Genomic DNA, 57,123 nt, shown 5'->3' on the forward strand with positions numbered 1-57,123 from the left:
ACGAAGGCAAACAACGACACCTTTGATCTCTCCATCACGCCGGCGAGCACGGGTCCGGCGGCGCGTAGCCGACAGATCCTCGTTCCTGAGCCGACGGCGCTGAAGGCGATCGACAGCAACCAAGTTGTGGTGCGGGTGTCGCCGTCGGAGATACAGTATCTGGCGAATTCGCAGTGGAGCGACACCGTGCCGCGCATGGTGCAGTCGAAGCTGGTCGCGGCCTTCGAAAACAGCGGTCGCCTCGGCGGCGTCGGAAAGCCGGGGCAGGGGCTGGCGATCGACTACCAGGTGGTCGCCGAGATCCGCACATTTGAAGTCAACACCGTCGGTGCCGATGCTGCCAATGTCGAGATCTTCGTGAAGATCCTCAACGACCGCGATGGCACTGTCCGGGCGCAGCGGGCATTCCAGACGAGCGTGCCTGTCTCGGGCTCGGAGAACCGCGACTTCATTCAGGCGCTCAACGCGGCTTTCGCGGCGGCGGGCGCAGAGATTGTGGAGTGGTCGCTGCAGGTGATGTAGCGCTCCCCGCTTCATCCTTCATCCAAAGAGATGGCCGCCTCTTGGGCGGCCATCAGACTGCTGACAAAGTCCTCTTTGCCTTTGCTGGCGCTACTTCGACTCCGATCCGTTCTCTTTTCGATTCAGAGACGTTCCGTGAATCTTGGTCCTTGAGAAGGTGGGGTGGGGGTTTGTCATCAAGCTGATGGCCGCCTCTTGGGCGGCCATTTCTTTTTATGGCTATGAACGCTCAGCGCCGGGAGGCTAGCCGTTGAAGCGACCGGCGGCATGGGCGAGCATGGTATAGACCTTGCCCGTGTCCGAGGTGAGGTAGCTCTGGGTGACGGTCTTGTCGCGATCGGTGCGGGCGACATCGTTCAGCAGCTTTTCGAAATCGGCAATATAGCGGTCGACGGCGGTCCGGAATTCCGGCTCGCGCTCGTACTTGCGCTTGATTTCGTCGAAGGTTTGCTGCCCCTTCAGCGTATAGAGCCTGCGGGTGAAGACGTCACGTTCGCCGCGCTGGTAACGCCGCCAGAGATCGACCGATGCATCATGATCGATGGCGCGGGCGATATCCACCGAGAGTGAGTTCAGCGATTCGACCATGTGACGCGGGTTGCGGTTGTCGCCGTTGCCGCGCGCGGCCGGCTGCTCAGGTTGACGCGGTGCCTGGCGATTATCTGCTGCCGGCTCGCGGGAGGCGCCGCGCAGAAGGTCGCTGATCCAGCCCCCCTCACCGGGCCGCGGTGCGGGTTCTGCCGGCCGCTGCTGCTGAGCGGGCTGTGCCGCAGGCTGGACGTTCAGCGAGCCGCGCAGGCCGGAGGACAGGATGTCCGAACGAGGTGCGGCGGCAGGCGGTTGCGGCAGGGCGGTTGCCTGCTGCGGCCGCGGTGCCGTGGCGGGTGCCGGGGCGCGCGGCTGAGCGGGCTGCGAGACCTCCAGTTGCTGGGAGGAACGGCTGACCAGCTGCGAGAGATCCTGCAGCGCCTTGATCTGCTCGGCGACCGCACGACGCATCGCAGCGGCGCTCTCTTTCGCCTCTTCGGGAAGGTCGAAGGCGCCACGCTTCAATTCCGAGCGGGTACTGTCGAGTTCTTCGCGGATTTCGTTTGCGGAGCGGCGGATCTCGTCGGTGGCGCCCGCAAAGCGGCTGACTGCTTCCTCCACCGACTGGCGCAGCGCTTCACGCAGATGCGCCGCGGCGTTGTCGGAACGCTGGCCGGCCTCGTTCAACATCCGTTCGACGTCGCCGAGCGATCCGTCGACGCTGCCACGAATGCGCTCGGCCAGTCCCTTGGCGCGGTTTTCCGCATCCGACATCGTCTCGTCAATCGTGCGATTTGCCTCCTGGCCTGCGCCAAGAAGGGCTTCGCGCACGGAGCGTGCCGCGAGATCAGCGCGCTGCTGGGTCTCGCCCAGCGTGCGCCCGACATCGGCGAAGGCGCCATGGAGGCTCTCGCGCAGGTGGGTTGCGACCTCCGAGGAGCGCTCGCCGGCACGGCTGAAGGCGCTTTCCACCAGCGTCGTCAGATTGCGCATGGTCGCTTCGATCTGCTCAGATTGCTTGACGAGGCCGAGGGACAGATCCCGCAACGCCGTCTGACGCTCGCCCAGTGTGTTGGCGAGGTTCGACTGGGCGGCACCGAGAAGTTCGGACGCCTGAGCAAGCACCTTGGAGTGCTCATCGAACCGGCCAACGATGCCGCCGACCTGGCCGAGCGTCTGGCCAGAAATGTTGGCGAGACGGTCGATGTTGCTTTCCAGCAGACGGCTGGAACCGGAGACCATGTCCACCGCCTGGTTGGCCGATTCCTGGAAGCGGTTGGCGGTGGCATCGAGACGCTCGTCGACGCCAGCCAGACGGGTGGCCGCCTCGTCGGTCGCCGTAATGATGTTGTGGGCGGCCCGCTGAACCATGTCTGCGATGCCGGTGTTGCTTTCCGCTAGACGATCGATCAGTGCGTTGACGTTGCCTGTCAGACCACGTTCGACGGCAAGGATTGCGCCGGTCGTGCTTTCTGCGCGCTGTGTGAGCGCAGTCAGTGCTTCGTCCGTTCGGGAAGCGATTGCGTCCACCAGAGCGGTATTCTCATTTCGGATGCGACTGGTGCTTTCGCTCGCGATCGCCGCAATTCGATCCGTGGTCTCCTGTGCGGCGCTGGCGATCTGATCGGCGGCAGTGCGGCTGGCTACCGCATATTGATCGACCACAGGCTTTGCCTGTTCCTCGATGAGGCGCGACAGCTCGGTGGTCCGGCTGGCTAGCATCGAGTTCAGGTCACGGGCGCGGCTGTCGAGAGCAGCGCGGATCGCGTCACCGCGGGCAGCAAGCGCCTTGTCGACGGCATCCATGGCTGCCTGCAGTTCACCGGCCGTCTCAGAGAGTGTGCCCCGGAGAGAACCGCCGCGCGCTTCGAGCGCCTGTTCCGCTTCGCCCAGGGCCTCGGAAATGGCCGTGACCTGGCGCTTCACCAGGGAGTCGGCTTCTGCAACCTTGTTCACGATTGCATTGCCGGCTTCCGAGAAGGCCTGTGCCACGGTGGCTGCTTGACCCGCGAGGCGGCTCTGGGTTTCAGAAATGCGCGCGATGATCTCGTTCGACCGCTCCTCGATGGAGCGGGTGAACTCGGCATTGCGGTTGGTCAGCTCGTCCGTGAACTCTGCGCCGGCGCGGGTGAGCACTTCGGCGGAGCGGATTGCTTCGCTGTCCATGCCTTCGGCAGCGTTGCTGACGGCTTCGCGCAGCGTCGCCGCCAGACCTGCCGCCTTGCCCTCGATCGTCTTGGTGACATTGTCGAGGCCGATGGTGAGCGCACGGTCCATCGTTGACAGCCGCTCGTCCAGACGGGACGCGCCGGTTTCCAACGTGCCGGCGATTCGCTGGTGCGCCTCGCCAATGTTGCGTCCTGCGCCGTCGACTAGCTCGGCCACGTTGCCGACGGTGCTCTCAATGCGACCGGAGAAATCGTCCGCTGACCGGGTGATTTCCTGTGCAGCGGTATTGAGTCTCGTTGCGATTTCGCCCGCGGTGAAGTTGAGGCGTCGCTCCATGTCGGAGCCGGCGCCGTCGATGGCTGCTCGGAACTCGTCCTGCTGCAGTTCGAGCGACATCTCGAGGAGGCCGGCACTGGTTGCGATCGTCGTTCCGATCGAGGTGGCCTGATCGGACATGAGTTCGGTGATCTGCTCATGCGCCTGGGTGAGGGCGCCAGAGATCATCTCGCTGCGCTCTTCAAGAACCGCGCGCAGGCGATCATAGTTGCTGCCGAGCGTTTCTTCGAGTTGCCGATTGGCGGATGTCACTGTACCGGCAAACTGCACGTGCATCGACTGGAGGGTGTCGGAAACCCGCTCCTGTCCTGCACCGATCGTTGTTTCAAGCCGCTCGGTCCCGCTGGTGAAGCTGCTTTCGAAGCGCTCGGCGCCCTGTCCAAGAACCGATTCCAGACGTTCGGAAACTTGTCCCACGGACTGCTCGAGAAGGCTTCTTGCGTCAGTGGCAGTGTTGATCAGCTTCTCGGTCCGCTCGTCCAGCACGCCGGTGAGGCGGTCTTCACCAAGAGCGAAAGCGGTAGTCAGCTCCATCGCCTTGTCGTCGAGCATCTCGCCAATCTTGTCGCCGTTGGCGGTGATGGCTTGCGAGAATCCCGCAACGCGCTGATCGAGGCTCTCGCCAAGACGCTGTTCGCCCTCTTCGAGATGGCGAGCAATGGCTGCGGCGCGCTCGTCGAGAACGCTGGAAAGACGTTCCGGTGCATCGGCGACGGTGTTCAACACGCTCGCAATACGGTCTTCGCCGAGTGCGAAGGCGGTGCTCAATTCCATCGCCTTGTCGTCGAGCATCTCGCCGATCTTTTCGCCGTTGGAGGCGATCGTCTGCGCGAGACCCAAGACATGGTGGTCGAGAGTGTTTCCGAGCCGCTGCTCGCCTTCCTCGATATGGCGGGCGATTGCGGCGGTCCGCTCGTCAAGGATGCCGGAGAGCCTCTCGGGTGTGTCTGCGAGATTGGTGAGAATGCCGGATATCCGGTCCTCGCCAAGGGCGAACGCCGTGTTAATCTCCATCGTCTTGTCGTCGAGCAGTTCGCCCAGACGGTCGCCGTTGGCGGAAAGCGCTTGGGTCAGCTCGGCGACGCGACGGTCGAAGCCCTCGCCGATCCTCTGTTCGCCTTCTGCGATGTAGCGAGCGACGGCAGCGGCGCGTTCCTCGAGCGTGCTCGACAGGCGTTCCGGCGCCTCAGCAAGGCTGGCCAGAATGCTGCCGATGCGATCCTCGCCAAGCGCCAAGGCGGTGCTGATGTCCATCGTCTTGTCGTCGAGGAGTTCGCCCAGGCGGTCGCCGTTGGCGGAAAGCGCTTGGGTCAGCTCGGCGACGCGACGGTCGAAGCCCTCGCCGATCCGCTGTTCGCCTTCTGCGATGTAGCGAGCGACGGCGGCGGCGCGTTCCTCGAGCGTGCTCGACAGGCGCTCCGGCGCCTCAGCAAGGCTGGTCAGAATGCTGCCGATGCGATCCTCTCCAAGCGCCAAGGCGGTGCTGATGTCCATCGTCTTGGCGTCGAGGAGTTCGCCCAGGCGGTCACCGTTCGCGGACAGTGCCTGCGTGAGATCCGCGACGCGACGATCAAAGCCTTCGCCAATCCGCTGCTCACCTGCCGCGATATGGCGGGCAATGGCGGCGGCGCGTTCGTCGAGAACGCCGGACAGGCGCTCCGGCGCGTCGGCCAGGTTGGTCAGGATCCCGGCAATGCGATCCTCACCGAGGGCAAACGCGGTGCTGATCTCCATCGTCTTGTCGTCGAGGAGTTCGCCGAGCCTGTCACCATTGGTGGAGAGCGCTTCTGCAATTGCGGCCGTGCGCTGATCCAGAAGGCTGGCGAGACGCTCCGGTGCGTCCCAGACGGTGGCCTGGATCGCTGCAGTGCGCTCGTCGAGGGCGGTCGCGAAGCGCTGTTGGCCACCCTCAAGAGCGTCGATCACGGACTTCGAACGTTCTCCCAGAGTTTCATCGAAACGCGCCTGGCTATCGGTGAGGGCACCGATCAAAACGCTGCTGCGCTCGGCGAGCACGGCATCGATAGTCTCGTGGGTATTCCCAAACGCGCCGGTGATCTCGCTGGTGCGGGCCGCCAGAGCATCGCTGAATTCGCGGGTGCGGCTCTCCAGCATCGAGTCGAGCACCTCTTGTCCCGTGCCAAGCGCAGCAGCAAGGCTGAGAGACTGATCGGTGAGGGCGCTTCCGATCCGCTCGATGCTGCTGCTAAGGATGCCCTCGATCGACTCCGTGCCGCCCGCGACGGTCTCGTTGATGCGGGCGAGGCTGTCCATCAGCTTGCTGTCGAGGCTGCCGGCGCGCTGGTCGAAGGCGGTGGCAAATTGCGTGAGCCCCTCGTCGAAGGTCGTGCTGATCTGGCCAACGGTTGCCTGCAGGCGCTCTTCGAAGAGGCCGGTGCGCAGGTCGAGGTCCATAACCGCATCGTCGGCAGCCGTCTGGAGGTTGCGCTGGAACAGCGTGCCCTTTTCGTCGAGCGACTGGTTGAGCGAGGTCAGTACTGCTTCAAGTGAGGTGGTGATGCTCCGTTCACCCTCGGCCAGTCCCTCGGTGATCTCGCGGGTGCGGGCGATCAGCGTTTCATTGAGCTGGCGGGTGCGGTCGGCGAGAGCGGCATTCAGCCGTTCTGTGCTGGCATCGAGCGTCGAGGCACGCGTCTCGAACTCGCCGAGCATTTCCTGACCCCGCTCGGAGAGTGTCGAGGTGAGGGTCTGCAGTCGTTCGTCGAATTCGTTCGCGAGCGCAAACCCAGATGAGCTCAGCGTCTCGACCAGATCCTGCGCCTTGGCCGCAAGCAGCGAGCCCAGTGCTTCACCCGCGGCATTGGTCTTTTCGGTCAACGCGGCGGCGCGCGTATCGATCATCGATGCAAACGCTTCGCCGGAGGTGGCGAGGCGGATGGAGATTTCTTCCGTTGCCAGCGACAGCTCTTCCTTCAGCTGCTCATGCGCGCCAACGATAGAGGAGCGGATACGCTCAGCATGATTGACGATCGCGTCGCGTTCGCTGCCGAGTTCATGGACGAGACCGCGAACCCGCAGCTCGTTATCCGTATAGCTGCGCTCCAGCGCGTTTACTTCGGAATGAACAAGAGTCTCGAGCTCCGTTGCGCGTGCGATCGTCCGCTCGATCCCTTCGTTCATGGCCGACACCTCGCGGCGAACGGCCTGGCCCACGGTCATGATCCGCTCGGCAGCGATGGTCTCCGGCTCCGAAAGCCGCAGGGCCACTTCCGCCATGGAACGGGCGGCGTTGCGCAGATCCTGGGCGCGCGCCATCATGATTGCGAAGGCGAAGAACAGCAGGATCGGAACCACAATCCCGACGAGGATCGCGACGATGCCTGGAGCAGAGAGCAGGCCGGCGACCGAGCCGATGCTCCACAGCTCGGAGCCGTAGATCAGCTGCGCCATGCCGATGCCGCCCACTGCCCAAAGCATCGACACGATGGCTGCATTGCGCAGCGACGACCGCATCGTGCCGCCTTCCAGAGACTTAAGCATATTGAGCGTGCTGCGGCGGCCGCCGTCGTTGGCGGGCTCGAAAGCAGGACCGCGTGCGGTTGTATCGGCACTCTGGCTGCGGGGCGGTTGCGCCGGATTTTCCTGACGTCGAGCAGAAGAACGCTGTTTGGGGGTATCTGACACTCTGGCCTCCGAGGCGTGGGGCGCCGGCTTACGACGGGCATCTTGCTCGTCGTTGAAGTCGATCTTGAGCGCGTCCTCCAGTGCCTGGAAGGCGGTCTCGTCGATCGACTCGCTCGTGGTGTTCTTTGCCATGCGGTTACGCCTCGCTACATACTCGCCCGGCCATTTCCTTCCTGATCACGCCGCCCATCGATCAGCCGGAAATCATGCCTGCCGGTTCCCTTGTGTCGTCATGACCTTGAGAACCCTATCACTTTCACTTCCGATGGCGTTCTTGCAAACGGATGATAAGGAAAGCTTACCAGCGCGCCATCGGCGGCGGCGAGAGGAGACTCCCGCCATTCCACCTGTACTGTAGTGGCACATCTGCCCCGCGTTCACAATTCGAGGCCCGGGGCGGCAGTGACAGTGCCACGTCTTGTTAACAGGATTTAAACCATAGAATCTGGCTAAAGTCCTGTAAATCAGCGCGCTTAGCGGAAATTAACCATACGCGAAGATTCCGGCCCTGTTCGCGCCCGAATTTAGCGGGATGGAGCCATCGCACCCGACAAGCTGGGGTAACCTAAGTTCGGAGGAATAGCACGTCCAATATCGCGTTCGACGCGCCCGTTACCACCCGAGCAACCTCGCCCTCACAGTCGCGCCCGATCGTTCTCGTTCACCTTGCGGCGAGAACGAAAGGCGACAAAAGCCTGGAGATGGAGGCGCTGCAGATGTTCGTCCGACAGGCCCGCCACACCGTGCGCGAGATCGGTAAGGGAGATGCAGCGGGTTCGGCAGCCGCGGCCGGGCGTTTGAAGAGTGCGGCGGCAGCTGTTGGTGCCTTCAAGGCGGCGGAAGCTGCGGCACGCGCAGAAGAGAATGCTGCAGATGCAGGTTCGATCGCCTCGCTCGGGGCGGCGGTGCTGGAGTCGGAAAACTTCATCCTGAAGCTTTGCCGCTGAACTTCCGCGGCATTGCCGACGCGGCTTCGGCTGCCTATGTTGACGGCAAACGCGATCCGTCGGACGACGGGTCTTCTTCTCCCGCACAAAACCGACCGGATTCCCATATCATGACGAAACTGACCATCGTCGCCTTCGACGGAACGCGCTACGACCTGGATGCTGCCAACGGATCAACCGTGATGGAGAATGCGGTGCGCAACTCCGTCCCCGGCATCGAGGCCGAGTGCGGTGGCGCATGCGCCTGCGCAACCTGCCACGTCTATGTCGATGAAGCCTGGGCCGATCGCGTCGGACCGCCGTCTCCGATGGAGGAGGATATGCTCGACTTTGCCTATGAGGTGAAGCCAACTTCGCGGCTCTCCTGTCAGATCAAGGTGGCCGATGACCTAGACGGTCTCGTGGTCAATGTGCCGGAGCGACAGGCTTAGCTAAAAAAAAGCCTCGCGGCGCGATGCGCCGGCGAGGCCAGTGAGGCGTCAACGGAAGCGGGTCGGGAGGATGACCTGCTCCCGTGCGTGCGCCGGGAGATTTAGGACCAGCCGTGGCTTCATGCCACCGAGATGCTGACGGCAAGGACATCCGTCCCTGCTGATCGCCGCCGCATCTCAAGTCCCCGCCATCTCTACAACGGTGGGCACCATTAGCATAGCATAATATATCATCGGTGATTAGGCGGGTCGCCGGCAAGCGTCGCGCAAGCTCCGGGGGCCGATCAACCGTCATTCTGGTGCATGCGGTACTTCAACAGGCGCATCATGCGGTTGTCGAAGTTGGTCGACTCAACCCGATCGAAGCGGAGCTGGTCGCGATCGTGCGCCTCAAGCACCCGGCGCGTGGTGGCGCCCACCTGCTTTTGCAGAACGTCGCAATCCTTTTCCGGCCGGAGACCGAGGAGTTCCTTTTCCAGCGCGCGTGCATAGCCTCGTGCGATCTCGGCGTGACGCTCCTCATGCCTTTTGATATCCGACGACAGCGTATCCCAAATGAAGCGAAGATCCTTTTCCGCACGACGGCGGTTGCTCCAACGCGGCAGGATGAGGTGGGTCGACAGCGTGACCTTGGCAGCCCCTACTGAGCACTTGCCGCCGCGCTCCACATAGGTGACCTCGCCGCCGAACTTGATCTCGGTTGCGCCGGGATGCCGGTGCCCCGTCGTCTGCGTGAAGGGCCCGCGATTTTCCAGCTCCTTGTCCAGGTCTTCGGCGGTCTTGCCGCCTATGCTGAAATAGCCGTAGGTCTTGGAAATCTGAGGATCGCTCGCCGCTGATGTGGCCGTCATGCAGAAGATGACGACTCCGCCGAGAGCGTGACGGAATCGGGAATTCAAGGACATTTGGCGGCCTGCGGACATTGAACTTTCGAGAAGCTTGCGGCATAGCCATGCGCGGCGCAACAAAAAGGCGGAAAAATTTGCGTTACTCCGGGACGATGACTGCAGACATGACACCGGACCGCAACATCTCATGGTCTGTGGGGCGCGGGAGGTGCCTTGAACTCGGCAACCGCGGCCAGATCATGGCCATCGTCAATGTTACCCCCGATTCTTTTTCCGACGGCGGTCGCTTCGTTGATGCTTCGCATGCCGTTTCTCAAGCTCTAGCCTGTGTTGAAGAGGGGGCATCCATTCTGGACATCGGCGGGGAGTCTACGCGACCGGGTGCCGCCGAAGTTAGTGCGGCGCAGGAACAGGACCGGGTTCTGCCTGTCATCGAACGGCTTGTCCGGGAGACGGATGCGCTAATCTCGATCGATACCTACCGGGCCGAGACGGCGCGGTTGGCGATCGCGGCAGGCGCTCATATCGTCAATGACGTCCATGGGCTTCGGCGGGAGCCCGAGATCGCCCGTGTGGTTGCGGCCGCCTCCGCTGGGCTCTGCATCATGCATACCGGACGGGACCGGGCAGGGGAGCTTCTGCCGGATGTCATTGCGGACCAGAGGGCGTTCTTCGATGTCTCTCTCGGGTTCGCCAGAGCCGCGGGCGTTCGCGATGATGCGATCGTCTTGGATCCCGGCTTCGGCTTCGCCAAGGATTCTGACGCCAACCTGGAGCTGATGGCGCGCTTCCCTGAGTTGCAGGACGTGGGATTACCTTGGCTGGTGGGCACGTCGCGCAAGCGCTTCATTGGTGCGGTGACCGGTAGAGAGAAGGCTGCGGATCGCGATATCGGAACCGCCGCCACCACAGTGATGTTGCGCTTGGCAGGTGCCGCGATCTTTCGGGTTCACGATGTCGCGTCGACCCGTGACGCGCTGGCAATGGCCGACGCGGTTATAGCCGTCCAGCAGCAGACACATGGAGACCGCAAATAATGCTCTACGCGATCAAGCTGAAGAACTGCGCCTTCTTCGCCCGCCACGGCGTGCTGGAGGAGGAAGCGGCGATGGGACAGCGGTTCTTCGTCGATGCCATTCTGGAGGTGGACGGAGGGGAGGCGCTCAGTTCCGACCGTGTCGAGGACACCGTCCATTACGGAGAAGCTTTTCAGCTGATCGAAGAGGTGATGACAGGCAGAAGGCGGAAGTTGATCGAGACGCTCGCGATGGATATCGCCAAGCTGCTCTGCAGCCGCTACCCGCAAATCCACCGCGCGCAAATCGCAATCCGGAAGCCGAGCGCGCCCATTGCGGGTGTGCTCGATTATGCGGAGGTGACTGTCGATTATCGACCGTCCTGACATGGGATCCACGGCAGCGTTGGGCCTCGGCGGCAATATCGGTGATCCGCCTGCGGCAATGGCGCGCGCCCTGCAGCAACTCAACCGGCATCCACACTGTCAGGTCAATGCCGTGTCGCGCCTGTACAAGACGCCGCCTTGGGGGAAGACCGATCAGGCAGACTTCTTCAACTGCTGTGCGCTGATCCAGACCGACCTGCAGCCCGAGGCGCTTCTGGATCTCTGTCTTGAGATCGAGCGGGACATGAAACGGGTGCGGATCGAACGGTGGGGCCCACGCACGATCGATATCGACATCCTCAGCTATGATGGTCTAAAGACGAGTATGGAGCGGCTGCAGCTGCCGCATCCGCGGATGACGGAGCGTGCGTTCGTGCTCATGCCGCTCAACGATATCGCCCCTTTGCTCGAAGTCGCGGGGCGAACTGTAGGGGATTGGCTTTCGCAGACGGAGCAGGAGGGTATCCGGGTTGCAAGCGAGAACCCAGATTGGTGGCGGGAGGAAAGCTCCCGCCCCTGATCAATCGATTGATCCGACGGCGATCGAATCGAGGTCGCGGTCAAGTGTCAGCCCAATGACTGGGATCATCTGATCCTCCACCTTGACGGAGATCGTGATGTTCATGGTGTTGGTGCCGCGCAGGCTGGCCACCATGGCGCCGTTCAGCTGGGCGCGGTTGATGCCGACCACCACCTTGTCGCCGTTGACGGCGCCGGAGATGATGTCGAGGCCCTTGCCATCTGCGCCGTCAAGAAACTGGCCTTTGTAGCCCTTGCCAGCTTCGGTAATCACGGCAGACATCGGTTGCTTGAAGACGCCGACGCGGCAGGTGCCGTCCAGCTTGATGCCGGTTTCGCCGTTTGGCGTCGGCTCGCCGGTCAGATTGCAGCTGAACTTCGTGCCCTTGTACTTCCCGGCGACGATTTCGCCCGGCCCCTTCCAGCTGCCGGCGACGGACTGGAAGAATGCCTTGTCCCGGGGCGCCGCGGAGACCTCTGGAGCCATGGCGGACGTGGCGCCGAGTGCGACGGCAATCATGGGGAGAATGCGCAGATACATGGGAGATTCCTTGGCCGAGCCTGAGCCTTTTCAAGCGTCAAACCTACGGGAGGAATGGTTAACGACTGGTATCTTTGTCGCCCTTGGAATGCCCCATGACCGGATAATCAGCTCTCTCGCGTTGACCGCTGACCGCGGCAATATCTGAGAGAAAGTCGCCGATGCCTGGACGCTTCAGGGCACGAAACGGGAGCGGGCGGCAGAGGTCCATGGCTGCAATCCCGATGCGTGCCGTCAGTAGCCCATTGATCACGCCTTCGCCGAGGCGCTTTGACAGTCTCGCCGCAAGTCCATGACCCAGCACCTGCTGCGCCAGACCGTCTCCGACGGCAATCGAGCCCGTCACCGCCAGGTGACCGACCACATCTCGCATTAGCCGCAGAAGCCCGAGCCTGCCCGGCCGGCCACCGTAGAGCTCGGCCATCGCCCGAATCAGGCGGGACACCTCGAAGACGACATAGGCGAGATCGACCATGGCGCGGGGACTAACGGCAGTGACGATGGAGACGCGCTTCGACGCGTTAAGGATCAGAGCGCGCGCCTGTCGGTCCAGCGGCGTGAGCAACTCGCGTTCTGCAAGATCGATCAGTTGAGGCCCATCGATGATCTCGTCCTTCGTGGCGTCGAGCACCGCGCGACCCTTGGCGGTTTCCGGCCGGTGAGACAGGAGCTTTTTGAGGCTTGCGACGACGACACGCGCGCTTGCCGGAAGTGGTGCTTCGGCCGCGGATTCGGCCTCTGCCTTCAGGGTCTGCACCGCAGAAAGCCGCAGGATGCCGGCAACTTCACGGGCGACGACAATAGCCACTGCAAATACCCCAATCGCAAGCGCCATCATGGCTGCATAGCCAAGCCAGTCGGCGCTGGTGAAGAGGTCGCGGACGACCCTGTCCGCCCACAGCCCGAAGGCAAGCGACAGGAAGGTGCCGAAGGCTGCGAAGGCGAGGTTGGCGAACGAGAAGCGGCGGCGCCGACGAGGCTCTGCAACGGGGCTCGCATCGGAAGAAAGCTCTGGTGGAGACAGGAATGGATCCTGCTCTTCCGGCGTCAGCCTGACGCCATCGTCAAAGCTGCGCGGCAGGCGGGGAGCGGCGACCGTAGCAGTTTCTCCCTCACGCTTACCTTCTACCTGATAAGCGTCGGGGCGTCGGATCGGGCGGGTGCTGTTGTCGTCGGATGCGGTCATGCGAGGCGATCTCCAAAAAGGAACTGCATGGCACGGTCGAGACGGATATGCGGGACCGAGAGCTTGATGCCGCTTCCTGTTTCCTCCAACGCCGGCGGGCGAAAGCGGACGAAGTTGATCTCAAGCAGTTCGGCTCCCGGCTCGCCAAGCTGGCGGAAGAAGAGCTCCGGATCCTGCGGCAGGTCGCCGGGAAAGACTGCGGTCTTACGGTTGCCGTCGAAGGTCTCTGCGCCGATTCGTTCGCCCGCCATCGGCGTGCCGACGATGACGGGGAGTGCCTCACCACCCTCGTTGACGGTTGCCTCGCGGGTGGAGCGCACGGAAGCGATCGCCATGACCTCGATACCGGCACCAGCCATGCCGATGCGGTGGATGACTCGGTCGACGAGGCGGGCGGTCAGTTTTTCCAGCCTGTCGTGGCTCTCGTGATGGAGATGATCGGCCTTGGTCGCAGCGACCAGCACCTTGTCTATACGGCGACCGAGCAAGGAGGAGAGGAGGCTGTTGGTGCCGGGCCGGAAGCAGGCAAGCACATCGGCAAGCGCCCGCTCGAGGTCCTGCACGGCTTCCTGGCCACGGTTGATCGCCTGCAAAGCGTCAATCAATACGATCTGGCGATCGAGGCGGGCGAAATGGTCGCGGAAGAAGGGTTTCACGACGATCGCCTTGTAGGCCTCGTAGCGCCGCTCCATCATCGCCCGCAGCGAACCTTTCGGCGCACGGTGCTCCGGGATGTTCGGCAGCGGCGCGAAGGTCAGGGCGGGTGATCCTTCGAGATCCCCCGGCATCAGGAAGCGCCCCGGCGCCAGCGTCGAGAGCGAGCGCTCGTCCGACTTGCAAGCCTTGAGGTATGCAGCGAATGCCTCGGCAAGGCGGCGCGCCGTCATTTCGTCCGCCGGTGCATCCGGGTCGATGCTGGAATATAGCCCCAGCCATTCCCTCGACAGTTCTGCTCTGATCCCTGTTCCAGCAAGGGCAACGGTCGCTTCGCTGAATGCGCGATAGTTCTGGCCGAGCAGCGGAAGGTCGAGGAGCCATTCGCCGGGGTAGTCTACGATATCGATCGACAGCCTGCCGGGTGAGAACATCCGGTTCCAGCCGCTGGCGCTCTGGTAGTCGATCGTGATGCGGAGCTCGGAGATCGCGCGGGTGGAATCCGGCCAGACGCGATCCCGTACCAATGCCTGGATATGGTCCTCGTACTGGAAGCGCGGGATCGCGTCGTCAGGCTGCGGCTCGAGCTTGATCGAAGAAACGCGGCCGGAGCGGATCGGCTCCAGAAGCGGAAGCCGGCCGCCGTTCAGCAGGTTGTGCACGAGCGACGAGATGAAGACCGTCTTGCCCGCGCGCGAAAGCCCCGTGACGCCCAAGCGCACTGTCGGATTGACCAGTCCTACGGCTCGGTCGGCAAGGTTGTCGATGGCAATGCGGGCGTCGTCTGTGAAGCTGGTGAGGGAGGGCGGCAAGGCAGGATCCTTCTTTTGCCACCAATATAGGAAAGCCCTTCGGCGGTGGAAAGAATGACGCTGGAAGAGGTGGTTTGCAGCCTGCGCGTCAGACCGTCAGAAAGTCCGTCAGGCGCCAAAACTGAGCGTCTGAAACGCTCGGCTGATCCAGAACGGCGAGGCCGGCCGTCGGATATCCTATGGGAATGACGCCTGCGCTTTCGTCCGTACCGATCAGCCGCTCGAGAACTTCTTCGATCGTCGGGTTGTGGCCGACAATCATGAGGGAGCTGATGGCGGTATTTGCGCGAAGAAGCTCGAGATATGTATCGACCGGGGCATTGTAGAGCTCGTCGACGAAGACCAGTTCGAGTTCCTCATCCATCGCACGCCGAACCGCCTCGGCTGTCTGGCGGCAGCGGACGGCCGTCGAGCTGATCACGCGGTCCGGGCGATACCCGTGATCTGCGGCCTTTTCTGCAATGATCTCTGCTTCCGCGAACCCCTCGCCATCCAGCGGCCGCTCGAAATCGCGCTCGCCGGCTTGCGCCCAGGCTGATCTGGCGTGACGCAGCAGATAGATGCGGGAGGGGGGGCTCGGGGTCATCGCTCTGCTGCCAAGGTTGATCGAGCGGATGGGTAGCGCTTCCTCCGCAGACCCGTCAACAGCAACGATGGTCTTGGGAGGATGAGGGATTGAAGATTACCCACATCGCCCGGTACCGACTGCGACTGGACTAGAATAGAGCCAAATTTATAACCATTTAGCCTAATAATATGACAGTTTTAAAATTGTTTTCTCCCGTTCCTTGAGGCTTGAACGCGCATAGGCGATTGCGATATAGAGCCGGCCTTGAGATGTTCTTCGGGAGAATCGCGTTGAGTGAGAAGATCGATCTTAGCAGTTATGTGCTCTCGGAAGACGATGAGTTCATGAATGCGAACCAGAAGGCGTATTTCCGGGCGAAGCTGGTTGCCTGGAAGAACGACATCCTGAGAGAAGCACGCGAGACCCTTGATCATCTCGCGGAAGAAAGCGCCAACCACCCCGACCTGGCCGATAGGGCCTCTTCAGAGACCGATCGAGCGATCGAGCTTCGCGCCCGCGACCGCCAGCGCAAGCTGATCTCCAAGATCGATGCTGCGCTGCAGCGGATCGAGGACGGGACCTACGGCTATTGCGAGGAAACGGGAGAGCCTATCGGGCTGAAGCGTCTGGATGCCCGGCCGATTGCCACGCTGTCGATCGAAGCGCAGGAGCGTCACGAGCGGCGCGAAAAGGTGTACCGCGACGAATAGGCGTCGAGATCTTAGGGCTTCATTTTGAGGCGCGGGGTTGTCCGCGCCTTTTTTATTGCTGGAATGTAGGATCCTCGACGGTTCGATTACCTGTCGCGCGTAACCGACATCTCGCCAAAGATCCGCGCCATTTCGTCCTGGAGCGATGGCTCGGGCGTGGCGCCGGTGACGCGCGGCTTCTGGGCGTCCTCGTCGAGCTGCCTGGGTGCTTCCCGGGAGACGGGCGTGTCGGCCGTCTGCCGTGTCGCCAGGTTGTTCGCCATTTCCTCCTCCAGGATGCGTTCGAAGTCGCTGCCGAGGGGTTTTGGCGCGGTCTCTGCCGAGGCCGGAGGCTGGGCCGAAGCCGGATTTGGGCGTACCGGCTCCGACGGCCCTTGGAAGACTCTGTTGCGAGCCGCATCCAGGATATCAGCCGCTTCGTTCAACACGGGCTCACGGCGGACTAGTGCCGGCTCCACAGCTGCTGCAGGCGTCGTGGGCGAGGCCGCAGGCGATGCCAGAGCCGGGGCGATGAAAGGCGCGACGGTTGGGGGCGGCGTTACCGGCCGAGGCGCAGCGTCGGCAGCCTTCTGCGGGCGGCTCCGGATTTCCGGCGCAATGGTCTGAGCCGGAGACGTTTCACCCACTTCGGCTGGTGCCTGAGGAGGCCTGCGCCGCGTCTCACTTGATGCCACAGGCGGTCGGGCGGCGCGTGCGGGAGCTCCGGGATCGCGAACTGCATCCTGTGCCTTTGCGTTTTGCACAGTTGCTTCGCGAGGCGCGGCCGCTTCATGCGTGGCTGCGCCCGATATACCACTTTCAATGACGATATCGGTCGGGCCACCGATCATGATCAGGTGTTCCACCTCATCGCGGCGAACGAGGACGAGGCGGCGGCGTGCATCGACTGCGGCGGCATCCAGCACCTGCAGGCGTGGCTGGCGATTGCGGCCGCCGCGGATGAAGGGGGACGGCCCCCGCCGCCCGCGCAACAGCCACAGGACTCCGACGAGGCAAAGGAAGCCGATGCCGACGCCGACGATGGCGACGATCAGCCGGCCGCCATAGGCGCTCATGAAGTCTTCCATCATCGTCGTTACTCCCGGCTCGAAGGTGGATATAGAAGTGCTTCTTTTTTCTGCCGAGGCAAGATGCGCACAAGGCGACCGGCAGGAACCGGGCCACTATCCCGGCTTTTCTGCGGCCCGCCGCTTTTTGCATCATCGGCAACTTGCTAAGAAAGAATCGCGGCAGCATGCCGACGGCTACATGAGTTGCGCGGTCTTCGGGCGGCCGAACAGTGAGGACTTGATGACGAAGTTGCAGCAAGGCGGCAACTATGAGGCGCCGCTGGTGGACCGAGGCGCGCGCGGCGGGACCGTCATCCGCATCCTTTTGCTGGCGCTGGTTCTGATCGGCGTGGCCGTCGCCTTCGTGTTCTTCCAGCAGGCGCTGGACAATGAGCTGGTGCTGGGACTGCTCGGCGTGCTGGCCATGGTCGGCATCTTCTTTCTGGTGTCTTCGGCGATCGGTTTTGTCGAGGTGATGCCGCAGTCGCGCTCCGATGAACTGGCCCGGAGCTTCCTGGCGAGCCACCCGGACGGCATTCTGGTCACCGACAGCCGCGGTCGAATCGTCTACGCCAATGCGGCCTACGGGCGCCTGACCGGTGCCAGCAATGCAAGCAATGTACAGCCGCTCGAACCGCTTCTGTCGCGCAATCGCGAGTCGAGCGAGGCGCTCTACCGCCTGACCAACGGTTTGCGGGAGGGACGCGAGAGCCACGAGGAATTCCGCCTGCCGCAGCCGCTGGGTCGCAGCAGCAACGGCTCCGGCGCTCATTGGTATCGGTTGAAGGCACGCCATATGCGCCCGGGCGGGCAGGGTGGCAGCCAGCTCGATATCTGGCAGTTGACCGACATCACCTCCGAGCGCGATGACCAGGAACGCTTTTTCCGCGAGCTGCAGAACGCCATCGACTATCTCGACCATGCACCAGCGGGTTTCTTCTCGGCCGGCCGCAAAGGCGAGATCTTCTACATCAATGCGACGCTCGCCGAATGGCTGGGCATCGACCTGACGAAGTTCGTGCCGCGATCGATGTCGATCAGCGACCTCGTGGCCGGCGAGGGCATGGCCCTGATCCAGTCGGTTCAGGCAGCACCCGGGCTGCAGCGGACGGAGACGCTGGATCTCGATTTGCGCCGCACCAACGGGCAGAGCGTTCCGGCGCGTCTGGTCCATTCCGTGACGTCGATGCGCGACGGGGCGCCTGGTGAGAGCCGCACCATCGTCTTGAACCGTCCGAAGGGTGCGGACGGCGATCAGTCCGCTTCGGCCATGCGCTTCACCCGCTTCTTCAACAATACGCCGATGGCGATCGCTTCCGTCGACGGTGACGGCAAGATCCTGCGCATCAACGCGCCGTTCCTGCGGTTGTTTGCCGGGGTGGTGTCCCGCGATCAGGTGGACGCTGGCGCCCATCTTGAGGCCATCGTCAACGAAAGCGCCCGTCCGCAGCTGATGCAGGCGCTTGCCGCCGCCAAGGACAGGCAGGGCGACATCGCTCCGATCGACTGCCGCCATCCGGGCGATGAGAGCCGCTACGTGCGCTTCTACGTCAACGCCGTGATCGACGAGAGCGACGAGGCTCCAGAAGAGGTGGCGATAGTCTACGCGGTTGAGACGACCGAGCAGAAGGCGCTCGAGACGCAGATGGCGCAGACGCAGAAGATGAATGCCGTCGGGACGCTGGCGGGCGGTATTGCCCACGACTTCAACAACGTGTTGACCGCTATCCTTCTGTCCTCAGACCATCTGCTGCTGCAGGCGCGTCCGTCGGATGCGAGCTTCGCCGATCTGATGGAGATCAAGCGGAACGCCAACCGCGCCGCCGTGCTGGTCCGCCAGCTGCTGGCGTTTTCGCGCAAGCAGACGATGCGGCCGGTCGTCCTCAACCTGACCGATGTCGTGGGCGATCTGCGCATGCTGGTCGACCGGCTGATTTCCGGCACCAATGTGAAGCTGGAGGTCGATTACGGTCGCGATCTGTGGACTGTACGCACCGACCTTTCTCAGTTCGAGCAGGTGCTGATCAACCTCTGCGTCAACGCTCGCGACGCGATGTCCGAAGGCGGAACGCTACTGATCAAGACGCGCAACGTCGCGGCCGACGAGACCTCCAGCTTCCCGCAGGCCGATCTTCCGGCGGAGGATTTCGTCATGGTCGAGGTCTCCGACAGCGGCACGGGCATTCCGCCGGAAATCATGGACAAGATCTTCGAGCCTTTCTTCACCACCAAGGAAGTGGGCAAGGGGACCGGCCTTGGCCTCTCGATGGTCTATGGCATCGTCAAGCAATCGGGCGGCTATATTCATCCCGAATCAGAAGTCGGCCGCGGCACCACGTTCCGCATCTTCCTTCCGCGCCACGTTCCCGAAGCACCAGTGCTGCAGGAAATGCAACCGACGCCGGATGCCGTTCCACCGGCCGAAGTGGCCCAGACGGCGAAGTCGGAAGAACCAGTGGATCTGACCGGCAATTCCGCCGTCGTCCTGCTGGTGGAGGACGAGGAAGCTGTCCGCCGGGGTGGCAAGCGTATGCTCGAAACCCGCGGCTATACCGTCCACGAGGCGGGCTCCGGCGTCGAGGCGCTCGACATCATGGAAGAGCTCGAGGGCAAGGTCGACATCGTCGTCTCCGACGTCGTGATGCCGGAGATGGACGGACCGACGCTTCTCGGTGAATTGCGCAAGAACTACCCGGACCTGAAGTTCATCTTCGTCTCCGGCTACGCGGAAGACGCGTTCGCGCGCAATCTGCCGGCCGATGCCAAGTTCGGCTTCCTGCCGAAGCCCTTCTCGCTGAAGCAGTTGGCAGTCGCCGTGCGGGAGATGTTGGACAACTAGGACGACGCTGTTCCCGGCGCCGTTTGTCAACCTTCAGCCGCGGCGGGCGACGAGGATGCCGGCCAGCACGATTGCGCCGCCGAGCGCCTGCAGCGGACCGACCGCCTCCGCCAGGATGATCCATGCGAGGATCGCCGCCACCACCGGCTGCAAAAGGAGCGTGAGCGACGAAAAGGCGGCGGGGAGGAAGGCGAGCGCGTAGGTGATCGCCGCCTGCCCGCCCGCATGGCTGATGAAGGCGAGGCCGAAGAGTACCGCCCAACCATAGAGCGTCGGCGGCAGGATGTTGCCTTCGAAGTAGAGCGCAAACGGAAGGATGGCGAGCGCCGCCGAGGCGGAGCTCCAGATCATGATCCGCACGGTATCGAACCGGCTGCGCAGCCGCCCGATGGCGAGGATGTAGCAGGCGTAGAAGACGGCTGCGAGCACCGCCACCGAATCGCCTGCCAGATGGCCGTCCGCCAGTGCGGCAGGCCCGCCCTTCAGCGTCACGACACCAATGACTGCGAGCGCGAGGCCGAGGAGAAAGATGCGCGTCACGACCGTCCGGAACAGCAGAAACCCGATCAGAGTGACAAAGACAGGTGCCAGATTGGCGAGCAGCGTCGCATTGGCAACCGAGGTCATGTGCAGCGAGAGATGCCAGGCGACCAGATCGATGGCGAGGGCGAGCCCGGGAAGAATGAGAAGCAGGCAATCCTGGAGAGTGAGGCGTTGCCTTTCCACCGGCGCAGGCTTGAGAAGCGCCCACAAGGAAAGAGGAATGAGCGCAAGCGCCAGCCGCCAGAAGCCGGTGGAGACGGGGCCGATCTCGGACAGACGAACGAAGATCGGGGAGGCGCCGATAGCAGTGCCCCCGGCAATGAGCGCCACAAGCGCCGACCTTTGCTCCGGCACCCGGACAGTGTTGGACAGTGCAGTCAAGGTGAGGTCTCCGGAGACAGGGAAGGGTGGTGACCGTGGCTAAGCGCGTTCGTCCGCCAGGGCGACGGCAATCTCCGCCGCAAGCCGTGCATTGTTTTCGACGAGCGCGATGTTCGTCTTCAGGCTTCGACCGCCGGTCTGCTGGAAGATGTGGTCGAGCAGGAAGGGCGTAACCGCCTTTGCCGCGATCTTCTGTTCCTCGGCGGCCTTAAGCGCCACCTGGATGAAACCTTCAATCTCGTCGCGCGCGATTTCGTCCTGTTCCGGAACCGGATTGGCCACCAGGATGCCGCCGCGGATGCCTGCCGCCTGGCGCGCCGCCTCGAACGTCGCAATTTCCGACGCGGTCTCCACCGTCAGCGGGCTGGGAAAGCCGGAGACGCGCGACCAGAAGGCCGGGAAGTCGGTTGAGCGGTGGGTGACGACCGGCACGCCGCGCGTTTCCAGCACCTCTAGCGTCTTCGGAATATCGAGGATCGCCTTGGCGCCGGCGCAGACGACGATGACATCCGTCTTCGCCAGTTCCTCGAGGTCTGCGGAGATGTCGAAGCTCTGCTCGGCACCCCGGTGCACGCCGCCGATGCCGCCGGTTGCAAAGACGCGGATGCCTGCCAGTGCTGCCGCGATCATCGTTGCTGCGACGGTTGTCGCTCCTGTCCGGCCGGTGGCGAGCGCAAAGGCAAAATCTGCGCGCGACAGCTTCATGACGTCCTTCGCCTGGGTGAGCTTTTCGAGCTGCTCCGCTTCCAGTCCCACATGCAGTGTGCCATCGATCACCGCGATGGTGGCGGGCACTGCGCAGCCGTTGCGGATGATCGTCTCCACGCTGCGCGCCATCTCGATGTTGCCCGGATAGGGCATGCCATGTGTGATGATGGTGGATTCGAGCGCGACGATCGGCGCGCCCTTCGTCCGGGCTGCCTCGACTTCGCGCGAGTAGAGGATGGGGAGGGAAGGGCTGTTCGTCATGTCTGTCTCCGTTCGCGTCTCTCACAACACTTTTTCGGGCGTCCCCACAAGGGCTGCTTCCTGCTCCAGGGCCTCCAGCGAGAGATCCGGAGCGACCGCATGCGGCGAGCGCAAGGTGATGCGGGAGGCGGCGATGCCCCGAGTGACGGCGTTTTCCAGGGGGAGGCCGCGCAAAAGGGCGTCGATGGTCCCGGCGGCCAGAGCATCCCCGGCACCGGTCACATCGGCAACCTCGGCAAGCGGTGGAGGGGTAAGGGTGCAGGTTTCGCCTTGAGAGTATGCGGCCAGTGGGCGCCCGCCATTGGTGATGACGGCGGCCTCCAGCTTGCGTTCCCGGAAGATGCCAGGCCACTCCTGGACAGCGGCAACGCGCTCGCCGGACAGAGCAGCCGCTTCGGCGGCATTCATGAACAGCCAGGCGAGGTCGAGCATGGCCCCACGAAAGCGCACGACCTTCGCCGGCGAGATGGCGATGCCGGCGACAGGTACGCCCGCCTGTTTCGCCTGGACCGCCAACGCCGTCAGCGTCTCGGCCGGCAAATTGGCGTCGCAGACGATCATGTCCGCCGCGGCAATCGCTTCCCGCAAGGTGCGCACGCGCAGCCGGCGCGGGCTGAAGAAGCGGTAGAGATCCATGTCCGCCAGAGCGATCACCAGATTGCCGTCGCGCTCCAGGACTGCCGTATAACTGGGGGTGGCACGGTCGAGAAAGACGAAGGGGCGGTCGACAACGCCGGCAGCCTCGGCGGCCTGCGCAACTGCCCCTGCCGTTGGATCTCCGCCCCGCGGGGAGACCATAGTGACATCATGACCGAGCCGGGCGAGATTGCGCGCCACATTGAAGGCGCCGCCGCCAATCTCCTCGATCCAGCTTCCCGGGTTGCTTGCGCCCATGGCGGTTCCCCCAGAGATGCGGCCGCGCCGGTCAAGATGGGCGCCGCCGAGGACGAGGATCTGCTTTCTCATCGCCCAGCACCAGCGACAGACGAAGGGGCTGTGATTCGAGCCAAAGCTGTGCTCCTCCACTGCCCCTGTAGAGGCCGAAGACCGCGAGTTTTACAAATGGAAACAGAAAGAGAACGAAGGGGGGATTGATGAAGATAATCAATCTTGGCGGGACATCTTGAATAGCGAGAACAAACCATGTACAGGATCTTTATCGGTCGCTTCGTTGCCTGCGCGGCGTCAATAACCTAAAGGTGGGTCAGATGGCACAGAATTCTTTGCGGCTTGTAGAGGAAAATACAGTGGATAAGAGCAAAGCGCTGGATGCGGCACTGTCGCAGATTGAACGGTCCTTCGGCAAGGGATCGATCATGAAGCTCGGCTCGAAGGACAACGTGGTCGAGATCGAAACCGTTTCAACCGGTTCTCTCAGCCTCGACATCGCGCTTGGCATCGGCGGCCTTCCGAAGGGCCGTATCATCGAGATCTATGGTCCCGAAAGTTCGGGTAAGACAACGCTGGCGCTGCAGACGGTCGCAGAGGCTCAGAAAAAAGGCGGCATCTGCGCCTTTGTGGACGCCGAGCATGCGCTGGATCCGGTCTATGCGCGCAAACTCGGCGTGGATTTGGAAAACCTGCTGATCTCGCAGCCTGACACGGGCGAGCAGGCGCTGGAAATTACCGACACCTTGGTCCGTTCCGGCGCAATCGACGTGCTCGTGGTCGACTCGGTCGCCGCGCTCACGCCGCGGGCCGAGATCGAAGGCGAGATGGGCGACAGCCTGCCGGGCCTCCAGGCACGCCTGATGAGCCAGGCGCTGCGCAAGCTGACCGCGTCGATCTCCAAGTCAAAGACGATGGTGATCTTCATCAACCAGATCCGCATGAAGATCGGCGTGATGTTCGGTTCACCCGAAACCACGACCGGCGGCAATGCGCTCAAGTTCTACGCTTCGGTCCGCCTCGACATCCGCCGCATCGGCTCGGTCAAGGAGCGCGAGGAGGTTGTCGGCAACCAGACCCGCGTGAAGGTCGTCAAGAACAAGATGGCACCGCCCTTCAAGCAGGTCGAATTCGACATCATGTACGGCGAAGGCGTGTCGAAGACGGGCGAACTGGTGGACCTGGGCGTCAAGGCAGGGATTGTCGAGAAGTCTGGAGCTTGGTTCTCCTACAACAGTCAGCGCCTCGGCCAGGGTCGTGAGAACGCCAAGACTTTTCTTCGCGAAAACCCAGAACTTGCACGCGAAATCGAAATGGCGCTGCGACAGAACGCCGGGCTCATCGCCGACCGCCTGTTGGAAAACGGCGGACCCGATGCGCAGGAAGGCGACGGTGAGGACCTGTAGTCCTCAACTCGCTATCGTCAGTCTGACCGGCCGCCACCTGCAAAGATGCGCGGCCGGTTCTGCGTTTAGCTAGACAGTCTCCGGTGCGGGCGATAAAAGCCACTGGTTTCAAATGACGGAACCGCATCAGCGGAACAAAGGGCGTAGCATGAGCGGCGTGAATGACATCCGGTCGACCTTCCTCGACTATTTCAAGAAGAACGGCCATGAGGTGGTCTCGTCCAGCCCGCTGGTGCCGCGCAACGATCCGACGCTGATGTTCACCAATGCCGGCATGGTGCAGTTCAAGAACGTCTTCACCGGTCTGGAAAGCCGCCCGTATTCGACCGCCACGACCTCGCAGAAGTGCGTGCGCGCCGGTGGCAAGCACAACGACCTGGACAATGTTGGCTATACCGCGCGGCACCTGACCTTCTTCGAAATGCTCGGCAACTTCTCCTTCGGTGACTACTTCAAGGAGCAGGCGATCGAGCTTGCCTGGAAGCTGGTCACGGAAGGCTTCGACCTGCCGAAGCACCGCCTGCTGGTCACGGTTTATTCTGAAGACGAAGAAGCGGCGACGCTGTGGAAGAAGATCGCCGGCTTCTCCGACGAAAGGATTATCCGCATCCCGACCTCCGACAACTTCTGGCAGATGGGCGATACCGGCCCCTGCGGCCCTTGCTCGGAAATCTTCATCGACCAGGGCGAGCACGTCTGGGGAGGCCCTCCCGGTTCGCCCGAAGAGGATGGCGATCGCTTCCTCGAGTTCTGGAACCTTGTCTTTATGCAGTTCGAGCAGACGGCGCCGGGCGAGCGTACGCCGCTGCCGAGCCCGTCGATCGACACCGGCATGGGGCTGGAGCGCATGGCCTGCATCCTGCAGGGCGTCCAGAGCGTGTTCGACACGGACCTCTTCCGCAACCTGATCGAGGCAACGGAAGATGTGGTGGGCGCCAAGGCCGAGGGCGATCAGGCGGCAAGCTTCCGCGTTATTGCCGACCACTTGCGTTCTTCCGCATTTCTCATCGCCGATGGCGTGCTGCCGTCGAACGAGGGCCGCGGCTATGTCCTTCGCCGCATCATGCGCCGCGCCATGCGCCATATGCAGCTGCTCGGCGCGCGCGAACCGCTGATGTACAGGCTGCTGCCGACGTTGGTTCAGGAAATGGGCCGTGCCTATCCCGAGCTTGTCCGCGCCGAGGCGCTGACGTCGGAAACGCTGAAGCTCGAGGAGACGCGCTTCCGCAAGACGCTAGACCGCGGCCTGGCGCTGCTTTCGGACGCGACGCAGGAACTCGCCAAGGGTGACAGCCTGGACGGCGAAACCGCGTTCAAGCTCTACGACACCTATGGCTTTCCGCTCGACCTGACGCAGGACGCGCTGCGCGCTCGCGGCATCGGGGTCGACATCACCGGCTTCAACGGCGCCATGCAGCGCCAAAAGGCCGAAGCCCGTGCAAACTGGGCAGGATCGGGCGACAAGGCGACCGAAACGATCTGGTTTGAGCTCAAGGAAAAGCACGGCGCAACCGAGTTCCTCGGCTACGACACCGAGACCGCCGAAGGCGTGGTACAGGCTCTGGTGCGCGACGGCGAAAGCGTCGACACGGTGACCGCAGGCGAAATCGTGCAGGTGGTGGTCAGCCAGACGCCGTTCTACGGCGAATCGGGCGGCCAGATGGGCGACACCGGCGTGATCAGCACCGATCACGCTCGTCTGGAGGTGACCGACACCCAGAAAAAGGGAGAGGGGCTTCTCGTTCACAGCGCCAAGGTCCTGTCCGGCACCCTCAAGGCTGGTGAGGCTGTGGCCCTTGCGGTCGACCACGCGCGTCGTTCGCGGCTGCGTTCCAACCATTCCGCCACGCACCTTCTGCACGAGGCACTGCGCGAAGTGCTTGGAACCCATGTGGCGCAGAAGGGTTCGCTGGTCGCGCCGGAGCGGCTGCGCTTCGACGTTTCGCATCCGAAGCCAATGTCGGCAGACGAACTGCAGAAAGTCGAGGAGATGGCGAACGCCGTGGTGCTGCAGAACGCTCCAGTGACGACTCGTCTGATGAGCGTCGACGATGCGATTGCCGAGGGGGCCATGGCGCTCTTCGGCGAGAAGTACGGCGATGAGGTTCGCGTCGTCTCCATGGGCGCGGCAATCACGGACGAGAAGGCCGGCAAGGCGTACTCGATCGAGCTCTGCGGCGGCACGCATGTGAACGCCACAGGTGACATCGGTCCTATCCGGATCCTCGGCGAAAGCGCGGTTGGTGCTGGCGTTCGCCGTGTCGAGGCCGTCACGGGTGCAGCGGCGCTTGCTTACCTCGCCGAGCAGGATGAGCGGGTGAAGACGCTTGCATCGGCCTTGAAGGTACAGCCGGGCGATGTCGTCTCGCGCGTCGAAGCCCTGGTGGAGGAGCGCCGGAAGCTGGAGCGCGAACTGGCTGAAACCAAGCGGCGGCTTGCCATGGGCGGAAGCCAAGGGGGCGGCGCAAGCGAGGTTCGTGAAGTGGCCGGCATCAAATACCTCGGCAAGGTGCTGGAAGGCATCGACGCCAAGGACCTGAAGGGGCTGGCGGACGAAGGCAAGTTCAGCCTCGGCTCCGGCGTCGTAAGCCTGGTCGGCGTTTCCGCTGACGGCAAGGCGAGCGCCGTGGTTGCTGTGACGCCGGATCTGACCGAGCGGTTCAGCGCCGTCGAGCTTGTTCGGGTCGCCTCGGCCGCTCTTGGCGGCAAGGGCGGCGGCGGGCGTCCAGACATGGCGCAAGCCGGCGGCCCGGATGGGTCGAAGGCGAAGGAAGCCGTCGAGGCCGTGGCCGAAGCGCTCGGAGCCTGACGGGAGACTCGTCCAGGAGCTTGGAGACGGTATGGGACTGAACGGTCCAGCGATAGTCGACAACGCGATCGACCTGGAAGGCGAGGGGCAGCTTTCCTCGCTCTTTTCTCATGCGCCACAGTCTGTCGGGTTCAACAAGCTGAGGAAGCGCCTCCTGCGGCAGGTGCGCCAGGCGCTCGACGATTTCCAGATGCTGAAGGGCCAGAAACGCTGGCTGATCGGCGTCTCCGGCGGCAAGGACTCCTACTCGCTGCTGGCAATCCTGATGGATCTCAAGTGGCGCGGCTTGCTGCCGGTCGAACTGATCGCCTGCAATCTCGACCAGGGGCAGCCGAATTTCCCCAAGCACGTGCTGCCGGATTACCTGCGCTCGATCGGCGTCGAGCATCGCATCGAATATCGCGACACCTATTCGATCGTGAAGGAGAAGGTGCCGGAAGGGGCGACTTACTGCTCGCTTTGCTCCAGGCTTCGCCGGGGCAACCTCTACCGCATCGCGCGGGAGGAAGGTTGTAACGCGCTGGTGCTCGGTCACCATCGCGAGGACATCCTCGAAACCTTCTTCATGAACTTCTTCCACGGCGGGCGTCTGGCGGGCATGCCGGCGAAGCTGCTGAACGACGAGGGCAACCTCTTCGTGCTGCGTCCTCTGGCCTATTGCGCCGAGGACGATCTGTCACGCTTCGCAGCCGCGATGGAGTTTCCCATCATCCCCTGCGACCTTTGCGGATCCCAGGACGGGCTGCAGCGCAATGCCATGAAGGCGATGCTGGCCGACATCGAGACGCGCATGCCGGGCCGCAAGGACGCGATGCTGCGTGCGCTCGCCCACGTGAATGCGTCACATCTTCTCGATACAAGGCTTTTCGACTTCGCCGCGCTCGCGGCCGGACCCAATCCCTAATTGACCAATTCAGGTATATCCGATGTCTCTCCAGCTCGACGTATCCAAGATCGCCGATTGCCTGCGCAGCGCGGCCAAAGCCGAAATCCTTCCGCGTTTCCGTAGGCTCGGCAACGGCGACGTTCGATCGAAGAGCGAGCCGACCGATCTTGTAACGGAAGCCGACGTCGCGGCGGAGCGGTACATCCGCAACGAACTCAGTACCTTGCTGCCGCAGGCGCTATTCGTCGGCGAGGAGTCGGTTGCCGCCGATCATGCCCTGTTGGGGCGGCTGGCGGACGCCGAACTCGCCGTGGTCGTGGATCCTGTCGACGGCACCTTCAACTTCGCCTCCGGCATCCCGGCCTTCGGCGTGATGGCCTCGGTGGTTTGGAGAGGCGAGACGGTAGCGGGTCTCATCTATGACCCGATGGGCGATGACTGGGCGATCGCTGAAAAGGGCGCGGGTGCTTTCCTGCGGCGGCCAGACGGGGAGGCGGTGCGGCTTGGCGTGGCAGCCCCGGCACCGCTGGAGGCGATGGTCGGGATGGCCTCGGCCGGCTACTTCTTCGGCGAGATGCGGGAGCGCGTCATGTGCAACCTCGCGAAGGTGAGAATGGTCGCCAATTACCGGTGCGCCGCTCACGAATACCGTACCTTCGCCAGCGGGCACGTGCACTTCATCATGTACAACAAGCTGATGCCTTGGGATCATCTTGCGGGTGCGCTTCTGGCACAGGAGGCGGGCGGCTATGTCGCGCGCTTCGATGATGCTCCGTATCTTCCACGCCATGTGGAGGGCGGGTTGCTGGTTTCCACAGATAAGGAGAGCTGGCAGATGCTGAGGCGGGAAATCCTGAAGATTTGAAAAAAGGACCCTGTGGGCCCTTTTACGCCAGTGTTGTATTATCAGACGGCCGGGTTTTGCGACCGGAAGAGCTTGCCGCGCTCGCCGATCAGGACGAAGATCAGCCCTATGATGGAGACGGTGAAGAAGCCGGCCACCATCGGCAGCGCCGTTCCGTCGAAGGACTGCCCAATCATCGCGCCGATCGAGGCACCGCCGAACGTGCCCATGAAGCCCAGCACCGAAGACGCCGTGCCGGCGACGTGGCCGAGCGGCTCCATGGCCAGCGAGTTGAAGTTCGAGCCGATCCAGCCGAACTGGAACATCGCAAGCGCGAAGAAGGCGAGGAACAAGGGGAAGGGCATCGGCTGCGGTCCGAAGACCTGCACCATCAGCCACAGGAAGGTGATGACGATGAAGCCGAGCAGCGAAGCGTGAGACAGGCGGCGCATGCCGAATCGGCCGACAAAGGTGGCGTTGACGAAGGAAGACAGCGCCATCAGCGCACCGATCGCGGCGAAGGCCAGCGCGAACCAGGCGCCGAGATCGTAGATGCCGACATAGACCTGCTGAGCCGAGTTGATGAAGCCGAACAGTGCGCCAAAGATGAACATGCTGGCGATGGCATAACAGAGCGCCAATCGGTTCGTCAGGACGATCCGGAAGCCGTCAAGGATCGACCGGGCGGTTAGCGGGCGGACATCCTCAGGGTGCAGCGTCTCCGGGATACGCAGATACATCCAGATCCCGACGGCGGTCGCAACGACTGCCATGAATAGGAAGATCAGGTGCCAGTTGCCAACGAACAGGATCACCTGGCCGGTGCCGGGGGCGATGACCGGCACGACCATGAACACCATCATGATCAGCGACATGACCTCTGCCATGGCCCGGCCGCCATAGACGTCGCGGACAATCGAAATGGTGATCACCCGCATGGCAGCAGAGCCGATGCCTTGAAGGAAGCGCAGGGCGAGCAGCCCGGCGAACGACGGTACGGCCACCGCCGAAAGCGAGGCCAGCACGTAGACGACGAGACCGAACAGCATCGGGCGCCGCCGCCCGAAGCGATCGGAGATCGGGCCATAGGCAAGCTGGGCAATGCCGAAGCCGAAGAGGTAGGCGGAGACGACGTACTGCCGGTGGTTTTCGTTATCGACGCCGAGTGCGGCGCCGATCTGCTGCAGGCCGGGCAGCATGATGTCGATGGCAAGTGCATTGAGCGCCATAAGCGCGGCCATCAGGGCAATGAATTCAACCTTGCCCATCCCACCGAGACGATCGGCGGTGGCTTGTGTATTTACGGTCACGACAACAAATCCTGAAAAAGAAAGAGAAGGCGCCGGAGGGCGGCGCCTTCGAAATAACAACGTCGGATGACAGGCCTACGTCAGGCAGCGCCGCGGACGGTGATGCCCTTTTCGGTCAGGTGGCTTTGCAACTCACCGGACTGGAACATCTCGCGGACGATGTCGCAGCCACCGATGAACTCGCCCTTCACGTAGAGCTGCGGGATCGTCGGCCAATTGGAGTAATCTTTAATGCCCTGCCGAATTTCTTGGTCGGCCAGGACGTTGACGCCCTTGTAGTCGAGTCCGAGGTAATCGAGGATCTGCACCACCTGTCCGGAGAATCCGCATTGCGGGAATTGGGGCGTGCCCTTCATGAAGACGACAACATCGTTCGTCTTCACCTCGTTGTCGATGAATTCGTTGATTCCGCTCATGTCACTATCCTTATCGATCTGGGTTCAAGGTCCAGACTGCTGACTGCTTAGATAGCATGTGCTTCGCGGATATCCAGCACAGCTAAGCCATGCAGCTGATCAATTTCAGTGATGTGTCGTCGCTTGTGGGACGAGACCACCGTCAGTCGGGCGCGGATGTTTGCAGCGCCAATGCATGGAGGACGCCGCCCATGTTGCCCTTCAGCGCCTCGTAGACCATCTGATGCTGCTGAACACGGGTCTTGCCGCGAAAAGCCTCCGCGACCACCTCAGCGGCATAATGATCACCATCGCCGGCGAGGTCGCGGATCGTCACCCTGGCGCCGGGAATGCCTGATTTGATCATGTCTTCGATGTCGCCGGGGTTCATGGGCATGTGGTGTTCCTCTGTCTCGTTTCGCCGTGGCGTGGCGCCGCCACGAATCGAGAGTGCCTCAAAGGAGAAGCCGGGTCAAAGGGTCTCGTGGCGGGTTTCCTACGGCTGTTCCAGCGCCGAAGGACGAGCACAGATCCAGCCCGGGCCGAACAGCAGAATGACATACCATAGAGTGCGAGCGTTTCTTCGATCGCAACGAGATGAAGAGCTTCGAAGACCTGGCTGGCCACCAGCGCCATTCCCGCTACCCCGAGCGGCCAGGACAGGCGGGGATGGAGAGACCGCAAGATGGTGCCGCGCCGTCGCAATTCCGCCATCAAGGTGGTGGCGATGAGCAGAATGACACCTAGCACCGTTCTCCGCGAAGAAGCCGGACTCGCTTTACCTGCGATAGTGGCTGCGCCCCAGAGAATGACTGTTGCTAGCAAGGCTGCAAGAAGTGCGTCCCCTCAGATGCGCCTAGAAGTTCAACTTGGGCCGCTCGGAAAGAAGCGGCCCAGGGAGTTCATCCTGCGCAAGTTTTGTTCCTTAGCTCGTTCGAGCGTTCAGCGACTTTAGCGCGATGGAAGATCATGCCATGAAGGCTGGGAACCAGCTCTCATTGACATTGACCAGATCGACGACCGCGATGTCGATGATCTCGTCCACCAACAGCCTGTCCCCGCCGACAGTTCCAAGGCGGCGGAACGGGATCCCAGCGCCCTCGGCACTGGCGCCAACAAAATTTGCGAGATCGGCCGGCACGGAGATTACGTAGCGCGCCTGATCCTCACCAAAGAGCAGGGCATGCACCGGTCCGCGCTGTTCCGCCAGGGTCAGCGATGCCCCCTTCGTTGCAGCCATCGCCATTTCAGCGACGGCTAGCATCAGGCCGCCCGATGAGATGTCATGGCAAGCGGTCACTTGATCGTTGCGGATGAGACCGCGCACGAAATCACCATGGCGGCGCTCCGCTTCCAGGTCGACTGCGGGCGGCGGACCATCCGTCTGGCCGAGTACGTCACGGAGGAAGATAGAGGAGCCGAGGTGGCTTCCATCGAAACCGATAAGGATCAGTTCGTCGCCCTCGTTCATGCCGCCGATCCGGGCCATCTTTGACCAGTCTGGCAGGAGGCCTACGCCGGCAATCGTCGGTGTCGGCAGGATCGCGACGCCGTTCGTTTCATTGTAGAGCGAGACGTTGCCCGACACGATCGGGAAATCGAGCGCCTTGCAAGCCTCGCCGATGCCCTGGATCGCGCCGACCAACTGCCCCATGATCTCGGGCTTCTCGGGGTTGCCGAAATTCAAGTTGTCGGTCGCTGCCAGCGGCTCCGCACCGGTTGCAGTGATATTGCGCCAGCATTCCGCCACCGCCTGCTTGCCGCCTTCGAAGGGATCGGCCTCGACATAGCGCGGCGTCACGTCGGAGGAGAAGGCCAAGGCCTTGCTGGGATGGCCGTCGACGCGGACCACGCCAGCATCGCCGCCCGGCCGCTGCAGCGAGTTGCCCTGAATGATGGTGTCATACTGTTCCCAAACCCAGCGACGGCTAGCCTGATTTGGAGAGCCGACGAGTTTCAGTAGGGCTTCGTTATAGTTGTCCGGCTCCGCGATGTCGCTGGCAGGCAGGGCAGGGCGGCCATTGCTCGCCAGCCAGGGCCGGTCGTACTCGGGCGCCTCGTCGCCGAGTTCCTTGATCGGCAGGTTGGCGACCTCGTCGCCCTGGTGCAAAACACGGAAACGCAGGTCGTCAGTTGTCTTACCGACAATAGCGAAGTCGAGGCCCCACTTGACGAAGATCGCCTTCGCCTCGTCCTCCTTCTCGGGACGGAGCACCATAAGCATGCGCTCCTGGCTCTCTGACAGCATCATCTCGTAGGCGGTCATGCGCTCTTCGCGGACCGGCACGTGATCGAGATTGAGTTCGATGCCTAGATCACCCTTGGCGCCCATCTCGACAGCAGAGCAGGTAAGACCGGCAGCGCCCATGTCCTGGATCGCAATGACTGCCCCGGTCTGCATCAGCTCGAGGCACGCTTCCAGCAAGCATTTCTCGGTGAAGGGGTCGCCGACTTGGACGGTAGGGCGCTTCTCCTCGATCGAGTCGTCGAACTCGGCAGAGGCCATCGTCGCGCCGCCAACGCCATCGCGCCCGGTCTTCGCGCCGAGATAGACGACCGGCAGACCAACACCCTTGGCTTCCGACAAGAAGATCGCATCGCTCTTCGCCAGTCCGGCGGCAAACGCGTTGACCAGGATGTTGCCGTTGTAGCGCTCGTCGAATTCGACTTCACCCCCGACCGTCGGGACGCCGAAGGAGTTGCCATAGCCTCCGACCCCCGCAACGACACCGGAGACAAGATGCTTCGTCTTGGGGTGGTCCGGCGAACCGAAGCGCAGCGCGTTCATCGCCGCGATCGGGCGCGCGCCCATGGTGAAGACGTCGCGCAGGATGCCGCCGACGCCGGTGGCTGCACCCTGGTAGGGCTCGATGTACGACGGATGGTTGTGACTCTCCATCTTGAAGACGACGCAATCGCCGTCGTCAATGTCGACCACGCCGGCATTCTCACCGGGGCCCTGGATGACGCGCGGCCCCTTCGTCGGCAGCGTCCGCAGCCAGCGCTTCGAGGACTTGTACGAGCAGTGCTCGTTCCACATGGCCGAAAAGATGCCGAGCTCGGTGAAACTCGGCTCGCGTCCAATCAGGTCCAGGATCCGCTGGTACTCGTCAGGGCTTAGGCCATGGGCGGCAACGAGTTCCGGCGTGATCGCGATGCTGTTTGGAATGTTCATGATCTTCTCTGGCTGAGGTCGGCGTTTGGCGGTCTCTTTAGCCTAACAAGGCGAAAGGCGCGACAGGAAAATTCCTGCCGCGCCCTCGCGGTCCGCCGTTTGAAAACATTGAACTCAGAACTTGTAGCCCACCATTAGCCCGCCGCGGGAAAGCCCGTTGTTGGGGCCGTCGCACAGATTGGCGTGCGACGAATGTTCGAGATGAGCGATTACGCTCCACTTCTCGGTGACGTTCAAACCTGCTGCGACATATTCGTGGAACAGGGCGCGGCAGCCGAGCTCGGGACCGTCGCCGCCATCACTAACGTCGAGGTCGCCATCGTGTAAGGTACCACCGAAGCCGAGTTCGAGGAAGAAGCGATCGGTGACGTTCGCGGTCCACGAGAAGCCGGCATAGATCTGGTTGGCCTCGTCCTCCGTGGCCACCGTGCCACCAACGTGGATGCGGGGGCGGAGCAGTCGGTCGAAACCTTGCGCTTCCGTGTAGCCCCAAGGATCGAAGAGAAGCATGCCGGTGATGAAGTAGCCGTCCTCTTTGTTCGCGCCGGAATGATCGATGGAGGTTAGGACGCCAAAACGGGCCTCGTCGAAAATGCGTCCAGCCTCGTGAGCGACGGGATGAGCTTCCAGGGGGGCGGCGGGGGCGAAATCTGCTGCGAAGGAGGCGGTGGAGTAAATCGCCGAAGCAATGAATGTCGAGAGAATTACTTTGTGCATAACCGGTTGTGGCTCCTGCTCATGCAAGCGAGCACAATCCCGCCGCACTGTCATCACAAATCCGCCCGAACCTAGGCTTGTCCTGCTGATTCACGCAACCGGAAAGAAGCAGGCACCATGGTGCCCGCTCATCTACAACTAACGGAGTGACATTTAAGCGACGTGGCGCTTCAGCAGCCGGAACGACCGGCGGCCCATCTCTGCACATCACGCCTAATGCGTTCGCCTGTCGCGCCGTCTATCAGCGGACCGAACGCATCCAGGCGGGCAGGCGACCCTTCGGCCTGGACCACCAGAGCGGGGAGGGCTTCGGGCTTGTGGCGCGGCACGGCGAGGATCCGCGGACGTCCGGAGAAAGAGTTGAGTTCCGGTGCAAGCCGGTAATCCGCAAATGCCTTGTCACCGGATTTGAACCAGCAGGTATTCGCGTTCAAAGCCACCCGCTCCATGGTCGGAAGTGCTGCGCGGTCCACCGTTGATGCCGCTTGCTTTCCAGCTTGGCAGCCGGAGAGAAGCGCCAGCGCAGTCAGAGCCGCGGCAGCGCCGCATCGCGATGAAGACAGCATTATAGTGTTCCAGGGTTAGCGAGCGTTGAGCGACCGGAATGGGGCCAGACGTCAGGCAGCAACGAGATCCAGCGCCGATGCAAAAATGCCGCGGCCATCCGTCCCGCCGTGAGCGGCCTCGATGAGATTTTCCGGATGCGGCATCATGCCAAGAACATTGCCCTTGGCGTTGATGACGCCGGCTATGTCGCTCAGCGAGCCGTTAGGATTGGTGCCAGCGGCGTAGCGGAACACGATCTGCCGGTTGTCTTCCATCGACTTAAGCGTCTCGTCGTCGACGAAATAATTGCCGTCGTGATGGGCGACCGGGCTACGGATGACTTCGCCCGCGATATAGGAGCGGGTGAAGGCCGTATCGGCATTCACGACCTCCAGCAGAACTTCCTTGCAGACGAAGCGCAGCGATGTGTTGCGCATCAGCGCTCCGGGAAGAAGTCCAGCCTCCACAAGTATCTGAAAGCCGTTGCAGACGCCGAGCACCTTGACGCCCTGTTCAGCCTTGTGCCGGATGGCATCCATTACCGGCATCCGGGCGGCAATGGCGCCGCAGCGGAGATAATCGCCGTAGGAGAAACCGCCAGGGATGACGATCAAGTCAACATCCGGGATCTCGGTTTCCGTCTGCCAGACGGTCACCGGCGCGTGGCCGGAAATCTTAGTGAGGGCATCGACCATATCGCGGTCACGATTGAGGCCGGGAAGCTGAACGACTGCGGAATTCATGGGTGTGGCTCAAACCTTGCTTGCGCTTCCTGAAGCTCGCGGAGCTCAAGACGGGTTTCGATTCGGTCAAGACGCTGATCCACGCGATCAAGTCGCGTGTAGATCTGGTGGGTGTCCATCTGCATTGCGGCGACGCTGCCGCGAAGGCTGCTTAGCTCAGGCTTGGTGTTCGTCACGTCGAACTTCAGTGAGGCGATGTCGCTCTGCATCTTTCTCACAAGCTCGTTCATCAGTTCGTTCGTGACTTCGGTCACTGCAACTCTCCAAGACCCTCATTCGAAGGCGATAGTATAATTCTCGATCACCGTGTTCGCCAGAAGCTTCTCGCACATGGCCTTGATATCGGCTTCCGCCTTGGAGCGGTCGCGTTCCTCGATCTCGAGGTCGAAGACCTTGCCCTGGCGGACGTGGCCAACACCTTCGAAGCCGAGGCTGGAGAGTGCCCCCTTGATGGCCTTCCCCTGAGGATCGAGAACGCCGTTCTTCAGCGTCACCGTTACCCGTGCCTTAATCACTCTTCGCGTCCCCTGTTCTCTTACTTCACCAGAACCGGGCCGGTGCCGCGGATCGGTTCGTTTTCGTTGATGATCCCGAGCCGGCGCGCAACTTCGGAATAGGCTTCGACCAGTCCACCCATGTCGCGGCGGAAGCGGTCCTTGTCCATTTTTTCCTTCGTCTCGATGTCCCAGAGACGGCAGCTGTCCGGCGAGATCTCGTCCGCCAGGATGATGCGCATCATGTCTCCTTCATAGAGGCGACCGCATTCGATCTTGAAGTCGACGAGCTGGATGCCGACGCCGAGGAAGAGCCCAGAGAGGAAGTCGTTGACGCGGATGGCGAGCGCCATGATGTCGTCGAGCTCAGCCGGATTTGCCCAGCCGAAGGCCGTGATGTGTTCTTCGGACACCATCGGATCGTTGAGCTGGTCTGACTTGTAGTAGAACTCGATTATGGAGCGAGGAAGCACGGTGCCTTCCTCTATTCCGAGACGGGTCGACAGCGAGCCGGCGGCGACGTTGCGCACGACCACTTCCAGCGGAATCATCTCGACTTCGCGGATCAGTTGCTCGCGCATGTTGAGGCGGCGGATGAAGTGGGTCGGGATGCCAATCTTGTTCAGGTGCGTGAAGACGTATTCGGAGATACGGTTGTTCAGCACGCCCTTGCCGTCGATGATGTCATGCTTCTTCTTGTTGAAGGCCGTGGCATCGTCCTTGAAGAACTGGATGAGAGTGCCAGGCTCGGGGCCTTCATACAGGATCTTTGCCTTGCCTTCGAAAATACGGCGGCGACGGTTCATGTTAAGATGTCTCGTTGTTGGCGCCGGATTGGCGCAGTGGAATATTCGCTTGTGCGGTCCCTTAAAGGAAAAGAACAAATTTCACAATGACGGCGCGTCTGCTCGTTGCGAGTGCCCGGCGCGGAATCACTCGGGGCGATCATACAAGAATGCAGACCAAGCAGTGGCCCGGAATCGGCGGCTGCCGCCGCCGCTAAAGCTTTCTGATAGGCTGCGATTGCGTCACCATTTCGGCGGTCGCCGATAGTCTACTCACGAGTTGATGTAGCGCATTGCATCTTCCCCGCTGTTTTGATTTATGATCGCTCCATAACCGATAGCGGGAGTTCAGATAATGACCAGCATGAGCGATCGCGAGCGAGCTTTCGAAAATAAGTATGCGCTCGACGAGGAACAGAAGTTCAAGGCGCTCGTCCGTCGCAACAAGGCCCTGGGCCGGTGGGCCGCGGAGTTGCTTGGACGCGATCCGGAAGCCTATGCCGCGGAGGTGGTCGAGGCAGACTTTCAGGAGGCCGGGGACGAGGATGTGTTCCGGAAGCTGCGCGGCGATCTCGATGCAGGTGGCGTTTCTGTTTCCGACGAAGAAATCCGCCAGAAGATGTTCGCCTATCTGCAGGATGCGGTTGCCGAACTCGCCCGATAGAAGTTCTAAGTTGGAGTAGAGAAGCCCGCGTCATTGAACTGCCCCCCGAAAGTTGGACATCAACCTTCGGAGGTTTTGCATCGGCGCGGACTTTTTCCGTCATTCCGCCCATTGAGCGTCAAGGCTGGAGCCGGGCGAGGAACTGGGCAAAGACCATCGTTCCTTCCGGCCAGGGGCTGAACCCGGCCTCGGCGTTGATGTGTCCCGCCTCGCCGGCATCGATCAGGAGCGAGCCCCAGGCATTGGCAATGTCGTCGGCGTGCTCGAACGAGCCGAAGGGGTCGTTGCGGCTGGCAATTGTCAGCGTCGGGAAGGGCAGCGGATCGCGCGGATAGGGGCCGAAGCTCATCAGGTGGCGGGGCCTGATTGCAGGATTGTCCACTTCCGGAGGCGCAACGAAAAAGGCGCCGGCGATCTTCTTCTCGAAGAGCGGGATAGCGTGGATTGCGGAGGGAATGCCGAGCGAATGGGCGACCAGCACGACTGGGCGCGCGGCGGCATTCACCTCTTCCGCAACACGCGCCACCCAGTCTTCCCGCACCGGCTTCGACCATTCGGCCTGCTCGACGCGCCGTGCAGAGGAGAGCCTCGCTTCCCACCGGCTCTGCCAGTGGTCGGGTCCAGAATTGGTGTAACCTGGGATGATGAGAATGTCGGCTTCGGACGCTTTCATAGCCGCGATTTCGGAAATCGGGCTCGCGAAGTCAAGGAGAACGCGACAGGGACGGCATAATTTGATAAACTTCAAGGAAGGTTGGTGAGGCCCTAGGACGCTGCCTTATCCCGGCCGTCGAGCCCCACCGCCTCAGCCAGATGACACCATGTGCCATGCGGCTTCGCCGCCGCTGCAATGCCGGCTCTGTTTCTTTTGCGTCGACTCGTTGCAGCCTGCCGATGAGGAGAGAGTGCAATGGCAGGATTCCACGTCATGGCGGGAGGAGAAGGCGTTCTCGTCCGCCCCAATATTCGCAGGATCGAAATCTCGGATGTGTTCGAGGCCTTGCAGCTCGGTCTTTCCGACTTCAACCGGAAGCCGTCGCATTACGCCTTCCTGGGGCTGATCTATCCACTGGTCGGCGTGATCCTGGCGATCTGGAGCACCGGCGCGAACCTGTTGCCGCTTCTCTATCCCTTAGCGTCCGGCTTCGCGCTTCTCGGCCCCCTAGCAGCGCTCGGGCTTTACGAGGTCAGTCGCAGGCAGGAGCGGGGAGAGGATACGTCCTGGCGCCATGCGCTCAACGTTTTCCGGTCCCCGGCGCTGCCCTCGATCGTGGCGGCAGGCGCCCTTCTGTTTGCGCTCTTCATCGCCTGGCTGCTCACGGCCCAGGCCATCTATGCCTATCACTTGGGTGAGACGGAGCCAGGCTCGATCTCGTCATTCCTGTCGGGCCTCCTCACCACGGAAGCGGGCGGGCAGGTCATCCTCTGGGGCAACCTCGCCGGCTTCTTCTTCGCCGTCGTCGTGCTTGCCACCACGGTGGTTACCTTCCCGCTACTGCTCGATCGCGATGTCGGTGCAGCGGCCGCGGTGGATGCCAGCATCCGCGCGACAATCGCCAATCCCATCCCAGTCGGGCTGTGGGGTGTGATCGTCGCCGCGCTGCTCTTCGTCGGCAGTATTCCGCTGTTCGCGGGTCTGGTTGTGGTCATGCCGATCCTCGGCCACGCCACCTGGCATCTCTACCGCAAGCTCATCCCGCCGCGGGTCGTATAGCGAGAATCGAAAGCGCCGTCGGATGTCCGGCGGCCCTTTGATTGTCCTGCAGTCTCGCTTCAGCCGAAGACGCGCTTGAAGATCGTGTCGACGTGCTTGGTATGATAGGCAAGGTCAAACTTCTCGCGGATGTCTTCCTCGGAGAGCGCTGTACGGACTTCTTCATCAGCCAGCAGTTCCTCAAGGAAATCCTTGCCCTGTTCCCAGACCTTCATCGCGTTGCGCTGGACAAGGCGATACGCATCTTCGCGTGAAACGCCGGCCTGGGTCAGCGCCAGAAGAACGCGCTGGCTGTGAACAAGGCCGCGGAACTTGTTCATGTTGTTCATCATGTTTTCCGGGTAGACCAGCAGCTTGTCGACGACGCTGGTGAGGCGCGCGAGCGCGAAGTCGAGCGTCACGGTCGCATCCGGGCCGATCATGCGTTCCACGGAGGAATGCGAGATGTCCCGCTCGTGCCACAGCGCCACATTCTCCATGGCCGGCATGGCGAAAGAGCGGACCATGCGCGCAAGCCCCGTCAGATTTTCGGTCAGCACCGGATTGCGCTTGTGCGGCATCGCCGAGGAGCCCTTCTGGCCGGGCGAGAAGTATTCCTCCGCTTCCAGCACTTCCGTCCGCTGTAGGTGACGGATTTCCGTCGCCAGGCGCTCGATCGATGAGGCGATGACGGCAAGCGTTGCGAAATACATGGCATGCCGGTCGCGCGGGATGACCTGCGTCGACACCGGCTCCGGCTTCAGGCCCATCGCTGCGGCGACATGCTCTTCGACGCGCGGATCGATATTCGCAAACGTGCCGACCGCTCCGGAAATGGCGCAGGTGGCAATTTCTTCGCGAGCGGCCATCAGGCGCGTCTTGTTGCGGTCGAACTCCGCATGGGCCTGGGCGAGCTTCACGCCGAAGGTCGTCGGCTCGGCATGGATGCCATGGCTGCGGCCGATGGTAACCGTATCCTTGTGCTCAAAGGCGCGGCGCTTCAGGGCCTCAAGGAGTTTGTCCATATCGGCAAGCAGGAGGTCGGTTGCCCGTACGAGCTGCACGTTGAAGCAGGTATCGAGCACGTCCGACGAGGTCATGCCCTGGTGGATAAAGCGGCTGTCGGGACCGACGTATTCCGCCAGATGAGTGAGAAAGGCGATAACGTCATGCTTGGTGACGGCTTCGATCTCATCGATACGCTCGACGTTGAATTCTGCTGAGCCACCCTTTTCCCAGATCGTCTCTGCAGCCGATTTCGGGATTACGCCGATGGCGGCAAGCGCATCGCAGGCATGCGCCTCTATCTCGAACCAGATTCGGTACTTGGTTTCCGGCGACCAGATTGAAACCATCTCTGGCCGCGAATAACGGGGGATCATGGGCGGAGCCTTCCATCGATACAAGGAGTTGGGGCCGCTTTAACAAGAAGCGGCAAAAAGCTCAATCACGGCTGCCTGCGGATCGGGTCGCAGCATCGCGAAGCCCGTCGATGCGCCCGCGATAGCTCTCGACGCTGTTGCCCTGGAAGATGGCGGAGCCCGCGACGAACACGTTGGCACCCGCCGCGGTGGCCGCGCCGATCGTCTCGGGCGTGATGCCGCCGTCGACCTCAAGCTCGATCGGCCGCGGGCCGATCATGGCCTTGGCGGTCCCGATCTTCTCGACCATGGCCGGGATGAACTTCTGACCGCCAAAGCCGGGGTTGACGCTCATGATCAGGATCAGGTCGATGTCGTCGAGGACATTCTCGATCACGGATAGCGGTGTTGCGGGATTGAGGGTGACACCCACCTTTTTGCCGAGGGTGCGGATCGTCTGCAGCGAGCGATGCAGATGCGGTCCCGATTCCGCATGCACGGTGATCCCGTCGCAGCCGGCCTTAGCGAAGGCTTCGAGATAGGGATCGGCCGGCGTGATCATCAGATGACAATCGAAGAAGGCGGAGGTGTGCGGACGCAACGCCTTGATGACGTCCGGACCATAGGAGATGTTGGGAACGAAATGGCCATCCATGACGTCGAGGTGGATCCAGTCCGCACCGGCCTCCGTCACGTCTTTCGCCTCCTGCCCGAGCTTGGCAAAATCGGCGGCAAGGATGGAGGGGGCAATACGGATGGGCAGCGTCATGATGGTTCTTCTCCGGCGTTATCGGCGCCTGTAGCACCCTGAGGCCACCGGAACAATCAGTCCGTCGGAACTTCCACCGGGACAAAGCGCCCGTCCCGCCACTCCTGCAGCCTCAGCGGGTTCTGCGCCAGCTCGTGGTCGTCACCGAAGGAGAGAGGACCGATGACCGTTTCGAAAGTCATCGATTGCAGCTCCTCCGACAACGGCTGCGACGCACTGGCGGCGGCCGCCTGACTTACCACCTGAACCGCGGCATAGGCCGGAATGGTGTAGCCCTCCGGCTCCACGTTGTTCGAACGGAACTGGGCCGCGGCTGCCGAGGCCGACGGAAGGTCGGCATAATCAGGGATGGCGACGGCCATCACGCCCTCCTGAAGCGGGACCGGCCGATCGGCGGCGCGCAAGGTATCGCCACCCATGATCAGGAGCGGGACGTTTTCACTGGCAGCGTCACGGGCGATGACCGACACGTCGTTGCGGTCTCCGCCGACGAAGACGCGCGTCGCCGCGCCGGCCTTGGCCAGGCGACGAACAAGCGCCAGCTGCTGTTCCTGGCCCGGCCTGTAAGTGTCGACGAACACCGGTGTCAGCCCGTTCTCCTCGATTTGGCGGCGAACGGCGCTGAGCAATTCGCGCCCGTAGATGGTCCCGTCCTCGATGAGGGCAACCGGCTCTGCCTTCCATCGCTGCAGGATGACTTCGCTGATCCGCTCTGCCTCGTCGCCCTCGTTCGGCGCCAGGCGGAAAAGGGGCCAATCTTCCCGCAGCGCGTCTTCCATCAGAATTTCGGAGCGAACCGAGAGGGTGATGGCGGGAATGGCGGCCGTCGAAAGTTGTGGGAGGGCTATGGACAACGTCTCGCTGCAGAGGAAGCCAATGGCGGCAACCGCCTGCGCTTCGATCAGCTGATCGGCGGCCGAGGGGCTTGCTTGGTCATCGCAGACTTCGTTGATCTCGACCAGCGTATCGCCGGTCTCTTCAGCCGCAGCGCGGGCGCCGGCGAGAACCTGCGCGCCGAGAAGTGCATAGGATCCGGAAGTCGGGGCGACGACGCCGATGGTTGCCGACGTCGCGGGACCGGCGGCCAGACCGGAGAGGGCAAGCATCGTTGCAAGGAGCCAGGGTCGCATCATCTTTTCCGCCTTTGTGCCGTGTGTCCACATTTAGCCTGCTCACCGCGGGCGTCAAAGAGAATCGGCCCCGTTCTCACCGATCCGAAAACGGCTGCGGGGCGTAGACAAGCCAAGCCGGCCTCTCCATATGCCGAGGTGAGGCAAGAAACCGGCGTCCCACGGAGATGCATTTGACGCAAGAGCAGCAGGTCGACCCCGTCGCATATCGCAACGGGATGGCGCGTTACGCAGGTCACGTGCAGGTGGTGACAACGGAGCATGAGGGGTTCAGACGAGGGTTGACCGTGACGGCTGCCTGCTCGGTCTCCGACGACCCGCCGAGCCTGCTCGTCTGCCTGAACCGCAGTAACCCGAACAACGAGATCTTCCTGAAGAGCGGCTGCTTTGCCTTGAATTCGCTGGCCGCCGGACACCAGTCACTGGCAGGTGACTTTGCCGGTTTCGGAGAGGTTACGGGCGCGGAGCGCTTTTCCCGTGCCTCCTGGACAACCTTGTCCACCGGCGCACCGGTCCTCTCGGATGCTCTGATCTCGTTCGACTGCCGGATTACGGACATCAAGCCCGTCTCGACCCACTTCGTGGTGTTCGGTGAGGTGGTTGGGCTCCACTTCGGACCACAGAGCGAAGCGCTCATCTATCTGGACCGAAAGTTCCGCGCGCTCTAGAGTGGCCACAGGAGGCGCCATGACGGATGACAGCGCAACAGCGGTCCCCTCGTCGATCGACGAAACCGCCGCTCTTCTGGAGCGCGAGGACTATCTTGCCGATCGGCGGCTGGCGACGGTGGTGTTCCTCGCCTTGAAGATGAAACGGCCGCTGTTTCTCGAGGGGGAAGCCGGCGTCGGCAAAACGGAAGTGGCCAAGACGCTGGCGAAGGCCTTGAACCGGCCTCTGATCCGGCTGCAGTGTTACGAGGGCCTCGATGTCTCCTCCGCCGTCTACGAGTGGAACTATCCCGCGCAGATGCTGGAGATCCGGCTGCTGGAAGCGAGCGGCGTGCGTGACCGGGAGCGGCTGGAGACGGATATTTTCGCGGAAAGACACCTGATCCGTCGCCCGGTACTGCAGGCGCTCGGCCAGGCGGGGATGGCTGCTCCGGTCTTCCTCATCGACGAACTCGACCGCACCGATGAAGCCTTCGAAGCCTTCCTGCTTGAGGTTCTCTCAGACTTCCAGGTGACGATCCCCGAACTGGGGACCATAAAGGCTGCCGAACCGCCGATCGTCATCATCACCACGAACCGGACGCGCGAGATCCATGATGCGCTGAAACGGCGCTGTCTCTACCACTGGGTGGATTATCCAGACGCCGAGCAGGAACTGGACATCGTCCGCCGCAAGGTGCCAGGATGCAGCGAACGGCTTGCGGCGCAGGTGGTTTCCTATGTCCAGAAGCTGCGTGGCCTCGACCTCTTCAAGAACCCGGGTGTGGCCGAAACGATCGACTGGGCGACCGCTTTGACGGAGCTGGATCGGATCGCGCTGGACCCCGAGACGATCGCGGATACGCTATGCACCCTGCTCAAGTACCAGGACGACATCGCGCGCGTTCAGGGCGGCGAGGGAGAGCGACTGCTTTCCGAGGTGAAGGCGGAACTGCTGGCCGCGGGATAGGCGATGCAGCAAGCTGATCAAAAGGAAGAAAGCGAAATCCCGTCGTCACTGAACGTGGATGGGCGGCTAGCTGATAACCTCGTGCACTTCTCCCGGGTGCTTCGCCGCGCCGGCATCCGGACCGGTCCCGGCGCCAGTGCCGATGCCATCAATGCAATCGAGGCGATCGGCATCGGATCGCGTGCCGAGTTCCATGCCGCCCTCTCGGCGGTTTTCCTGCAGCGGCACGAGGACCAGCCAGTCTTCGACGAAGCTTTCGACCTTTTTTGGCGCTCTTGCGACCTGGTCGGCAAGATGATCGCGCTGACGTCGCCCAAGGCTGCCGACCACCGCAAGCCCGAGAAGCCGCGGGCGGGCCACAACAGGGTTTCAGAGGCTTTGACGGCGGACCGGCAGCCTCCGGAACGGAAGCAGGAGCCGCCGACTGTGGATGTGGACGCGACGCTCACGGCATCGCAGCGGGAGCTGGTCAAGCGCCTGGACTTCGCCCAGATGAGTGCGGCGGAGCTTGCGCTTGCTCGGCGGGAGATCGCGCGCCTCGCGCTGCCGCTCGATCGAACGCTCACGCGGCGCTGGCAGCCTGCCGCTGCTTGCGGCCGCATCGATCCGCGGGCAACGATGCGCGAAGCGATGCGCAGTGGCGGCGATCTGATGCTGCCGCATTTTCGCAAGCGGCGCCACGCACCGCCGCCCTTAGTGGTGCTCGCCGATATCTCGGGTTCGATGAGCCAGTATTCGCGCGTCTTCCTTCACTTCCTCCATGCACTGACCGAGAAACGGACACGGGTGCAGACCTTCCTGTTCGGGACACGACTGACGAACGTGACGCGGCAGATGCGGCGGCGCGATCCAGACGAGGCCATCGCTGCCTGTTCCGATGCCGTCGCCGATTGGTCGGGGGGCACACGGATCGGTGCCGCGCTGGCGGACTTCAACCGCCTCTGGGGGCGGCGCGTCCTTGGGCAGGGAGCGATCGTCCTGCTGATCACGGACGGTCTGGAGCGGGAAGGGGTGGAGGAACTGGAAAAGCAGATGGATCGCCTGCACCGGTCGTGCCGTCGCCTGGTCTGGCTCAATCCTCTTCTGCGATTCGAGGGATTTGAGCCGCGTGCCCGAGGTGTGCGGGCTATGCTGCCGCATGTCGACGAACTTCGTTCGGTCCACAATCTGCAATCGGTGGCGGACCTTGCTTCGGCGCTCTCCGATCATACATCTTCGCAAGGCGATCCTCGCCGCTTTCTTTCAAGGAGTTCGGCCGCATGAGCGATCTCGATCCGCTGGACCCTCTGCTGATCGCCGAAGACTGGCGCTCCCATGGACGCTTTGTCGCGATCGCAACGGTCATAGACACCTGGGGCTCGGCGCCGCGTGCTGCGGGCTCCCATCTCGTGATCGACCACGACGGAAACTTCGAAGGATCAGTTTCCGGAGGATGCGTCGAAGGCGCGGTGATCGCCGAGGCACAGGACGTGATTGCCACCGGTCACCCCAAGATGCTGGAGTTCGGCGTCGCCGACGAGACCGCCTGGCGCGTGGGGCTCTCCTGTGGCGGGACGATTCGTGTCTATGTCGAGAGACTCGGCTGATGGACCTCACGTCGCTGCGCGCTCTGAACATCGCGCGGAAGGGTCGGCACGCCGCCGTCGTCGTCACGGATCTCGATGCCGGGGGCGAACGCGTCATCCTGGAAGGGGAGACGGTGGCCGGAAATCTCGGCGATCACGTTGCTGAAGCTTTCCGCTCCGGCAAGGCGGCTGCCGTCGATGTCGCGGGACGCCATCTTTTCCTCAACGTCTACCTTCCGCCACCGCGGATCGTCGTCATCGGCGCGGTTCACATTAGCCAGGCGCTTGCGCGCATGGCACCGCTGGTGGGCTACGACCTCACCATCGTCGATCCTCGAACAGCCTTCGCCACGCCCGAACGATTCGCCGATGTGGATCTCGTTGCCGATTGGCCGGAGGATGTGCTCGGGCGGCGACCGCTCGACGCCTACACCGCGCTGGTAGCCGTCACGCACGACCCGAAGATCGACGACTTCCCGCTGATGGATGCGCTGCGCAGGAACTGCTTCTATGTGGGCGCGCTCGGCAGCCGCAAGACTCACGCCAAACGCGTTGAACGGCTGTGCGGGCAGGGCCTGGACGAATCAGCGACCGCACGCATCGCAGCACCTATCGGTCTCGACATCGGAGCGGCGACGCCGCAGGAGATCGCGGTTGCGATCCTCGCCCAGATCGTGCAGGCTTTCCGCCGGCGCGACACTGTCACCACGGCGTGACAATGCAGTTCGGGGAGGTCGACACTCATGATGCAAAAGGCTGCCTCCTGGTTCACAGCTTGCGTCTGCCGGGTGGACGCCTTTCCAAAGGCACCTTGCTGACGGAGGAGCATATCATCGCGCTGGCAGCAGAGGGTATCGACCGCGTCACGGTCGTGCGGCTGGCAGAGGACGACCTGCTGGAAGATGAGGCCGCAGCCGCAATCGCGGCTGCGGTGCCTCAGATAAACTTTTGCACGACAGAAGCGGCCACAGGCCGCGTGAACCTTCATGCAACCGCGGAGGGCCTGTTTGTCGCCGACCGCACGCTGGTTGATGCCTTGAACCGCCTGGATCCGGCAATCACCATTGCAACGCTTGCCGATCACGCCTCGGTGCGCAGCGGCGACATGGTCGCCACGGTAAAGATCATTCCGCTCGCTGTCCCGCAAGCCGCGGTCGTGCGGGCGGTCAGCCTTCTGAAGGAAGATATACCATTCCAGGTGAAGCCCTATCGGCGGCACAGAGTGCTGCTGATCGCCACCGAGCTCCCATCGCTCAAAGGCTCCGTCATGGACCGGACGGCAATGCTCCTGCAGCGCCGCCTTGATCCATCGGGAAGCAAGGTGACTGAGGAGGTGAGGATCCCGCACGACGAGCGTATGCTGACCGAGGCGTTGTGCCGCGGCATGGCGGCGGGAGAGCGGCCGGACCTGATCATAGTCTTCGGAGCGTCCGCGGTATCCGATCCACAGGATGTCATTCCTGCTGCAATACGGGCAGCCGGTGGTGACGTGGAGCATGTGGGCATGCCGGTGGATCCGGGCAATCTCCTGGTGCTGGGACGCCTGCAAGACATACCTGTCATCGGTGCGCCGGGTTGCGCTCGCTCACCCAAGGAAAACGGCTTTGACTGGGTTCTGAGCCGCATTCTTGCCGGAGAGAAGCCAACGGCGCAGGACATCACTGGGATGGGTGTGGGAGGATTGCTAATGGAAATTGCCAGTCGGCCGCAGCCCCGGGAAGCTTCCGCCGTCACGGAGGAAGCGCCTGCACGGGTGGGTGCTGTGCTGCTAGCAGCAGGCCAGGCGCGGCGCATGGGCCAGGGGGCGCCACACAAGCTGCTTGCGGAGTTCGAAGGCGTTCCGCTCGTCAGGCGAAGCGCGGAGATGCTGTGCCGTTCGCAGGCGCAGCCGGTCGTGGTGGTGACGGGTCACCGGCGCCACGAGATCGATACTGCGCTCTCCGGTCTCGACGTAACGTTGGTCTTCAACCCGGATTACGCCACCGGCCTCGGCGGCTCCCTTGCCACCGGATTTTCGTTGCCGCAAGTGGGCGAATGCCAGGGGGTGCTGGTCATGCTGGCCGACATGCCGCAAGTCACGGCGGACCATGTCGACCGCCTGATCGAGGCATTCCGCCAGACGGACGCCGCCTCCGTTGTCCGCGCCTCTCACAACGGCAAACGAGGCAACCCCATCATCCTGCCGCGGGCAACATATGAAGCGGTACGTCGATTGCAGGGTGATGTGGGCGCACGCGCGATAATCGAGAACTCCGGCCTGCCGATCATTGACGTGGAAATCGGTCCCGCCGCCCATCTTGACGTCGATACGCCCGACGCCGTCCAGGCCGCCGGCGGTGTTCTGAGGGGTTAGAGAAATGGACAACGCCGCCATCGAGGAGATGTTCGAGCCGCTCGGCCCCGTCTCCATCCGCCGTATGTTCGGGGGCAAGGGAATCTATCGCAACGGGCTGATCCTCGCCCTTGATGTCTATGGTGAGATCCTGCTCAAGGCTGATCCGGTCAGCGCGCCGCTCTTCGAGGTAGCGGGGGCAAGGCAGTGGGTCTATGAAAGCAAGAAAGGCAAGCCTGCCGCCATGCCCTACTGGAGCATTCCAGAGGAAGCGGTTGACGATCCGGATGTGATGAAGATCTGGTTGCAGCTGGCCTATGAGGCGGCGGTGCGGTCGCAGAAGTAAATGGTCAGCGTTGCTGCAACGCTGCCATCGCCTTGGCTGTGAAGACCGAAAGGGGCGCCGGCAGGGCCTCGGGCGAAAACCAGCCGAAGTCGGAGAGCTTGTCCGGCTCCGCAAGCCGCGGCTCTCCGGTGAAGTCATCCGTGACGTATATCAGCGACACCCAGTGCTGCCGGTCGGCAGGGATAATCTCTTCCGTGGCGCAGAGGAATTCGACATGTCCGATCCGCAATCCCGTCTCCTCCTCGGCCTCTCGGCGGGCGGCCTCGGCCGAGGTTTCCATGGCATCAACCTTGCCGCCGACAATGTTCCAGTGACCAGCTTCCGGCGCTTTAATACGTCGATACAGCAGAATTCTGCCATCGCCACGTCGGATCACGAGCCCACTGCCAACGCCAGGAAAATCGACGCCGGGCCTCATAGTCATGGAGAAATCAGGCCTTGCCGACGTTTGCCACGACGAGCATGAAGGCAGGGATGTCGTCGCCGAAGCCGACCGGGGTCGGGCCGTCGTCGTGATCGCGATGCCGGTTGCGGCGCTCACGGCGGTCGTCATTTGCCGGGTGCTGGCGATCACCGCGACCTGCAGGCTGCTGGCGGCGTTCAGACCGGCGCTGGGGAGCTGCCGTCACATTCTCTGCGGGTGCTTCCACCACGACCTCTTCCTGTGTCTCGTTATCGGCGACCGCTGCCGCCTTCGCCTGCGTCTCGTCGCGCTTGCCGCGGCTGCGGTCCCTGTCACGGCCACGAGCCTTGTTGCGGCCACGTTCGCCCGTGTCGTGGCTCTCCATCGGAGCAGGGAGAGCGGAAAGATCGCCGTTCAGCCACTCGATCTTTTGGCCGATCAGCTTCTCGATCGCATCCAGATATTTAGTGTCTGAACGTGTCACGAGCGTGAAAGCCTTGCCCGAGCGACCTGCGCGACCTGTACGGCCGATGCGGTGGACGTAGTCTTCCGCATGGATCGGAACGTCGAAGTTGAACACGTGGCTGACATCCGGGATGTCCAGACCGCGCGCCGCAACGTCGGACGCGACCAGAAGCGTGATGTTGTTGTCCTTGAAGTTCGCCAGCATGGTCGTGCGCGACCGCTGGTCCATGTCGCCATGCAGTGCGCCTACCGAAAAGCCGTGGCGATCGAGCGAACGGAAGAGATCTGCCACATCCTTCTTGCGATTGCAGAAGATGATGGCGTTCTTCAAGTCGTCCTGCTGCTTGATCAGGTCGCGAAGCACCGCCCGCTTCTCGTAGTCCTTGTTGTGGGACGCGACGAGCCGTTGCGTCACGGTCAGCGCAGTCGAGGAAGGCTTGGCAACCTCGATCCGCTCCGGGTTCTGCAGGAAGCGGTCGGCGAGCTTCTGGATTTCCGTCGGCATGGTGGCCGAGAAGAACAGCGTCTGCCGGGTGAACGGGATCATCTTGGCGATCCGCTCGATATCCGGTATGAAGCCCATGTCGAGCATGCGGTCTGCTTCGTCGATGACGAAGATCTCGACGCCGGTCATCAACAGCTTGCCGCGCTCGCAATGGTCGAGCAGTCGGCCTGGCGTGCAGATCAGGACGTCCGCGCCACGTTCTAGCTTGCGGTCCTGCTCATCGAAGGAAACGCCCCCGATCAGCAGCGCGATGTTTAGCTTGTGATTCTTGCCGTACTTCTCGAAGTTCTCCGCGACCTGTGCTGCAAGTTCGCGTGTCGGCTCCAGAATGAGCGTGCGCGGCATGCGAGCCCGGGCGCGTCCCTTTTCCAGGAGCGTCAGCATTGGCAGCACGAAGGAGGCTGTCTTGCCGGTTCCCGTCTGGGCGATGCCGCAGATGTCGCGGCGCTGAAGCGCAGGGGGAATGGCACCCGCCTGGATCGGCGTGGGTGTCGAGTAACCCGCGTCGGTGACAGCAGAGAGGACTTTCTGGCTCAGGCCAAGATCAGCAAAAGTTGTCAAAGGGAGATCTGTTTCCGTTCTGGTTCTTCATAGAACACGAGCGTCGGTCCGCTATGCGTGGCCAACAGTTGGCTGCCAGATAGTGGGAAACAGTTGGAAAGTCAAGGAAACGGCCTTGAGAACCGGGATTTGGTAAACATGGGCCCCATTATCGGGGCGCATCGGAAAGTTCTGCCTCAGTTGAGGTAGGTGTCGAGCTTCATCCCCGCGTTCAGGAAGTGAACCGGATTGACCGCGTTGCCGTTGCGGCGGACTTCATAGTGCACGTGCGGACCGGTGGAGCGCCCCGTCGATCCGGCGCGGCCGATCACCGCTCCCGCTTCCACCTCGTCACCCGCTGAAACGAGGATGCGCGAGAGGTGCCCGTAGCGGGTGGTAATGCCATGGCCGTGATCGATCTCGACCAGATTGCCGTAGCCGCCGGAGAAGCCGGCTATGATGACCTTGCCCGCACCAGTACTCATCACCTTCTCACCAGTCTGGGCTTGGAAGTCGATGCCGGCATGCAAAGCAAGCCTTCCAAGGAACGGATCGATCCGGTTGCCGTAGCGGCTGGTGACCGGCTGACCGGGCGCTGGGTTGCCGTAGGGGAGTGCCTTGGCTGTATCACGGATAGCTTCAAGGCGGCTGAGCGCCGCATCAAGCCCGCTCACAGACTCGTCGAAGGTGGAGCTTCCCGTTTCCGGCTCCACGAAGGGTCCGCCAAGGCCGTCCTCATCGTCGACGATCAAATCGACGTCCACGCCCGTCCGTTTCATGATCCCGGCGATCGCGTCCGCCTTTTCGGCAGCATCAAGGGTTAGGTTTGAAATCTTGCGGAGCTGCGCGCGCTCGATATCTTTGAGGGACGAAGTAACTTCCGAGACGAGTTTGTCTGCCCCGTCGGACATGCCGTTACGCAACGGCGCATAGGCGAGGTCAGTCGTGGCGGTGTCGCCGCCCTGCCGGCCGAGCAGGGCGCCAATGGCGCCGACCGACGTCCCCGTGTATGCTGCCTGCTGGCTTTGCACGGCCTGGGCATTGGTCTCCACAGTCGGCATCAGGCCCGATTCCTCCGCACGTTCGTAAAGTGGATCGAGCTTGCCGTGACGCGAGACGAGCGCCTGCTGCTGCTTGAGCAGCTTTACGACCTTCTGCTCCAGCGCCTGCTGGTCCACCAGTTGCCGCGAGGTAACCCGATCGAGTTGCTGGCGAAGGGCGGAGATCCGGTCCTCGTATTCATGCTGAAGTCTGGCCTGGCGTGAAATGGCGCCGCCGATCAGATCGTCGCGAACGAAAAGATAGGTTGTGGCAGCGAGGTAGCCGACCGAGAAGATCGAGACGATGCAGAAGCCGAGGGCGGCCATCCATGGCCGTATCGTCATGTGGCGAACCTTGTCGCCACAGGCGAGGATCACAATGTGTTCCGGCCGCTTGCGGCCGAACGATTTTGTTTCCGCCCCCTGAGCCACCCTTACTCCCCAGTACCCGATTCGCTGCGTCTTCGTTCGCGCGATTACATATGGTTAAGGTTAACGGAGGCTTTAGGCGCTGAGAGTTTCGGTGGAATTAGGTACCTCTGCTCAGCTTGCAACGGCCTGGAGAACCTCTTCGGCATGGCCGGCAACCTTCACCTTCGGCCAGACATGCCGCAGGTTCCCGTCGGGTCCGATGAGGAAGGTCGAGCGCTCGATGCCCATATAGGTGCGCCCGTACATGCTCTTCTCCTTCCAGACGCCATAGGCTGATGCCACGTGGTTGTCCTCGTCCGAGGCGAGGATGACCTTGAGTCCGTGCTTGGCGGCAAATTTCGTATGCTTCGCCACTGAGTCAGGAGACACGCCTATGATGGTTGCTCCAGCCGCCTCGAACTGCGGAAGGAGCTCCGTGAATGCCACGGCCTCGGTCGTGCAGCCGCTCGTGTCGTCCTTGGGGTAGAAGTAGAGGACCAGGGTCTTGCCGGCGAAAGCCTTCAACGTGACCGTTCCAAGTTCGGCTGCTGGAAGTTCGAAGTCTGGGGCGGGGTCGCCGGCTTTCAATTCTGTCATGGTTGTCCTTTCTTTCGCCAGTATCTTGGAGGATGAGCGCGCAAATCATGTATATTGATTGTGCCGGCCAACGGATCATCCGTCGGCAGCAGAGGTGAGTTCATCCATTAATGTCGGAAATCCGCGGCGAAAAGGTCAGCTTCGGCAGGAATGAGATCACGCCGCTGCATATGATGCCTTCGGCGCAGGCCGAAGATCCAATCATCGTGCATTGCCCGCCGAGACGTGGCCGGACCCAGAGGATTGGTCGGATTCTCGTCATTTTGGTGCTCTTGCTTCTTGCCGCCGCCGGCAGCGCTTTCTTTGCCATCGAGGGCGGCGCAGTCGACGGGACGCTTTCTGCCCGTGCCAACGATGCCCTGAATAACGCTTTGGGCCTGCGCTACCGCGCAACGGTGGGATCGGCGGCCATCCGGTTCGATTCTGATTTCCGCCTGGCTCTCGAAGCGCGGGATGTTCACATTATTGAACAGGCTTCGGGCCAGCACCTGTCGCAGGCGGCCGTCCTGCGCATGGCGGTCGATCCTCTGGCCCTTGCCGCAGGACGTATCTCGATCCGCCATATGGAGGCGGGCGGCATACAGCTCGACACCGGCGCTCTGCCGCAAGGCGATCCGATGGTGCTGGCGAAGGTTCGGGTCGATGCCCTGCCCGAGGCCCTGGAGCAGGCATTCCAGCGTCTCGACGAGGCCCGCGGCCTGATGGAGCGCACCGGGACGGATACGATCAGCCTGTCCGGCATCAACATTCTCCTGCCCTCCGCACCGGGTCGCACGCCCGTCGCTCTTGAAGTGTCCTCGCTTGATCTCACCCGTGCCGCTCCGGGCGAGATCTTCGTGCGCGGAAGCATTTCACTGGACGATCAGACGGCGGAACTGCAGGCGACGGCGGCGGTGATCGACGGCGTGTCATCATCGTTGACCGCGAAACTCAAAGGCCTCGATGTGACCCCGTTCCTGCTTCGGCGGGCGGACGACGGGGCACCGCGCGACGGCGTGCAGGGGACAGTCGATGTTGCGCTGTCCGCGGTCCGCGACCGCGAGATCACGGCCCCGGCGATCAACCTCACGCTCACACAGTCGCCCGGCCTTTTCTATTTCGACGGCATCGATCAAGAATTGTCTGGCGGCGTCATCAACGCCACATTCGATTTCGACAAGCAGTCGCTGGAGCTTGTTGATTCGGAGATGCGTTTCGGAACGACTGTGCTTCCGCTCAGCGGTGCCATCCTGGACCTCAACCGGCTCGATGCTACCGAGACGCGACCCGGCTTCGGCGTCAGCCTTCTGGTCAGCGGCGGTACCGCAACGGCTGCTGGCTCGGGCGAAGCACCCGCGATCTTCGACCTGAGAGCCGCGGGCAAATATCTGTCGGCGGAACGGGAAGTGGAGCTGAATGATATCCTGCTCTCCAGCCCGCTCGGCTCGGTGGCCGGCTCACTGATGGTGCGCTTCGGCAATGCCTCGCCTGAGATCAGCTTTGGCGGCCAACTGCCGGTGATGCAGGTTGCGGGCGTGAAGCAGTTCTGGCCCTTCTGGATGGCCCGCAAGCCGCGCGAATGGGTGCTAGAGCAGCTCTATGGGGGAACCGTGACGAACGGCTCCATCGCCGTGTTCATCCCCGCAGGTCGTATGCAGGGTCCCGGCCATCCTCTCGATCTCGACGCCAATGAACTGCGGATCTCCTTCGGCATCGACGACGCCCGCATCAACCTGCCTGGAGACATTCCTCCACTTCGTGATGTGAACGGCATGTTCGACCTGAAGGGCGAGGTCATGAAGGTGCAGGTGAAGAAAGCCGCTTCCTACTTCCCCTCCGGCCGTTCCGTCTCCGTCTCCGACGGGACCTTCGATATTGCGTCGACCTACAGCAAGCCGCTGATGGCGGATCTGTCTCTCAACGTTTCCGGCCCTGCGGATGCGGTGGCAGAGCTTGCAAACTTCCACCCGCTCAACGGGCTCAAGAACACAGAATTCAAGCCTAAGGACTTCTCCGGAACCGCCAGTGCAGCGGTCCATGCGCGTCTCGGTCTGATCTCCGATCATGACCCACCGGAGCCGGTCTGGAGCGCCGATATCGCCCTGACGGATGTGGCGCTGGGGCCGGAATTTGCCGGGCGACAGATTAGCGACGTCGACGGCAAGCTTAGTGTCGACCCTCAGGCGGCGAGGCTGACGGCGAATGCCGCCATCGATGGCGTTCCAGCCCAGGTGACGCTGGTGGAGCCGGTGGGAAAGAATTCGCCGGTGGCGAAGGAACGGATCATCAAAGCGGTTCTCGACAATCAGCAGCGCGAAAAGCTGGTGCCAGGCCTCTCCGATATCATTGACGGGACGATTGGAGCGGAGATCACGCGGCTCGATGAGACGCGGCAAAACGTTTCGCTCGACCTGACGCGATCGGCGCTTTCCGTGCCGTGGATCGGCTGGACCAAGGGAAGCGGCATTCCAGCGAAGGCAAGCTTCGAGGTCGCCAGTGACGGCAAGACCGACAGCATCAGCAACTTTAAGCTGGATGGCGAAGGCTTCGGTGCTGATGGAGAGATGATGCTATCTGGCGGATCTCTCCAGTCCGCGCAGTTCTCGCGCCTGAAGCTTTCACCCTCTGATGATTATCGCGTGTCGTTGAAGCAGAGCCGCGGCGCCTTCGACGTCTCGGTGTCCGGCACGTCGGCAGATATGAGGCCGGTGCTGACCAAGCTGCGCTCCACTGGGGGAGGTAACGGTGACGACAAGGGCTCTGGGAATGCCAGGATAAAGGTCGACCTAGACCGGATGATCGGTTTCAACGACGAGCAGCTCCTGAACGTCTCGATACTGTTCGAGACGAAGGGTGATACCATCGCCACCGCAGATTTTTCTGCGGTCACCACAAGCGGTGCCGCTGTCGTCAGCCAGATGGTCAAAGGCAACACGATCTCGATTACCAGCGGCGACGCCGGCGCAGTAGCGCGCTTCACCAACCTCTACAACAGGATCAAGGGCGGGCTGCTCAACGTGGCGGTGAGGGCGCAGTCCAACGACCTTTGGAGCGGCTCGGTGGACCTACGCAACTTCTCGCTGATCAACGAATCGCGGCTGCAATCCATCGTCTCCACACCTGTGGGCGAGCAGGGCCGCAGCCTGAACGCTGCGGTAAAACGGGACATTGACGTCAGTTCGGCAAAATTCCAGCGCGGCTTTGCGCGTGTAGTCTACCGCGATGGGGTGCTATCGGTCGAAAACGGGATCGTCCGCGGCGAACAGATCGGGGCGAGCTTCCAGGGCGTGGTGCGTGATGCCGCCGGGAGTATGGACATGACGGGAACCTTCATGCCAGCCTATGGCCTGAACCGGCTGTTCGCCGAACTGCCGATCATCGGTGCAATCCTCGGCAACGGCCGCGACCGCGGCCTACTCGGCATCACCTTCAAACTTGAGGGGCCGTTCGAACAGCCGCGGCTGACCGTCAATCCCCTGTCCATTATCGCACCCGGCATCTTTCGCCAGATCTTCGAGTTCCAGTGAGCCCGATATGGAAGACCCGGTAGGTGGCCGGGTCTTTCAGATCCTTTTCTGTGCCGCCAGTTAGGCCGGGCGGATGAGCATGTGCTTCTTCTTGCCGAGAGACAGCTTGACAACACCGTCGGCGGTGACTTCGCCTGCCCCGACAGTCATCCGCTCGTCGGATACGGCTGCGTCGTTGATCCTGACTGCGCCGCCTTGAACATGCCGCCGCGCTTCACCGTTCGAAGCAGCGAGGCCAGCGCGAACGATGAGCGCCAGAAGGCCGATCCCGGCTTCCAGTTCGGCGGCCGGCACCTGGACCGACGGCAGGTTGTCGGCAAGCGCACCCTCTTCGAAGGTCTTGCGCGCTGTCTCGGCAGCCTCTTCGGCAGCCGCGCGCCCGTGCAACATTGCCGTCACTTCGGTGGCGAGAATCTTCTTCACCTCATTGATCTCCGAGCCACCGAGCGCCGACAGGCGCGCGATCTCGTCCATCGGCAACGTGGTATAGAGCTTCAGGAAGCGCGAGACGTCGGCATCCTCGGTGTTGCGCCAGTACTGCCAGAAGTCATAGGCCGACAGCATATCCGGATTGAGCCAGACGGCACCATTCGCCGATTTGCCCATCTTGGCGCCCGACGAGGTAGTCAAGAGCGGGGAGGTCAGCGCATAGAGCTGCGGCGTCCCCATCCGGTGACCAAGATCGATGCCGTTGATGATGTTGCCCCACTGGTCGGAGCCGCCCATCTGCAGCCGCACGTCATAGCGCTTGTTGAGCTCGACGAAGTCATAGGCCTGGAGGATCATGTAGTTGAATTCCAGGAAGGACAGTGACTGCTCCCGATCAAGGCGCGTCTTGACGCTCTCGAAGGACAGCATGCGGTTGACCGAGAAATGCCGGCCAACGTCGCGCAGGAACTCGAGGTAGTTCAGGCCGCGCAGCCAGTCGGCGTTGTTGATCATCAGCGCGTCCGTCGGTCCATCGCCGTAGTTCAGGTAGCTGGAGAAAACGCGCTTGATCGAAGCGATGTTGCTCTCGATCGTGTCGAGTGTCATCAGCTGCCGCGCCTCGTCCTTGAAGGACGGGTCACCGACCATACCAGTGCCGCCGCCCATCAGGGAAATCGGGCGGTGACCGGTCTTCTGCATCCAGTGCAACATCATGATCTGGATCAGGCTGCCCGCATGCAGGCTGGGTGCTGTGGGGTCATAGCCGATATAGCCGCTCACGGTTTCCTTGGCGAACAGTTCGTCGAGACCTGCCTCATCGGAGATCTGGTGAATGAAGCCACGCTCGTCGAGCGTGCGAAGGAAAGCGGACTTGAACCTGGACATGAATGATCTCTGGAGAGGGATTTTCTGGTACGGGCGGGCGTCTAGCACTGTTTGTGCGCATAATCACTTCAAAATTGATTCTGGGCGTCATCAATGGATGGAATGAAAACGGCAATTGGCCTGATGAGCGGGACCTCGATGGACGGCATCGACGTTGCTCTGCTGAAGACGGACGGCGAGCAGCGGGTCGAGCGGGGAGCCTTTCTCGGGGTCCGCTACGAGCCCGCGTTCCGCCAGATGCTAAAGCTGGCGCTGGAAGACGCGAAAG

Annotated in this window: 52 protein-coding genes (2 of these 52 only partly in view); 23 read left to right on the forward strand and 29 right to left on the reverse strand. The window is 62.4% G+C overall.

The window, feature by feature from the left end:
- Positions 1–522 carry the 3' portion of an ABC-type transport auxiliary lipoprotein family protein gene (locus MUU54_RS04775; RefSeq protein WP_247242891.1) on the forward strand. 93 nt of this gene lie to the left of the window's left edge, so 522 of the gene's 615 nt are visible here — the last part of the coding sequence; its start codon lies beyond the left edge, outside the window; its stop codon occupies positions 520–522.
- A gap of 243 nt (positions 523–765) precedes the next feature.
- Here the strand turns inward: MUU54_RS04775 and MUU54_RS04780 are convergent, their stop codons facing one another.
- Positions 766–7,332 carry an apolipoprotein A-IV repeat region-like domain-containing protein gene (locus MUU54_RS04780; RefSeq protein WP_247242892.1) on the reverse strand — a complete coding sequence of 2,189 codons (6,567 nt, stop codon included), beginning with the start codon at positions 7,330–7,332 and terminating at the stop codon, positions 766–768.
- Between the two features lie 461 nt (positions 7,333–7,793).
- Between MUU54_RS04780 and MUU54_RS04785 the strand changes: the two genes are divergently transcribed.
- Positions 7,794–8,147 carry an Hpt domain-containing protein gene (locus tag MUU54_RS04785; RefSeq protein ID WP_247243010.1) on the forward strand — a complete coding sequence of 118 codons (354 nt, stop codon included), beginning with the start codon at positions 7,794–7,796 and terminating at the stop codon, positions 8,145–8,147.
- Between the two features lie 110 nt (positions 8,148–8,257).
- On the forward strand, positions 8,258–8,578 hold the full coding sequence (locus MUU54_RS04790; RefSeq protein ID WP_247242893.1) for a 2Fe-2S iron-sulfur cluster-binding protein: 321 nt from the start codon (positions 8,258–8,260) through the stop codon (positions 8,576–8,578).
- Positions 8,579–8,862: 284 nt separating this feature from the next.
- On the opposite strand, the gene MUU54_RS04795 is transcribed toward MUU54_RS04790, so the two are convergent.
- Positions 8,863–9,429 carry a DUF922 domain-containing Zn-dependent protease gene (locus tag MUU54_RS04795; protein ID WP_247242894.1) on the reverse strand — a complete coding sequence of 189 codons (567 nt, stop codon included), beginning with the start codon at positions 9,427–9,429 and terminating at the stop codon, positions 8,863–8,865.
- Between the two features lie 161 nt (positions 9,430–9,590).
- Here MUU54_RS04795 and folP point away from each other — a divergent pair, with 161 nt between their 5' ends.
- From folP to folK, 3 genes are read left to right on the forward strand one after another with little or no spacing between them, the layout of a single operon-like run.
- A complete protein-coding gene (gene folP, locus MUU54_RS04800) occupies positions 9,591–10,463 on the forward strand; it encodes a dihydropteroate synthase (RefSeq protein WP_247242895.1) in 873 nt (290 codons plus the stop codon).
- On the forward strand, positions 10,463–10,828 hold the full coding sequence (folB, locus tag MUU54_RS04805) for a dihydroneopterin aldolase (protein WP_247242896.1): 366 nt from the start codon (positions 10,463–10,465) through the stop codon (positions 10,826–10,828). Before folP ends, folB begins: the two co-directional genes overlap by 1 nt.
- A gap of 1 nt (position 10,829) precedes the next feature.
- The gene (gene folK / locus MUU54_RS04810) at positions 10,830–11,348 is read left to right on the forward strand and encodes a 2-amino-4-hydroxy-6-hydroxymethyldihydropteridine diphosphokinase (RefSeq protein ID WP_247242897.1); all 519 of its coding nucleotides are present in this window, start codon (positions 10,830–10,832) and stop codon (positions 11,346–11,348) included.
- Here the strand turns inward: folK and MUU54_RS04815 are convergent, their stop codons facing one another.
- The 4 genes from MUU54_RS04815 to MUU54_RS04830 form a co-directional block, all read right to left on the reverse strand.
- Positions 11,349–11,867: a hypothetical protein gene (locus MUU54_RS04815; RefSeq protein ID WP_247243011.1), complete on the reverse strand. Its 519-nt coding sequence runs from the start codon at positions 11,865–11,867 to the stop codon at positions 11,349–11,351.
- Positions 11,868–11,946: 79 nt separating this feature from the next.
- Entirely contained in the window at positions 11,947–13,074 is a 1,128-nt protein-coding gene (locus MUU54_RS04820) for a YcjF family protein (RefSeq protein ID WP_247242898.1), read from the reverse strand.
- Positions 13,071–14,540, reverse strand: a complete 1,470-nt coding sequence (locus MUU54_RS04825) for a YcjX family GTP-binding protein (protein WP_247242899.1) — start codon at positions 14,538–14,540, stop codon at positions 13,071–13,073. Before MUU54_RS04825 ends, MUU54_RS04820 begins: the two co-directional genes overlap by 4 nt.
- An 88-nt stretch (positions 14,541–14,628) precedes the next feature.
- Positions 14,629–15,126, reverse strand: a complete 498-nt coding sequence (locus tag MUU54_RS04830; RefSeq protein WP_247242900.1) for a SixA phosphatase family protein — start codon at positions 15,124–15,126, stop codon at positions 14,629–14,631.
- A 272-nt stretch (positions 15,127–15,398) separates the two neighbouring features.
- On the opposite strand from MUU54_RS04830, the gene dksA reads away from it, so the two are divergent.
- Positions 15,399–15,818 carry an RNA polymerase-binding protein DksA gene (gene dksA, locus MUU54_RS04835; protein WP_247242901.1) on the forward strand — a complete coding sequence of 140 codons (420 nt, stop codon included), beginning with the start codon at positions 15,399–15,401 and terminating at the stop codon, positions 15,816–15,818.
- A gap of 86 nt (positions 15,819–15,904) precedes the next feature.
- Here dksA and MUU54_RS04840 read toward each other — a convergent pair whose 3' ends face one another.
- The gene (locus MUU54_RS04840) at positions 15,905–16,888 is read right to left on the reverse strand and encodes a flagellar biosynthetic protein FliO (protein WP_247242902.1); all 984 of its coding nucleotides are present in this window, start codon (positions 16,886–16,888) and stop codon (positions 15,905–15,907) included.
- 220 nt (positions 16,889–17,108) lie between these two features.
- On the opposite strand from MUU54_RS04840, the gene cckA reads away from it, so the two are divergent.
- Positions 17,109–19,706 carry a cell cycle histidine kinase CckA gene (gene cckA / locus MUU54_RS04845; protein ID WP_247242903.1) on the forward strand — a complete coding sequence of 866 codons (2,598 nt, stop codon included), beginning with the start codon at positions 17,109–17,111 and terminating at the stop codon, positions 19,704–19,706.
- Positions 19,707–19,739: 33 nt separating this feature from the next.
- On the opposite strand, the gene MUU54_RS04850 is transcribed toward cckA, so the two are convergent.
- From MUU54_RS04850 to MUU54_RS04860, 3 genes are read right to left on the reverse strand one after another with little or no spacing between them, the layout of a single operon-like run.
- Positions 19,740–20,630: a DMT family transporter gene (locus MUU54_RS04850; RefSeq protein ID WP_247242904.1), complete on the reverse strand. Its 891-nt coding sequence runs from the start codon at positions 20,628–20,630 to the stop codon at positions 19,740–19,742.
- A 39-nt stretch (positions 20,631–20,669) separates the two neighbouring features.
- Positions 20,670–21,599 (reverse strand): pseudouridine-5'-phosphate glycosidase, encoded by a 930-nt coding sequence (locus tag MUU54_RS04855; protein WP_247242905.1) that lies wholly within the window; start codon positions 21,597–21,599, stop codon positions 20,670–20,672.
- Between the two features lie 21 nt (positions 21,600–21,620).
- On the reverse strand, positions 21,621–22,565 hold the full coding sequence (locus tag MUU54_RS04860) for a carbohydrate kinase family protein (protein ID WP_247242906.1): 945 nt from the start codon (positions 22,563–22,565) through the stop codon (positions 21,621–21,623).
- Positions 22,566–22,807: 242 nt separating this feature from the next.
- On the opposite strand from MUU54_RS04860, the gene recA reads away from it, so the two are divergent.
- From recA to MUU54_RS04880, 4 genes are all read left to right on the forward strand, one after another.
- Positions 22,808–23,893 (forward strand): recombinase RecA, encoded by a 1,086-nt coding sequence (gene recA, locus MUU54_RS04865; protein ID WP_247242907.1) that lies wholly within the window; start codon positions 22,808–22,810, stop codon positions 23,891–23,893.
- A 148-nt stretch (positions 23,894–24,041) separates the two neighbouring features.
- Positions 24,042–26,702, forward strand: coding sequence for an alanine--tRNA ligase (gene alaS, locus MUU54_RS04870; RefSeq protein ID WP_247242908.1), 2,661 nt, complete (start codon positions 24,042–24,044; stop codon positions 26,700–26,702).
- 31 nt (positions 26,703–26,733) lie between these two features.
- Positions 26,734–27,606 carry a tRNA 2-thiocytidine(32) synthetase TtcA gene (gene ttcA / locus MUU54_RS04875; RefSeq protein ID WP_247242909.1) on the forward strand — a complete coding sequence of 291 codons (873 nt, stop codon included), beginning with the start codon at positions 26,734–26,736 and terminating at the stop codon, positions 27,604–27,606.
- Between the two features lie 22 nt (positions 27,607–27,628).
- Positions 27,629–28,453 carry an inositol monophosphatase family protein gene (locus tag MUU54_RS04880; RefSeq protein ID WP_247242910.1) on the forward strand — a complete coding sequence of 275 codons (825 nt, stop codon included), beginning with the start codon at positions 27,629–27,631 and terminating at the stop codon, positions 28,451–28,453.
- A gap of 41 nt (positions 28,454–28,494) precedes the next feature.
- Here MUU54_RS04880 and MUU54_RS04885 read toward each other — a convergent pair whose 3' ends face one another.
- The 10 genes from MUU54_RS04885 to purC all read right to left on the reverse strand — a co-directional run bounded on the left by MUU54_RS04885 (position 28,495) and on the right by purC (position 36,618).
- Positions 28,495–29,700, reverse strand: a complete 1,206-nt coding sequence (locus MUU54_RS04885; RefSeq protein WP_247243012.1) for a multidrug effflux MFS transporter — start codon at positions 29,698–29,700, stop codon at positions 28,495–28,497.
- A 122-nt stretch (positions 29,701–29,822) separates the two neighbouring features.
- Positions 29,823–30,158 (reverse strand): Grx4 family monothiol glutaredoxin, encoded by a 336-nt coding sequence (grxD, locus tag MUU54_RS04890; protein ID WP_247242911.1) that lies wholly within the window; start codon positions 30,156–30,158, stop codon positions 29,823–29,825.
- A gap of 142 nt (positions 30,159–30,300) precedes the next feature.
- Positions 30,301–30,534 (reverse strand): BolA/IbaG family iron-sulfur metabolism protein, encoded by a 234-nt coding sequence (locus MUU54_RS04895; RefSeq protein ID WP_247242912.1) that lies wholly within the window; start codon positions 30,532–30,534, stop codon positions 30,301–30,303.
- Between the two features lie 570 nt (positions 30,535–31,104).
- A complete protein-coding gene (purL, locus tag MUU54_RS04900) occupies positions 31,105–33,312 on the reverse strand; it encodes a phosphoribosylformylglycinamidine synthase subunit PurL (protein WP_247242913.1) in 2,208 nt (735 codons plus the stop codon).
- 114 nt (positions 33,313–33,426) lie between these two features.
- Entirely contained in the window at positions 33,427–34,029 is a 603-nt protein-coding gene (locus MUU54_RS04905) for an acyloxyacyl hydrolase (RefSeq protein WP_247242914.1), read from the reverse strand.
- A 170-nt stretch (positions 34,030–34,199) separates the two neighbouring features.
- Positions 34,200–34,592 carry a hypothetical protein gene (locus MUU54_RS04910; RefSeq protein WP_376742053.1) on the reverse strand — a complete coding sequence of 131 codons (393 nt, stop codon included), beginning with the start codon at positions 34,590–34,592 and terminating at the stop codon, positions 34,200–34,202.
- Positions 34,593–34,646: 54 nt separating this feature from the next.
- On the reverse strand, positions 34,647–35,318 hold the full coding sequence (purQ, locus tag MUU54_RS04915) for a phosphoribosylformylglycinamidine synthase subunit PurQ (RefSeq protein ID WP_247242916.1): 672 nt from the start codon (positions 35,316–35,318) through the stop codon (positions 34,647–34,649).
- Positions 35,315–35,572: a hypothetical protein gene (locus MUU54_RS04920; RefSeq protein WP_247242917.1), complete on the reverse strand. Its 258-nt coding sequence runs from the start codon at positions 35,570–35,572 to the stop codon at positions 35,315–35,317. The genes purQ and MUU54_RS04920 overlap by 4 nt, the downstream gene beginning before the upstream one ends.
- Before the next feature lie 18 nt (positions 35,573–35,590).
- The gene (gene purS / locus MUU54_RS04925; protein WP_247242918.1) at positions 35,591–35,833 is read right to left on the reverse strand and encodes a phosphoribosylformylglycinamidine synthase subunit PurS; all 243 of its coding nucleotides are present in this window, start codon (positions 35,831–35,833) and stop codon (positions 35,591–35,593) included.
- 20 nt (positions 35,834–35,853) lie between these two features.
- Entirely contained in the window at positions 35,854–36,618 is a 765-nt protein-coding gene (gene purC, locus MUU54_RS04930; RefSeq protein ID WP_247242919.1) for a phosphoribosylaminoimidazolesuccinocarboxamide synthase, read from the reverse strand.
- A gap of 331 nt (positions 36,619–36,949) precedes the next feature.
- On the opposite strand from purC, the gene MUU54_RS04935 reads away from it, so the two are divergent.
- On the forward strand, positions 36,950–37,261 hold the full coding sequence (locus MUU54_RS04935) for a DUF1476 domain-containing protein (RefSeq protein ID WP_247243013.1): 312 nt from the start codon (positions 36,950–36,952) through the stop codon (positions 37,259–37,261).
- A 118-nt stretch (positions 37,262–37,379) separates the two neighbouring features.
- Here the strand turns inward: MUU54_RS04935 and MUU54_RS04940 are convergent, their stop codons facing one another.
- Entirely contained in the window at positions 37,380–37,934 is a 555-nt protein-coding gene (locus tag MUU54_RS04940) for an RBBP9/YdeN family alpha/beta hydrolase (protein WP_247242920.1), read from the reverse strand.
- A gap of 237 nt (positions 37,935–38,171) precedes the next feature.
- Here MUU54_RS04940 and MUU54_RS04945 point away from each other — a divergent pair, with 237 nt between their 5' ends.
- Positions 38,172–38,975, forward strand: a complete 804-nt coding sequence (locus MUU54_RS04945; protein WP_247242921.1) for a DUF2189 domain-containing protein — start codon at positions 38,172–38,174, stop codon at positions 38,973–38,975.
- A gap of 59 nt (positions 38,976–39,034) precedes the next feature.
- Here MUU54_RS04945 and purB read toward each other — a convergent pair whose 3' ends face one another.
- The 3 genes from purB to MUU54_RS04960 all read right to left on the reverse strand — a co-directional run bounded on the left by purB (position 39,035) and on the right by MUU54_RS04960 (position 42,217).
- A complete protein-coding gene (gene purB / locus MUU54_RS04950; RefSeq protein WP_247242922.1) occupies positions 39,035–40,336 on the reverse strand; it encodes an adenylosuccinate lyase in 1,302 nt (433 codons plus the stop codon).
- A gap of 61 nt (positions 40,337–40,397) precedes the next feature.
- On the reverse strand, positions 40,398–41,084 hold the full coding sequence (gene rpe / locus MUU54_RS04955) for a ribulose-phosphate 3-epimerase (protein ID WP_247242923.1): 687 nt from the start codon (positions 41,082–41,084) through the stop codon (positions 40,398–40,400).
- A gap of 56 nt (positions 41,085–41,140) precedes the next feature.
- A complete protein-coding gene (locus MUU54_RS04960; RefSeq protein WP_247242924.1) occupies positions 41,141–42,217 on the reverse strand; it encodes a branched-chain amino acid ABC transporter substrate-binding protein in 1,077 nt (358 codons plus the stop codon).
- Positions 42,218–42,387: 170 nt separating this feature from the next.
- On the opposite strand from MUU54_RS04960, the gene MUU54_RS04965 reads away from it, so the two are divergent.
- Genes MUU54_RS04965 through MUU54_RS04995 form a run of 7 tightly spaced genes read left to right on the forward strand, consistent with a single transcriptional unit; the run spans position 42,388 to position 48,074 of the window.
- A complete protein-coding gene (locus tag MUU54_RS04965; RefSeq protein WP_247242925.1) occupies positions 42,388–42,882 on the forward strand; it encodes a flavin reductase in 495 nt (164 codons plus the stop codon).
- Between the two features lie 19 nt (positions 42,883–42,901).
- Positions 42,902–43,831, forward strand: coding sequence for an AAA family ATPase (locus MUU54_RS04970; RefSeq protein ID WP_247242926.1), 930 nt, complete (start codon positions 42,902–42,904; stop codon positions 43,829–43,831).
- A gap of 3 nt (positions 43,832–43,834) precedes the next feature.
- Complete coding sequence (locus tag MUU54_RS04975; RefSeq protein ID WP_247242927.1) at positions 43,835–45,094, forward strand: vWA domain-containing protein; 1,260 nt, start codon at positions 43,835–43,837, stop codon at positions 45,092–45,094.
- Positions 45,091–45,417 (forward strand): XdhC family protein, encoded by a 327-nt coding sequence (locus tag MUU54_RS04980; RefSeq protein WP_247242928.1) that lies wholly within the window; start codon positions 45,091–45,093, stop codon positions 45,415–45,417. Before MUU54_RS04975 ends, MUU54_RS04980 begins: the two co-directional genes overlap by 4 nt.
- On the forward strand, positions 45,417–46,112 hold the full coding sequence (locus MUU54_RS04985) for an XdhC family protein (RefSeq protein ID WP_247242929.1): 696 nt from the start codon (positions 45,417–45,419) through the stop codon (positions 46,110–46,112). Before MUU54_RS04980 ends, MUU54_RS04985 begins: the two co-directional genes overlap by 1 nt.
- 2 nt (positions 46,113–46,114) lie before the next feature.
- Positions 46,115–47,749: an NTP transferase domain-containing protein gene (locus tag MUU54_RS04990; protein WP_247242930.1), complete on the forward strand. Its 1,635-nt coding sequence runs from the start codon at positions 46,115–46,117 to the stop codon at positions 47,747–47,749.
- Between the two features lie 4 nt (positions 47,750–47,753).
- Entirely contained in the window at positions 47,754–48,074 is a 321-nt protein-coding gene (locus tag MUU54_RS04995) for a TfoX/Sxy family protein (protein ID WP_247242931.1), read from the forward strand.
- A gap of 4 nt (positions 48,075–48,078) precedes the next feature.
- On the opposite strand, the gene MUU54_RS05000 is transcribed toward MUU54_RS04995, so the two are convergent.
- From MUU54_RS05000 to bcp, 4 genes are all read right to left on the reverse strand, one after another.
- Positions 48,079–48,498 (reverse strand): NUDIX domain-containing protein, encoded by a 420-nt coding sequence (locus tag MUU54_RS05000; protein ID WP_376742047.1) that lies wholly within the window; start codon positions 48,496–48,498, stop codon positions 48,079–48,081.
- Positions 48,499–48,505: 7 nt separating this feature from the next.
- Complete coding sequence (locus MUU54_RS05005; protein WP_247242932.1) at positions 48,506–50,008, reverse strand: DEAD/DEAH box helicase; 1,503 nt, start codon at positions 50,006–50,008, stop codon at positions 48,506–48,508.
- 176 nt (positions 50,009–50,184) lie between these two features.
- Positions 50,185–51,459: a M23 family metallopeptidase gene (locus MUU54_RS05010; protein WP_247242933.1), complete on the reverse strand. Its 1,275-nt coding sequence runs from the start codon at positions 51,457–51,459 to the stop codon at positions 50,185–50,187.
- 111 nt (positions 51,460–51,570) lie between these two features.
- Positions 51,571–52,035 (reverse strand): thioredoxin-dependent thiol peroxidase, encoded by a 465-nt coding sequence (gene bcp, locus MUU54_RS05015; RefSeq protein ID WP_247242934.1) that lies wholly within the window; start codon positions 52,033–52,035, stop codon positions 51,571–51,573.
- Positions 52,036–52,145: 110 nt separating this feature from the next.
- Here bcp and MUU54_RS05020 point away from each other — a divergent pair, with 110 nt between their 5' ends.
- Entirely contained in the window at positions 52,146–55,541 is a 3,396-nt protein-coding gene (locus MUU54_RS05020) for a YhdP family protein (RefSeq protein ID WP_247242935.1), read from the forward strand.
- Positions 55,542–55,601: 60 nt separating this feature from the next.
- Here MUU54_RS05020 and tyrS read toward each other — a convergent pair whose 3' ends face one another.
- A complete protein-coding gene (gene tyrS, locus MUU54_RS05025) occupies positions 55,602–56,855 on the reverse strand; it encodes a tyrosine--tRNA ligase (RefSeq protein ID WP_247242936.1) in 1,254 nt (417 codons plus the stop codon).
- 93 nt (positions 56,856–56,948) lie between these two features.
- Here tyrS and MUU54_RS05030 point away from each other — a divergent pair, with 93 nt between their 5' ends.
- Positions 56,949–57,123 carry the start of an anhydro-N-acetylmuramic acid kinase gene (locus MUU54_RS05030; protein ID WP_247242937.1) on the forward strand. 956 nt of this gene lie beyond the right edge of the window, so 175 of the gene's 1,131 nt are visible here — the first part of the coding sequence; its start codon is at positions 56,949–56,951; its stop codon lies beyond the right edge, outside the window.

Source organism: Pseudorhizobium tarimense (genome assembly GCF_022968135.1).
Classification (GTDB): Bacteria; Pseudomonadota; Alphaproteobacteria; order Rhizobiales; family Rhizobiaceae; genus Neorhizobium; species Neorhizobium tarimense.

Excerpts from the sequence above, each read along its gene's own strand:
- MUU54_RS04780 (WP_247242892.1), bottom strand. The coding sequence starts at position 7,332 with ATGGCAAAGAACACCACGAGCGAGTCGATCGACGAGACCGCCTTCCAG.
- MUU54_RS04790 (WP_247242893.1), top strand. The coding sequence starts at position 8,258 with ATGACGAAACTGACCATCGTCGCCTTCGACGGAACGCGCTACGACCTG.
- MUU54_RS04795 (WP_247242894.1), bottom strand. The coding sequence starts at position 9,429 with ATGACGGCCACATCAGCGGCGAGCGATCCTCAGATTTCCAAGACCTAC.
- folP (WP_247242895.1), top strand. The coding sequence starts at position 9,591 with ATGACACCGGACCGCAACATCTCATGGTCTGTGGGGCGCGGGAGGTGC.
- folB (WP_247242896.1), top strand. The coding sequence starts at position 10,463 with ATGCTCTACGCGATCAAGCTGAAGAACTGCGCCTTCTTCGCCCGCCAC.
- folK (WP_247242897.1), top strand. The coding sequence starts at position 10,830 with ATGGGATCCACGGCAGCGTTGGGCCTCGGCGGCAATATCGGTGATCCG.
- MUU54_RS04815 (WP_247243011.1), bottom strand. The coding sequence starts at position 11,867 with ATGATTGCCGTCGCACTCGGCGCCACGTCCGCCATGGCTCCAGAGGTC.
- MUU54_RS04820 (WP_247242898.1), bottom strand. The coding sequence starts at position 13,074 with ATGACCGCATCCGACGACAACAGCACCCGCCCGATCCGACGCCCCGAC.
- MUU54_RS04830 (WP_247242900.1), bottom strand. The coding sequence starts at position 15,126 with ATGACCCCGAGCCCCCCCTCCCGCATCTATCTGCTGCGTCACGCCAGA.
- MUU54_RS04840 (WP_247242902.1), bottom strand. The coding sequence starts at position 16,888 with ATGATGGAAGACTTCATGAGCGCCTATGGCGGCCGGCTGATCGTCGCC.
- cckA (WP_247242903.1), top strand. The coding sequence starts at position 17,109 with ATGACGAAGTTGCAGCAAGGCGGCAACTATGAGGCGCCGCTGGTGGAC.
- MUU54_RS04855 (WP_247242905.1), bottom strand. The coding sequence starts at position 21,599 with ATGACGAACAGCCCTTCCCTCCCCATCCTCTACTCGCGCGAAGTCGAG.
- MUU54_RS04860 (WP_247242906.1), bottom strand. The coding sequence starts at position 22,565 with ATGAGAAAGCAGATCCTCGTCCTCGGCGGCGCCCATCTTGACCGGCGC.
- recA (WP_247242907.1), top strand. The coding sequence starts at position 22,808 with ATGGCACAGAATTCTTTGCGGCTTGTAGAGGAAAATACAGTGGATAAG.
- alaS (WP_247242908.1), top strand. The coding sequence starts at position 24,042 with ATGAGCGGCGTGAATGACATCCGGTCGACCTTCCTCGACTATTTCAAG.
- ttcA (WP_247242909.1), top strand. The coding sequence starts at position 26,734 with ATGGGACTGAACGGTCCAGCGATAGTCGACAACGCGATCGACCTGGAA.
- MUU54_RS04880 (WP_247242910.1), top strand. The coding sequence starts at position 27,629 with ATGTCTCTCCAGCTCGACGTATCCAAGATCGCCGATTGCCTGCGCAGC.
- MUU54_RS04885 (WP_247243012.1), bottom strand. The coding sequence starts at position 29,700 with ATGGGCAAGGTTGAATTCATTGCCCTGATGGCCGCGCTTATGGCGCTC.
- grxD (WP_247242911.1), bottom strand. The coding sequence starts at position 30,158 with ATGAGCGGAATCAACGAATTCATCGACAACGAGGTGAAGACGAACGAT.
- MUU54_RS04895 (WP_247242912.1), bottom strand. The coding sequence starts at position 30,534 with ATGCCCATGAACCCCGGCGACATCGAAGACATGATCAAATCAGGCATT.
- purL (WP_247242913.1), bottom strand. The coding sequence starts at position 33,312 with ATGAACATTCCAAACAGCATCGCGATCACGCCGGAACTCGTTGCCGCC.
- MUU54_RS04905 (WP_247242914.1), bottom strand. The coding sequence starts at position 34,029 with ATGCACAAAGTAATTCTCTCGACATTCATTGCTTCGGCGATTTACTCC.
- purQ (WP_247242916.1), bottom strand. The coding sequence starts at position 35,318 with ATGAATTCCGCAGTCGTTCAGCTTCCCGGCCTCAATCGTGACCGCGAT.
- purC (WP_247242919.1), bottom strand. The coding sequence starts at position 36,618 with ATGAACCGTCGCCGCCGTATTTTCGAAGGCAAGGCAAAGATCCTGTAT.
- MUU54_RS04940 (WP_247242920.1), bottom strand. The coding sequence starts at position 37,934 with ATGAAAGCGTCCGAAGCCGACATTCTCATCATCCCAGGTTACACCAAT.
- MUU54_RS04945 (WP_247242921.1), top strand. The coding sequence starts at position 38,172 with ATGGCAGGATTCCACGTCATGGCGGGAGGAGAAGGCGTTCTCGTCCGC.
- purB (WP_247242922.1), bottom strand. The coding sequence starts at position 40,336 with ATGATCCCCCGTTATTCGCGGCCAGAGATGGTTTCAATCTGGTCGCCG.
- rpe (WP_247242923.1), bottom strand. The coding sequence starts at position 41,084 with ATGACGCTGCCCATCCGTATTGCCCCCTCCATCCTTGCCGCCGATTTT.
- MUU54_RS04960 (WP_247242924.1), bottom strand. The coding sequence starts at position 42,217 with ATGATGCGACCCTGGCTCCTTGCAACGATGCTTGCCCTCTCCGGTCTG.
- MUU54_RS04970 (WP_247242926.1), top strand. The coding sequence starts at position 42,902 with ATGACGGATGACAGCGCAACAGCGGTCCCCTCGTCGATCGACGAAACC.
- MUU54_RS04975 (WP_247242927.1), top strand. The coding sequence starts at position 43,835 with ATGCAGCAAGCTGATCAAAAGGAAGAAAGCGAAATCCCGTCGTCACTG.
- MUU54_RS04980 (WP_247242928.1), top strand. The coding sequence starts at position 45,091 with ATGAGCGATCTCGATCCGCTGGACCCTCTGCTGATCGCCGAAGACTGG.
- MUU54_RS04985 (WP_247242929.1), top strand. The coding sequence starts at position 45,417 with ATGGACCTCACGTCGCTGCGCGCTCTGAACATCGCGCGGAAGGGTCGG.
- MUU54_RS04990 (WP_247242930.1), top strand. The coding sequence starts at position 46,115 with ATGCAGTTCGGGGAGGTCGACACTCATGATGCAAAAGGCTGCCTCCTG.
- MUU54_RS04995 (WP_247242931.1), top strand. The coding sequence starts at position 47,754 with ATGGACAACGCCGCCATCGAGGAGATGTTCGAGCCGCTCGGCCCCGTC.
- MUU54_RS05000 (WP_376742047.1), bottom strand. The coding sequence starts at position 48,498 with ATGACTATGAGGCCCGGCGTCGATTTTCCTGGCGTTGGCAGTGGGCTC.
- bcp (WP_247242934.1), bottom strand. The coding sequence starts at position 52,035 with ATGACAGAATTGAAAGCCGGCGACCCCGCCCCAGACTTCGAACTTCCA.
- MUU54_RS05020 (WP_247242935.1), top strand. The coding sequence starts at position 52,146 with ATGTCGGAAATCCGCGGCGAAAAGGTCAGCTTCGGCAGGAATGAGATC.
- tyrS (WP_247242936.1), bottom strand. The coding sequence starts at position 56,855 with ATGTCCAGGTTCAAGTCCGCTTTCCTTCGCACGCTCGACGAGCGTGGC.